This window comes from Leisingera sp. ANG1 (assembly GCF_000203975.2).
Classification (GTDB): Bacteria; Pseudomonadota; Alphaproteobacteria; order Rhodobacterales; family Rhodobacteraceae; genus Leisingera.
The window spans coordinates 1-41,555 of record NZ_AFCF02000010.1; the positions used below are offsets into that span (position 1 = coordinate 1).

Sequence of the window (41,555 nt, forward strand, 5' to 3'; positions counted from 1 at the left end):
GAGCCACATCTGGGTCTGGCCGATCAGGTCCAGCGCGGTGTTGGCCAGCGCGATGTCCTCTTCCAGCACCGGTGCATGGCCGCACCATTCGCTGACCCGGTGGCCGAGGATCAGGGTGTTGTCCCCCATCCGCAGCAGGAATTGAAAAAATGCGTCGTCGCGGGTCATTACATGGCCCCCACTTCTTCGGGGATGTCAAAGAAGGTCGGATGGCGGTAGACCTTACTTTCCGACGGCTCATAGAGCGGGCCCTTGTCGCTGGGCGAGGAAGCCGCGATGTGGTTCGCCTCAACCACCCAGATCGATACGCCTTCGTTGCGGCGGGTATAGACGTCACGGGCGTTCTTGATCGCCATTTCGGCGTCCGGTGCGTGCAGGGAGCCGACGTGGCGGTGGCTCATGCCGTGCTGGCCGCGGATGAAGATTTCCCAGAGGGGCCATTCGTTTTTCATGTCTCAAATCCTCCTGGCTGAGGGGGCGCCGCCGCTGTAGCGGGCGCCGGAATGCTTGGGGTTACTCGGCGGCGTGCTGGCGCGCGGCTTTCTTCTTGGCGTGGGCCAACAGGCCGTCGCGGACCCAGGCGCCATCATCCCAGGCCTTGTTGCGTGCCGCGAGGCGGTCCACGTTGCAGGGGCCGTTGCCTTTGATCACGTCAAAGAATTCGCTCCAGTCCGGATCGGTGTAGTCGTAGTGGCCGCGTTCCTCGTTCCATTTCAGGTCCGGATCGGGGATGGTCAGGCCGAGGTATTCGGCCTGCGGCACGGTCTGGTCGACGAACTTCTGGCGCAGCTCGTCGTTGGTGTTCATCTTGATCTTCCAGGCCATAGACTGGGCGGAATGGACTGAGTCCTTGTCAGACGGGCCGAACATCATCAGCGACGGGTACCAGAGGCGGTTCAGCGCGTCCTGAGCCATCTTCTTCTGCTCGGGCGTGCCCTCGGCCATCTTGCGGATCGCGTCATAGCCCTGGCGCTGGTGGAAGCTTTCCTCCTTGCAGATGCGGATCATCGCGCGGGAGTAGGGGCCGAACGAGGTGCGCTGCAGCGGCACCTGGTTCATGATCGCCGCACCGTCTACCAGCCAGCCGACCGCACCGATGTCGGCCCAGTTCAGCGTCGGGTAGTTGAAAATCGACGAGTACTTCATGCGGCCATCCAGCAGCATCTCGGTGATTTCGTCGCGCGACACGCCCAGGGTCTCCGCGGCGCAATAGAGGTACAGGCCATGGCCCGCCTCATCCTGCACCTTGGCCAGCAGGATCGCCTTGCGCTCCAGTGTCGGCGCGCGAGTGATCCAGTTGCCCTCGGGCAGCTGGCCAACGATTTCGGAATGGGCGTGCTGGCCGATCTGGCGGATCAGCGTCTTGCGGTAGCCTTCGGGCATCCAGTCCTTGGGCTCGATTTTCTCGCCCGCGTCGATGCGCGCCTGAAAGGCGGCCAGCTTTTCCGGATCGTCCTGGGTCGCCTCGGATTTGATCATCTGAGCATACATGTCTGGGACCTCCCTTAGGGTTCTTACACGCGTTCCAGGATCAGGGCGGTGCCCTGTCCGACGCCGACGCACATGGTGCAGAGGGCATACCGCCCGCCAGTGCGCTGCAATTGGTAGGCGGCGGTCAGCACCAGCCGCGCACCGGACATGCCGAGCGGGTGGCCAAGCGCAATCGCACCGCCGTTGGGATTAACATGGGGCGCATCGTCCGCAACGCCAAGCTCGCGCAGGGTGGCGAGGCCCTGGGACGCAAAGGCCTCGTTCAGTTCGATGACGTCCATCTGTTCGATGGTCAGGCCGGTTCGGGCCAGCACCTTGCGGGTGGCAGGCACCGGGCCGATGCCCATGATGCGCGGCTCAACCCCCGCAGCGGCCATGCCGACGATGCGGGCCATCGGCTTCAGGCCGTTCTTCGCAGCCGCGGCCTCATTTGCCATCAGGATCGCCGCGGCGCCGTCGTTGACGCCGGAGGCATTGCCTGCGGTCACGGATTTGTCCGGGCCGTTGACGCCCTTGAGGCTCGAAAGCTTTTCGGCCGAGGTGCCGGGGCGGGGGTGTTCGTCGGTATCCACCACCAGGTCATCGCCCTTGCGCTGCGGGATGGTGACCGGGGTGATTTCGTCCTTGAAGATGCCACCCTCATGTGCGGCGGCCCAGCGGGCCTGGCTGCGGGCGGCAAAGGCGTCCTGATCCGCGCGGGAGACGCCGTAATCCTCGGCCACGTTGTCGGCGGTCTGCGGCATCGAGTCGGTGCCGTACATGTCGTGCATCTTCTTGTTCACGAAGCGCCAGCCGATGGTGGTGTCATAAACCGCATTGGCGCGGGTGAAGGCGCTGGTGGCCTTGGGCATCACGAAGGGCGCGCGGCTCATGCTTTCGACGCCGCCTGCGATGGCCATGTCGTAATCGCCCGCCTTGATCCCGCGCGACGCCATGCCGACGGCATCCATGCCGGAGGCGCAGAGGCGGTTGATGGTGGTGCCGGGCACTGTTGTTGGCAGGCCTGCCAGCAGGGCGGCCATGCGGGCCACATTGCGGTTGCTTTCACCCGCTTGGTTGGCATCGCCAAGGATCACGTCATCCAAAGAGCCCCAGTCCACATCCGGGTTCCTTTCGACCAGCGCCGCAATCGGCAAAGAGGCCAAGTCGTCGGTACGCACCTGGCTCAGCGCGCCGCCGTAGCGGCCGATCGGGGTGCGGGTGGCATCGCAGATGAAAGCATCCATGGGTGTTCGCGTCTCCTGTGGCGGCGGCAGGAAAAGCCGACCGTTGGGTCGGTATTACGACGGAAGATGATTCGCGGCAAGATAAAATGTAACGCAAAAAGTGGTGGGTGTTAATTTTTGTAACGCTTTAGGGTTCGGCAACCGGCTGAGAGACTCCTGGCGGGGCGTGTATTAAGCGGCAGGATGCCTTAAGCGGGTTCCCCCGCCCGCTGCCGGAGCATTGGAAATGCACCGTAGCGGTTGGGCCCGGCACCGCGCGCTGCGCGGTGCCGGGCCCAACGGATGGAGGTCTTTCGCCAGAAAGGCTGACGGCCGGCGGGAGAGGCAGGCGGCCGGACGTGGTCCGCTGCTGCAGTCAGAGTGCAGAGTATTGCAGGATGTCGTTAGGGTAGTTCTCCTGTCCGATCCTGAAGCGGGTCAGCCCCGCATGCTCAAATCCGTTTCGAAGGTAGAACCTGCGGGCGCGGGCGTTCTCTGAATTGCTGGTGAGCCAGGGCGCATCCCAGCTGTTGCTGCGGCAGAGCTTCAGTCCGGCTTGCAGAAGGCGAGCGCCGTTGCCACGGCCGTGATGCCGGGGCTGGACATAGAGCGTGGAGATTTCGGTCCTAGACGGCCCGCCTGCCGGGCTGGGCCGCCCATTTGATACCCGGATGTAGCCGTCTATGCCGTCACGGTTCTGCGAAACCAGCAAACGTTCGGCTGTGCTGTCCAATGCCTCAGCAAAATGCGCAGTGGTATATTGGCTAAGCACATAATCAGCGAAATGCCCGCTGATCCCGTTGCGCAGGTAGGTGCCTAGCCAGACTTCAATCGAAAGAGCGGCGAGGCTGGAGCAGTCCTCTGTTGTGGCGGGGCGGATAACTGTGTGGTCTGAATTTTCGGTCATGAAAGCCATTGGGAATAAGAAAAACACACGCCATAGTCGGGCAGCGGGCGCCGAGGTCAAGAAGATCCCCTCGCCAAAATTGCTTCACTTGTTTATTAATGTGGCAACGCAACTCGGGAGGCGCCGATGAACATTCTCTATATCATGTTCGACCAGCTGCGGTTCGACTATCTGAGCTGCGCCGGCCACCCGCATCTGCAGACGCCGCATATCGACGGGCTGGCCTCCAGGGGCGTGCGCTTTACCCGCGCCTATGTGCAGTCGCCGACCTGCGGATCATCGCGGATGTCGAGCTATACGGGGCGCTACCCCTCCAGCCACGGCGTGCAGTTCAACAGCTACCCGCTACGGGTCGGCGAGTGGACGATGGGCGACCATCTGCGCAAGGCAGGGATGGGCTGCCACCTGATCGGCAAGACCCATATGGTGGCGGATGCTGACGGCATGCAGCGGCTGGGGCTGGCGCCGGACAGCGTGATCGGGGTGCGCCAGTCGGAATGCGGGTTCGATCCCTGGGTGCGCGATGACGGGCTGTGGGCGGAGGGGCCGGACGGGTTCTATGACAGCAAGCGCAGCCCATATAATGAGTACCTGAAGGAAAGGGGCTACCCGGGGGAGAACCCGTGCAACGACTTTGCCAACGCCGGGATAGAGGGCAATGACATTGCTTCCGGCTGGTTCATGGTCAATGCGGACAAACCCGCCAATATCGCGGAGGAAGACAGCGAAACACCCTGGCTGACCACTCAGGCGATGGAGTTTATCGCGCAGGCAGAAGGTCCCTGGTGCGCGCATCTCAGCTACATCAAGCCGCATTGGCCCTATATCGTGCCTGCGCCCTATCACGACATGTACGGGCCGGAGCACGTGCTGCCGGTGGTGCGGTCGGAGGCGGAGCGCGAGGATGCGCATCCGGTCTTTGACGGAATGATGAACAACCAGATCGGCAAGACCTTCAGCCGCGATGAGGTGCGGGAGAAGGTGATCCCGGCCTATATGGGGCTGATCAAGCAGGCCGATGACCAGATGGGGCGGCTGTTTGCCTGGCTGGAGGAAACCGGCCGGATGCAGGACATGATGATCGTGGTGACCTCGGACCATGGCGATTACCTGGGTGATCACTGGCTGGGAGAAAAGAACCTGTTTCACGAGCCGTCAATCAAGGTGCCGCTGATCATCTATGACCCGCGCGCGGAGGCCGACGCCACCCGCGGCACCGCTTGCGACGAACTGGTGGAGGCGATCGACCTGCTGCCCACCTTCTTGGAGTCAGCGGGCGGTGAACCTGCGCCGCACATCCTGGAGGGGCGCTCGCTGATGCCCTTGCTGCGCGGCGAAAGCCCGGACTGGCGCGAGTATGCGATTGCAGAGTTCGACTTTTCCACCATGCCGCTGTGCGAAAAACTGGGGCTGGAGCCGAAGGATGCACGACTGTTCATGGTCACCGATAAGCGCTGGAAGTTCATGCATGCGGAAGGCGGGCTGCGGCCGATGCTGTTCGACATGGAGAATGATCCGCAGGAGCTGGTGGACCTGGCAAAGGGCGATGGTCATCGGGAGATCATCGATCTGATGTATGACCGCTTGCTGGAATGGGGGCTCAGGATGTCGCAGCGGATCACCCTGTCGGACACGCAGATCAAGGCCCGCCGCGGCAAGTCTGGGCGCAAGGGGATTCTGCTTGGGGTCTATGAAGCTGACGAGGTCGCACCCGAGCTAACGGAGAAATACCGCGGTCCCGTGCCGCAGTAGCTGTCCTGCCTATTCACCTTTGCGCAAGTACTTCGGGGGAGCCCGTAAGGGCGGGGGCAGCGCCCCTTACCCGCGTTGCCAAGCTGCAGAGGGGCGCATAAATTGACCGGAAACGCATCAGAGGCGGCAGAATGGCAGGGCAGACGGAACAGGTTCTGAACGCAATCCTTGAGGATATCGAGGCCGGACGGCTGGTGCCCGGCGCGCCACTGGAGGAGAGCGAGCTGGTGCAGCGCCACGGGGTGTCGCGCACGCCGGTACGGGAGGCTTTCATTCAGCTGGAAGCCATTGGATTGATCAAGCGTTTGCCGCGCAAGGGGGCGGTTCTGTTCAAGCCGACGCTTGAGGAGTTCCTGGCGATCCTTGAGGTTCATGCCCGGCTGGAAGGGCAGGCAGCGGCGCTGGCCGCGCGGCGTTTGTCTCCGGCGCAGGCCGGGGAACTGGAAGCGGCGGTGGCCGCCTGCGAGAAACACGCAGCAGAGAAGGGTGACGGCGATCCGGCTGGCTATTACCAGCTGAACCTGCGGTTTCATGCCTGCGTGGCAGAAGGGTCCGGCAATCCGTTTCTTGTTGAGATGATCAAAACCAACGCGCGCAAGCTAATGGCCTATTACCGGGCGCGTTACCGGTATCCCGGCGTCATAGCGCAGTCGGCCAAGGAGCACCGGGAGATTGCCGCGCTGATCCTTGCCCATGACCGGGAGGCGGCTGAAGCTGCAATGACCGCGCATGTGCAGTTCGATCAGGTGACAGTGATGGACTTGCTGGCCGCTCTGGGCTGAAGCGGAAGGGAAGGGGGCCTGGCGGCCCCTGCTTGCGGCGCGGGTATTTTGACCAGAAAGAAGCCGCAGGGTCAGGGCTGCGCAGCTTGCTCGAAGAAACGGGCGAGGGTTTCCGCAAAGGCTTGCTGATCTGACTGTTCCGCCAGGCTTTCCAGGGCGCGGGCAAAAACGGCCGGGCCAAGTGTGTCCCGCATTTCATCACTCAGCGCGAGGATGAAGCTGTGGGTCATCTCCGGATGATGCTGTGTGGTGAAGATGTGGCGGCCAAGGGTGAAGCCCGTGTTCATGCCGCCGCTTTCGCTAAGCGGTGAAGCGCCGCCCGGCAGGGTGCTGACGCATTCGCAATGGGAGCCGTAGAGTTTGACCTCATCAGGCAGCGGGATGGCCCAATCCGGGTGGTGCAGCAGATGATTGCGGGTCAGCCCATGGACCCAGCCGTCCGGGTTGCGGTCAAGACTGCCGCCAAGGGCCTGTGCAATGGCCTGATGCCCGAAGCAGGCGCCGAACAGCGGGAATTTCCGGGCATGGGCTGTGCGGATCAGCGTTAGCAGCTGTGTGACCCAAGGCGCACCGGAGCGGACAGAGGCTGGGCTTCCAGTGATCATCGCGCCATCAAACGCAAACAGATCCTGCGGGAACTCTGCGTCCTTCACGGCAAAGACGGATGTGCGCCAGCCCGGCCTGGCCATCCGGATCAGGTCGGTGAACTTCTCACCGTCCTTGGGGTGCCTTTGGGCAAATTCGCTTTCGTCTGTGTTGGTCATCAGAATGGCCAAGTGCATGGGAACGCTCGCAAGATTTTCATTTACATAATTACAGGCTCTATTAATATACATAATGCAAGTAAGTTAGGAAAGCCCGCAATGACAGTTTGGACCCCCACCGACGACGGCTATGCGGATCTGAGCAGCCATGACACCTTTGCCAATGGCGCGCCGCACAACACCTTTGCCCGGCTGCGGCAGGAGGATCCGTTGCATTGGACCGAATACGACGGCGGCAGGAATTTCTGGTCGGTGACCCGCTATGAGGACATCACGGTGATGAACAAGAACACTGAGGTGTTCTCCTCTGCCCGTGGGATCCGGATGGAGGATCAGTCCTACGAGGAATACCTGGCGCGGCGTACCTTTCAGGAGACTGACCCGCCGGAGCATTCCAAGGTGCGGATGAAACTCCTGAAGGCGTTTTCCAAGACTACGATGGCGCAGTACGAGCAGGACATCCGGGACCTTTGCGCGGATATTCTGGATCAGGCGCTGGCCAAGGGGGAGTTCGACGCCACCAAAGAGATTGCCCGCCAGCTGCCGATGCGGATGCTGGGCCGGGTGGTGGGCCTGCCGGAGGCGGACTTGCCTTGGCTGGTGGAAAAGGGGGATGCGCTGATCGCCAATACCGATCCGGATTTCACCTCGCATGTGCTCGATAAGATGCAGACGGATGAGTTCCGGATGATGCCCTTCAATTCCCCCGCCGGGGCGGAGCTGTATGTCTATGCCAAGGATCTGATGGAGGAGAAAGCGCGCAAGGGCGACACCTTGGGCGTGCTGAACCTGATCCTGGAACCGGCCAAGGATGGCTCGGTCATCACTGAAACCGAGTTCCGCAACTTTTTTTGCCTCTTGGTGGCAGCGGGCAATGACACCACGCGCTATTCGATTGCCGCGGGCATTCAGGCGATGTGCCACCAGCCGGAGCTTCTGGCGCAGATGCAAGAGGGTGGAGACGTCTGGGAGACGGCAGCGGATGAGATCATCCGCTGGGCGACGCCCGCGCTCTACTTCCGCCGCACGGCGACCCGGGATGTGGAGATGCACGGCAAGACCATCCGGGAGGGCGACAAGCTGCTCTATTGGTTTGTCTCGGCCAACCGCGACGAAAAGCAGTTTGATGATCCATTTCACGTGAATCTGCACCGCAGCCCGAACCGGCATCTGTCGTTCGGCCAGTTCGGCCCGCATGTCTGCCTGGGCATGTGGTTGGCGCGGCTGGAAGTCACGGTGCTGTTCCAGGAGCTGGCCAAGCGGATCCAGCATATCGAGGCTGCGGGACCTCATAAGTTCCTGCGGTCAAATTTTGTCGGCGGCATCAAGTCACTGCCGGTGCGGGTTGAGGCCGCTTGAGGATTGCGCTCTTGCAGGAAAGACTCTGCGAAAACCGCTAAATATGTTAAGTAACAAGGCACGGGAAAAAGATGCCGAAGACTGTCCAACAGGGAAGGACCTGGAGCCATGAAGACCCGCTTGCGCGCGATGTTCTGCGACCACCTCAGCATCATGCGGGGGAAATACCTGCCGAATTCCAAGATCGGTGACGGCTCGACGCGGTTCTGCCGATCGGTTTTTGGCACCCATTACGATAAGGATCTGCTGGACGCGCCGGGATCGATGGTGAAACAGGGTCTTCCGGATATGGAGCTGAAATGGCTGCATGACGATATCCGCGACAGCTGGCATGCCTCGACCCAGGTGGTGCTGGGCGATCTCTATGACGATGAGGGGCGGCCGCTGGCGCTGTGCCCGCGCTGGGCGCTGAAGCGTGCGGTTGCGGACTGGCAGAAGCACGGGGTGACGCCAAAAGTCGGGATCGAGCTGGAGGCCTTTGCCCTGCAGGCGGACGACAGCGGGCGGCTCATGCCCTATGATGCGCCGGGCGGGGTGGTCTATGGCACCGGGCCGTTTGCCGACCCCTTGCGGTTCAATGACCGGATCTGGGCGATGGCAGATGACATGGGCTTCTCGCTGGACATGATCACCGCCGAGTTCGACAGCCCGCAGTTCGAATACACGCTGACCTTTGATGATGCGGTGAAGGCGGTGGATGACATCGTGCTGTTCCGCCTGATGGCGCGGGAAGTGGCGCTGGAATACGGCATTGTCCTGACGTTCATGCCGAAACCGATTGCCGAGGCCGGCGGCTCTGGCATGCATATCAACTTTTCATTCGTGGACGAGGCGGGCGGCAATGCGCTGTCGTCAGGGCCGCGGGGCGGGCCGGAGCATATGAACGATCTGGCACGCGGCTGCCTGGCGGGGCTTTTGCATCATCATAAGGGGCTTGCAGGGCTGATCGCGCCGACTGCCAACAGCTATATGCGGCTGCAGCCGGGGTCTTTGTCCGGGTACTGGCAGAACTGGGGCGGCGACCATCGCAATGTGACAACGCGCATCAGCTCTGAGGGCGGTGCCAAGGCGCGGCTGGAGCACCGGATGGCGGATGCCTCGGCCAATCCTTACACCGCGGTGGCGGCAGTCCTGCAAGCGGCGCGGCTGGGGGTTGAGAACGGCCACCAGTTGCCGCCGATGGAGACCGGCGACGGGTTTGACCGTACCGATGCGCGGGAAGGCACGGCGGTGGACCTGAAGGGCGCTGTTGGCGATCTGGAAGGGGATCGCGTGCTGGCCGCGGCAGTCGGGCCGGAGCTGGTTGCAAACCACGTCTTCATGAAACGTAAGGAAGTGCGCAAGACCCGCGACCTGGAAGGTGACGGGATGCGCGATTTCTACGTGCATTTCATCTGATCTTCCGTAGGAGAATACCGATGCAAGTAACCTGGAAACTGCCGGGCGGCGGGGCTGTCACGGCAACGGTGGACTATGGTCAGAGCCTTATGGAAGCAGCGCTGGCGCAGGATGTGCCGGGTGTGGTGGGGGAGTGCGGCGGCAGCCTCGCTTGCGCAACCTGCCATGTGTATGTGGATCCGGAGTGGGCCGCAAAATGCGGTGAGGCCGGTGAGTTCGAAGGCGCCATGCTGGATCTGGCAGAGGAGCGCCGGGAGACCAGCCGCCTCAGTTGCCAGATTGAGGCGCATCCTGATTTGGATGGTTTGGTGCTGGAGGTGCCGGCGGGCTGAGTCTGGCGGCTCTATCGCGGAAATGCTCTCAGGCGCGGTTGCGATAGCTGCGCCTGTATTCTTATTGCGCCACAGAAGGTGCGGGCCCGAAGCATCTGCTTCGGGCCCGCTATGGTATCTGGTGGCGCCCGGCCCTGGCGGCCCGGGCGCGGGTTGCGCTGTCCGCCGGACTTAGCTCACAGCCGCGAAACCTGCGTCGAGGGCGGAGAGGATGGTATCCGCCTCTGCTTCGCTCAGCACCAGCGGCGGCGACAGAATGATGTTGGGGCCAGAGACCCGCACCATTGCGCCTGCCTCATAAGCAACCTCCTGCAATTTGCCGATGGTTTTCTTGTCCACGGCTGCCTTGGTGCTGCGGTCGGAGACCAGCTCCAGCGCGCACATCAGGCCATGGCCGCCGCGGACATCGCCGATCAATTCGTACTTCTGCTGCAGCGCCAGCAGTCCCTGGTGGATCTGGGTTCCGCGGGCGGCGGCGTTTTCCGGCACGTTCAGGCGAAGCGTTTCTTCGAGGCAGGCGAGGGCGGCGGCGGCGCCGACCGGGTGGCCTGAGTAGGTGTAGCCGTGGCCGATCGCTGCCTTGCCAGTGGTGTCTTTCTCGAAGGTCTCTGTCATATGGTCCGCAATCATCACCGCGCCGAATGGGAAGTAGCCGTTGGTGATGGCCTTGGCCGTCGCCATCATGTCGGGCTGCACGCCCCAGTGGCGCGAGCCGCTCCATGATCCGCTGCGGCCGAAGGCGGTGATCACCTCGTCGGCGAGCAGCAGGATGCCGTGTTTGGTGCAGATATCCCGCACGCCGGGCATGAAGCTGGAATGCGGCGGTATCACCCCGCCCGCGCCGAGGATCGGCTCCATGATGAAGGCGGCAATGGTGCCTGCGCCCTGGAAGGCGATTTCGTCCTCCAGCGCCTGCAGGCAGAGCTGGGCGAGGCGTTCCGGGTCGGTTTCGTTGAACGGGTTGCGATAGGTGTAGGGGGCAGGGATCTGGAAACAGCCGGGCAGCAGCGGTTCGTACTGGGTGCGGAAGTTGGCATTGCCATTCACCGAGGCGCCGCCCATGTGGGTGCCGTGGTAGCCCTTCTTCAGGCTCAGGAACTTGGTGCGGCCTTCTTCGCCGCGGATCTTGTGGTACTGGCGGGCAAGCCGCAGGGCGCTTTCCACCGAATCCGAGCCGCCGGAGGTGAAGAAGGCGCGGGTGAGCCCGTCGGGTGCAAAAAACTTGCGCAGCTCCTCTGCCAGCTGGATCACCTGGTCGTTGGTGGTGCCGCGGAAGGTGGAGTAGTAGGGCAGGACGTCCAGCTGCGCGGCGATGGCGTCCTTTACCACCTGGCAGGAAAAGCCGAGGTTCACGTTCCACAGGCCGCCGACAGCATCGACCACCTCATGCCCGTCGATGTCGGTGATCTTCACCCCTTGGGCCGAGGTGATGATGGCGGGCGGGTTGGCCAGGCTGTCGCCGGGATGCGCCATCGGGTGCCAGAGGGATTTGGCATTGTGTTCTTTCAGAAAGTTGGAGTCTTTCATGGGGCAGCTCCTGGATGCGGCCCGGTCCGGGCCGGTGAGAGGTTCAGGCGGTTTCTTCCTGCGGATAGTCCGAAGGGGCAGAGCCGCCGATGCGATGGGTGAGAGTGGCGCCCGCGCGGCGCAGGGCCGCCGGGATCAGATTTTTTTGTTCTGCGGTCATCCGGGAGACTGGCGCGGCCACGGCCAATGCGCCGATCACTTTGCGGTCCGGGCCAAAGATGGGAACCGCGTGGGAATGCACATCCGCCTCAAATCCGCCGATGGACTGGGCAATGCCGGTGCTGCGGACCTCGTCCAGCTGGGCGCGGATTTCCTGGGGGTCGGTGATGGTTTCGGAGGTGCGTGCCTCAAGCGGCCGCGACAGCACCTCCTCGGCAAATCCGGGGTCGGCATAAGCCAGAACCGCCATGCCGGAACTGGTGCCGTGGAAGGTCAGAACCTCGGCGTCCTCCATCATGACTTTGGTGGCATTGCGCGGGGAATAGGCGTGCGACAGTGAATTCAGCTGGCTGCCCTGAAGCAGCGACAGGTGGGTGGTCTCACCGGTCTCGTCGCTGAGGTCACGCAGCACCCGGCGCGAAACGGAGAGAATCGGAACCGCTGCCTCGCGCAGGGCTGCGAGGCGCAAGACCTGCGGGCCGAGCCGGTAGGAACGATCGCTGCCGGCCTGTTCGACAAAGCCTGATTCCTGCAGTTCGCTCATCAGCCGGTAGACCGTTGCCTTGTTCATGCTCGACAAGCGCGTGAGGTCGCTGAGCCCGATCTCAGTCCGGCCATGGTTAAAATAAGTCAGTAATGACAAGGCTTTGGACACGGTTCCCATGCTCTTGCCGATGCTCCCTGTTAGGTCTTGCCAGGTGCCGTCTGCGCAAAAAGACGCACCTTTGATGCAATTTTGTTGACAGATAACGGGGGCGCCTGTCAATCTAAATTCAAACCAATGGTTCGAATAGTGAACCGAATGGCCAAACTGGGAGGAAAGCCATGAAACTCAAAACCCTCATGAAAGGGGCGGTCGCAGCGGCGGCGCTGGGGCTGAGCGCGGTTGCGGCGCAGGCCGAGTATCCGGAAAAACCGGTTAACTTCATCGTGCCGTGGCCGCCGGGTGACTTGGAGGATGTGCTGACGCGGATGATCGCCGAGGATTTCCAAAACGAATACGGTGTTGCTGCAGCTGTGGTGAATAAACCGGGCGGCGGCGGCGGGCCCTTCCCGGGGGCAATCGAGGTCGCGAATGCGCCGGCAGATGGCTACACCATCGGCTCTTTCGTGATCGGTGTGCCGGTGATGGGCCACCAGATCGACATCCCGCCGCTGACACCGGCCAAGTTCGACCCGCTGGGTATCTTCCTGACCTATCCCTTTGTGATCGCCACCTCAGGCGATGCGCCCTACAGCACGATGGAAGAGCTGGCGGCCTATGCCAAGGATAACGACGTGGCGCTGGGTCATTTCGGCGATGTTCTGACCCCGACGCAGGTGACCAAGGCCTATGCCAAGAACGCCGGCTTTGAATGGGGCTCGGATGCGGCATTTGATGCGCTGGACTGCAACACGCTGGCCTCCGGCGATGCGGATGTGATCAACACCACGCTGCAGCTGGTGCTGCCCTGTCTGGATCAGGTCAAGGTGCTGGTCTCTATCACTGACGAGCGTATCCCGCTGGTCCCAGATGCGCCGACCATAGGCGAGCTGGACGAAAGCCTGAATATCGCCCTGTGGAACGGTCTGTTCGTGACCAAGGACACCCCGCAGGACGTGCGTGACAAGATCATTGCGGTTGCTGAAAAGACGGTAATGAGCGAGCGCGCCCAGAATATCGCCAAGGAAACCGGAGCGCTGGTTTACTGGCAGAGCGCGGACGACAGCGCAGCCCGCGTGGCCAATGACATCGATACCATGGCCCGCATCGGCGGCTTGCTGTCGGAATAATCCTCCCCCTGCATCGGGGCCTTGCGGGGTCCCGGTGCCCTTTCCCTTCGCGCGGACAAAGAGCTCCTCAGATGCCATCGGAACGTGAACGCCGCTTTGTAGGACCGCGGCGCGGTCAGCTTGTCTTTGCCCTGGTCATGGTGGGCGTCGCATTGCTGCTGCTGGTCCTGATTACGGAGCAGACCACTTGGGTGCAGAAGACGAAACTGTTTGCCCAACCCCGGTTCTGGCCTGCTGTCGCCATCGGCGGCATGGTGCTCTTGGGCGGGCTGCACCTCTACAAGCTGCCCTGGCGGCGGGTCAGCCGTTATGACCTGTGGGAGGTCAAGCGCTGGGGGCAGGTGTTTGAATTCGCCGGCTGGTTCATGGGTTATGTCCTGCTGGTTCCCATAATCGGTTACCTCCCGGTGACGCTGGTTTTCGTTCCGCTGTTGAGCTGGCGGATGGGCTACCGCAGCCCCTTCATGCTTTGGATCAGCGCCGGTTTTGCGGTGGCCGTGGTGGTGCTGTTCAAGGCCTTGCTGTCGGTCAAGATCCCTGGCGCGCTCATCTATGAGTACCTACCGGGATCGCTGCGCAGTTTCTTCATTCTCTATCTCTGAGTGCCCGTCATGGACCTGATCCTCTCTGCAATAGACATCCTGATGCGCTGGGACGTGGCGCTGGCGCTGCTGGCGGGTTCAGTCGGCGGCGTGCTGATTGGCGCCATTCCCGGTGTTGGCCCGGCAGTGGCGATTGCGATCCTGCTGCCGGCGACCTTCTCAATGGATCCGATAGTCGGCCTGACGGTGCTGCTGGGGATCTACGGGTCGTCCATGTACGGCGGCTCAATCCCGGCGATCCTGATCAACACGCCCGGCACCGCGGTTAATGCGCTGACAACCTATGACGGCTATCCGATGACCGCCCGCGGCGAGCCGCGGCGGGCCTTGAGCCTTGCCTATTCCGCCAGCTTCTTCGGCGGTATCTTCTCGGTCATCTGTCTGATCCTGTTTGCGCCGGTGCTGGCAAAGATTGCGCCGATGTTCGGTTCGCGCGAGATTTTCATGGCGGCGCTGCTGGGCCTCATCCTGGTGGTGGTCGCGCACCGCGGCCAGGCGTTGATTGCCGGGACGCTGGCCTGCTTCGGGATCTTCCTGCAGACCATCGGGCTGGAGCCGGTGAAATACACCCAGCGCTACACCTTCGGGCAGGATTTCCTGGGCGGCGGTATCAACCTTATCGTTGTGGTTCTGGGGCTGTTTGCGATCTCGCAGGCGTTTGTCCTGCTGACCGACGAAGACGAGAAAGTCCGGATGACCCGCCTGCGCGGCGGCATGTTCCAGGGGCTGCGCGAGCTGGTACGCCATCCGCGCGTAGCGGGGGTCTCTGCCACCTTTGGCGTCTTGATGGGGATGATCCCCGGTGTGGGCGAGTTCACCGCGCAGTTCATGTCCTATACCTATGCGCAAAAGACATCGAAACGGCCGCAGGATTTCGGCAATGGCTCCTCCGAAGGTCTGATCGCTGCAGAAACCGCCAACAACGCGGTGCCTGCTGCTGCCATGGTGCCGCTTCTGGCGCTGGGCATTCCGGGTGAGGCGCTGACGGCAATGATGCTGTCGGTGTTCTATGTGCACAACGTGGTGCCGGGGCCGGGGCTTTTCCAGAACGACATGGACTTTGTCGTCGCACTGTATCTCGCACTGCTGGTGCTGAATGTGCTGGTGCTGCTGTTCCTGCTGTTTGCCACCCGGTCGCTGATCCAGGTGGTGCGCATCCCCAACCGCTTCCTTGGCGTCTGCATCCTGACGCTCAGCTTCGTCGGGGTCTATTCCCTGCGCAACTCCGCCACCGACTGTGTGATGGCGGCAGCGTTTGGCATCCTCGGCTATATCCTGAAGCGCCTGTCGCTGCCGTCGGTGCCGATCATCCTGGGCATGGTCCTGGGCGGCATCATGGAGGTGAAGCTGCGCGCGGGCATGGCGCGGGTGAAGGAACCCTTTGATTTCATTGACCGCCCGGTGGCGTTCATCCTGTTTTGCATCATCATCATCGTTCTGGCGGTCCATATCCTGCGGGTGCTGAAGGACCGGAAGGAACTGAAGGAGGCCGAATGGCAGACCAATCGCGCATCGACAAGCTTCGGCAGCTTGATGTGGCGCCGCAGAAACTCTTTCTTGAAGGATCATGGAAAGAAGGTTCGGGCCAGACACTCGAAGTTGCTTCGCCGGTTGACGGATCTGTTCTGACGACGCTGGCGGGCGCCTCTGCAACCGATGTCGAAAAGGCTGTGGCTTCGGCGCGGCGGGCATATGAGGATCGCCGCTGGGCGGGGCAGAGCCCCGCCGCGCGCAAGCAGGTGCTGCACAGGATTGCGGACCGGATCGCTGCCGAGGCGGTTGAGCTGGCGGTTCTGGGCGTGCGCGACAATGGCACCGAGTTCAATATGGCTCTGAAGGCAGAGCCGGGATCGGCAGCGGGAACTTTCCGCTATTATGCTGAGGCGCTGGACAAGGTGGCGGGTGAAGTCGCACCGACCGCACCCGACGTGCTGGGGCTGGTGCACCGGATGCCGGTGGGCGTGGTGGGGGCAATTGTTCCCTGGAATTTTCCGCTGATGATCGGTGCCTGGAAGCTGGCGCCGGCGCTGGCGATGGGCAATTCGGTGGTGCTGAAGCCTGCCGAAACCGCTTCGCTCTCCTTGCTCCGGCTGGCCGAAATCTGTTCCGAATGCGGGCTGCCGGACGGGGTGCTGAACGTGGTAACCGGCTCCGGTGCTGAAACCGGCGCGGCGCTGGCCGCTTCAATGGATGTGGATGTGCTGGCCTTCACCGGCTCAGGCGCTACGGGGCGCAAGCTTTTGGAAGCTTCGGCGCGGTCTAACCTCAAGCGTTGTTACCTGGAGCTGGGCGGCAAGTCTCCCAACATTGTCTTTGCGGATGCGCCGGATCTGGGCAAGGCCGCGAAAGTCTCTGCGGCGGGCATCTTCCGGAACTCCGGACAGGTCTGCATTGCCGGTTCCCGCCTGCTGGTCGAGGCTTCGATTCACGACGAGTTTGTTGAGACGCTGAAAGCTGAGGCGGAGGCACTGCTGGTGGGCGACCCGCTCGAACTGAGCACGCAGGTCGGCGCTGTGAACTCTGAGGAGCAGCTTCGCCGCAACTTGTCTTTCATGGACATGGCGCGGTCCGAAGGCGGGCAGGTGGTGACCGGTGGCACGCGCATTCTGGAGGACACAGGCGGCACCTATATGTCGCCGGCCATCGTGACCCATGTGACCCGGGATCATGCGCTGTTCCAGCGCGAGGTTTTCGGGCCGGTTCTGGCAGTAACCAAGTTCGAGACCGAACAAGAAGCGTTGAGTTTGGCCAATGGTACCGACTTCGGATTGGCCGCCGCGGTCTGGACCGAAAACCTGTCACGCGCGCACCGGATGGTCGCTGGCGTTCGTGCCGGTGTCGTGCATGTGAACACCTACGGCGGTTCGGATAATACCGTTCCGTTAGGGGGCGTCGGACAGTCGGGCAACGGGCATGACAAGTCGCTGCACGCGCTGGACAAATACACCGATCTAAAAACCGCTTGGATCCAGCTCTGAAGCAGGCTTCGCGAGAGCAAAATCTGCGGCCTCCGGCGGGCGTATTTTTGGTAAGATGAAAAGCTTGGGCGTGCCGGTGACCGCCGTCCAGGCGCTGATTAAACGGGAGACAAAGCCTGTGGCAGACAAGACCATTCTGGTTGCCGGAACCTATGACACCAAGGACGATGAACTGGGCTACCTGGCGGAGGTGATCCGTGGTCAGGGCGGCAAGGTGCTGACGATGGATGTGAGCGTGCTGGGGGATCCCAGCCAGCCCGCGGATATCAGCAAGCACGAGGTGGCTGAGGCTGGTGGCAGTTCGATTGAGGCGGCGATTGCTTCGGGGGACGAAAACACAGCCATGCAGATCATGGGGACAGGGTCCGCGGCCAAGTCGCTGGAGCTATACCGGGCAGGTCGCATTGACGGGGTGATCGTGCTGGGCGGCACTATGGGCACCGACCTGGCGCTGGACATGTGCGCGGCATTGCCGGTTGGAGTGCCGAAGTATATCGTCTCCACCGTCGCATTTTCGCCGCTGATGCCGCCGGAGCGGATTCCGGCGGATGTGCAGATGATCCTTTGGGCTGGCGGGCTCTATGGATTGAATTCGATCTGCAAGGCATCGCTCAGCCAGGCCGCCGGTGCGGTGCTGGGGGCGGCTCGGGCGGTGGAGCCGCCCAAACGCGACCGGCCGCTGATCGGCATGACCTCTTTCGGCAAAACGGTGCTGCGCTACATGGCGTCGCTGAAACCGGCCTTGGAGGACCGCGGCTTTGAGGTCGCGGTTTTCCATGCCACCGGCATGGGCGGGCGGGCTTTCGAGAGCTTGGCAGCGGAGGGCGCCTTTGCGGCGGTGATGGATTTTGCCCCGCAGGAAGTGTCGAACCACCTGTTTGGCGGGCTGTCAGCGGGGGCGGACCGGATGACCAACGCAGGTAAATCCGCGACGCCGCAGCTGGTGGCGCCGGGCTGCTATGACCTGGTGGATTTTGTTGGGTGGCAGGACACTCCGGTACAGTTGCAAGGCCGGGAGACGCACGCCCACAACCGGCTCTTGACCTCCGCCATGCTGGAAGCGGGGGAGCGCCGCCAGGTGGCGCAGGCGATCTGCGGCAAGCTCTCCACCGCGCAGGCGCCGGTGGCGGTGCTGCTGCCCTCAGGCGGGTGCAACGAATGGGACCGGCCCGGCGCGCCGCTGCATGATGCGGAAGGGCTGGCGGCCTTTTGCGAGGAAATGCGAGAGCGCTGCCCGGAGAATGCGGAGCTGCATGAGCTGGATTGCCACATCAATGACGCTGACTTCTGCGCCAAGACCTTGGAAATCCTCGATGGCTGGATCGCCAGCGGGGTGGTGAAAATCGGCTGATACGCTTTGCGGCAGCGTTGCCGGAAAAGGTGTTTCAAAAAGGTTCCATTTTCCTCATTTTCTGTTACGTAAATTCCAGCAAAACAGGCCGCCGGAGGCTGCGAGCACCGTGATGCGGGGTTTGCGGGGCTTCTGCTGTCATTGGGGCTTGGCGCCGGTCCGGCTGCCGTGCCTAATCTGTTGGGAGCGGGGGGCAGGCACTGCCGCCGCGGAAGAGAGAGGAAGACCGGATGAGTGAAGCCATTGCATATGAGCGCGTCGGCGATATTGCCGTTCTGAAGGCGCAGAACCCGCCTGTGAACGCGCTGGGCATTGATGTGCGCAAAGGGCTGCTGGCCGGGATTGAGCGTGCCGAAGAAGAGGGTGCCAAGGCAGTGCTGATTTACGGCGAGGGTAAGACCTATTTTGCGGGTGCCGATATTCGCGAATTCGGCAAGCCGCCGCAGGACCCCTACCTGCCGGGTCTGTGCAGCCGGATCGAAGCCTCACCGCTGATCGTGGTCTCTGCCATGCACGGCACGGCGCTGGGCGGCGGGCTGGAGGTGGCCTTGTCCTCGCACTACCGGATTGCAGTGCCTACGGCAAAGATGGGGCTGCCCGAGGTCAACCTGGGCATTCTGCCCGGTGCGGGCGGAACCCAGCGGCTGCCGCGGCTGGCCGGAACGGAGGCTGCGCTGGAGATGATCACCTCGGGCCGCCACTTTGGCGCGGCGGAGGCGCTGGACAAGGGCATCATCGACCGTATTGCAGACGGCGAACCCCATGAAATCGGCCTGGCTTATGCGCAGGAACTGCTGGATGCAGGTGTGCCGCGCCGGGCTGTAGGCGAAATGCCTGCGCCGGAAGCTGTGGAATTCGATGCCGTCTATGATGCGACGCTGAAGAAGGGCCGCGGCCAGCTTTCTCCGGCGACGGCGGTGCGGGCGGTTCAGGCAGCGGTGGAAGCAGAGAGCTTTGAGGCGGGCCTCAAACGCGAGCGTGCGCTGTTCACAGAGCTGATGGAATCAGATCAGCGGCAGGGGCTGATCCATGCCTTCTTCTCGGAACGTGCGGTCAGCAAGCTGCCGGAGCTGGACGGCGTTGAACCGCGGGACGTTTCCGCCATGGGGGTAATCGGCGGCGGCACCATGGGGGCGGGCATCGCCACAGCCGCGCTGCTGGCCGGGTTGCCGGTGGCGCTGATAGAGATGACGGATAAGGGGGTCGCCGCCGCGCGCGGCCGGATCGAAGGCAATCTGCAGGGGGCCCTGAAGCGGGGCAAGATCACCCAGATGCAATATGATCAGCTGACCGCCGGGGCGCTGACCGTGTCCACGGACTATGCCGCGCTGGGGCAGGTGGATCTGGTGGTCGAGGCCGTGTTCGAGGACATGGGCGTCAAGCGCGAGGTTTTCGGCAAGCTGGATGCGCATTGCAAGCAGGGGGCGGTGCTGGCGACCAATACCTCCTATCTGGATGTGGATGAGATCGCCGTTGCAACTTCCCGCCCGCAGGATGTGATCGGGCTGCATTTCTTCTCCCCCGCCCACGTGATGAAGCTTTTGGAAGTTGTGGTCGCTCAGAAAACCGCGCCGGAGGTTCTGGCCACCGGCTTTGCTCTCGGAAAGCGGCTGAAGAAGGTGGCGGTCCGTTCCGGCATCTGCGACGGCTTCATCGGCAACCGGATCATGAACGCCTACCGCAAGGCGGCGGAATATGTGGTGCTGGATGGGGCTTCGCCCTATCAGGTGGATAAGGTGGTGACCACTTTCGGTTTCCCGATGGGACCGTTTGCGATGGGCGATTTGGCGGGGTTGGACATCAACTGGGCGGCCCGCAAGCGCCGCGCGCCGACGCGGAATCCGCGTGAGAGGGTGCCGCGGTTCTACGAGATGCTCTGCGAGGGCGGTGACTTCGGCCAGAAGACCGGCAAGGGCTTTTATGTCTACGAGGCAGGCAAGCGCGGCGGCGTCCCGAACCCGGAGGTGGCGGAGCTGATTGCCCGGGACCAGGAGCAGCAGGGTGTCACCCCGCGGGAGTTTAGTGATGCCGAGGTACTGCGCCGCTACATGTGCGCCATGGTGAACGAAGCCGCCAAGGTGGTGGGCGAGGGAATCGCCCGGCGTCCGCTGGACGTGGATATGGTGATGCTGTTCGGCTACGGGTTCCCGCGGTTCTGGGGCGGTCCGCTGAAATGGGCCGATCTGCAGGGACTGGACGGCATCCTGGCCGATATCAAGGTCTATGCGGAAGAGGACAGTTTCTTCTGGCAGCCGGCGCCGCTGCTGGAGCGTTTGGTGGCTGAGGGCAGAACCTTCGGCGATCTGAACAAAGGCGCCTAGGCAAGCGGGCGGCGCCCCTCCGGCCCGTCGAGGGCCATCGGGGCGCGGCCCGGCGTTGCCGGGCTGGGCGCGCAAACGCGGACCGTATTACGAGAAAAGCGCCGCGCGTAACGCGCGGCGACTGGCCCAACAAGAGCGGTGCATCTTTGATGCGCCTGGCGATTGGCGGGAGTTCCCTGTGCCTCAGGCCCAGGTGCCCTCGGTGGCGGAACGGATCTTGCGGATGTTCTCGCCGTATACTTCCGGATTGTTCACAGACCCGCCCTTGAAGACCGCGGAGCCTGCGACCAGCACATCGGCGCCGGCTTCGGCCACCAGCGGCGCGGTGGTGGGATCGACACCGCCATCGATCTCGATATGCACCGGGCGGTCGCCGATCATCGACCGCAGGCGGCGGATCTTGGCGGTCATGTCCAGGAACTTCTGGCCGCCAAAGCCAGGGTTCACGGTCATCACGCAGACCAGATCAGTCAGGTCCAGAAGGTGCTCAACGGCCTCTGCCGGGGTGCCGGGGTTCAGTGCGACACCTGCCTTCATGCCCGCGCCGCGGATTGCCTGCAGGGTGCGGTGGATGTGCGGGCCTGCCTCAATATGGGCGGTCAGCACATCGGCACCGGCATCGGCATAGGCGTCGATATAGGGATCGACCGGCGCGATCATCAGGTGCACGTCCATCACGGTTTTCACATGCGGGCGGAACGCTTTCACCGCCTGTGGGCCGAAAGTAAGGTTCGGCACGAAATGCCCATCCATCACATCCACATGCACCCAGTCGGCGCCTTGGGCTTCGATCGCCTGGATCTCCTGCCCGAAATTGGCGAAATCGGCAGACAGGATGGAGGGTGCGATCTTGATCTTGCGGTCAAAGGACATCTGGCAGCTTCCTTTTGCAAAGGGAAATGAGGAGTCGAAGGCCGTATAGACCGTCCGGCCCGCTGTGCACAGGGGCAGATTAAGCATCGGGTCCGTTTCCTTGGGCGCTGCGCCTGCCGGTTGCGCCGGGTCGCGTTACAAAACTTTCACGGCAGTGACACATGAGCTTTGAGCAGGGCCGGTAGGCAATCCCCGAACGAGAAGGGAGCGCCCCGGTGCTGCGCATTGATAAACTGACCAAACGGTTCGGCGGTAAGATCGCGGTGGATACCGCTACGCTGGACATCGACAAGCCCTGCATGATCGGCATCATCGGCCGCTCCGGCGCAGGTAAATCCACTCTGCTGCGGATGCTGAACCGGCTGGAAGACGCCAGCGGCGGCCGCATCCTGTTCGAGGGGCGTGAAATTACCGGACTGAAGGGCAAGGGCAAGCGCGCCTGGCAGTCCGAGTGCGCGATGATTTTCCAGCAGTTCAACCTAGTGCCGCGGATGGACGTTGTTTCCAACGTTTTGCACGGCACATTGAACCGCCGCAATGCGATGGCGACGCTGTTCAACCTCTATCCGATGGCAGATATTCACACGGCGATCGACATCCTCGACCGGCTCGGAATTGCTGAACATGCCGCCAAGCGGGCAGAGGCGCTGTCGGGCGGCCAGCAGCAGCGGGTGGCGATTGCCCGGGCGCTGATGCAGGACCCGAAAATCATTCTGGCGGATGAGCCGATTGCCTCGCTGGACCCGATGAACGCCCAGACCGTGATGGAGGCGCTGCGCCGTATCCACGAGGAAGACGGGCGCACCGTTATTGCCAACCTGCACACGCTGGACACTGCGCGCCGCTATTGCGACCGGGTGGTCGGGATGCGCGACGGGCGCATCGTCTTTGACGGGCTTCCGGAGCAGCTGACCACCGGGGTGGCCCGCGAGATTTACGGCGCCGGAGAGGAATTTTCCGAGGCCGCCACCTCAACCGAGATCGAAACGCTGGAAAAGACGGACGCGATGCGCACCGCCATTCCCGCCGAATAACCCCGAACCTGAATTCATCGACCCGGCGGGCTGCTCTGCTGGGACCCAACCGGAGAGACATGAGATGAAGAAACTGATTGCTGCCGTTCTGGCAACCACCGCGCTGACTGCCCCTGTTGCGGCAGAAGAGATCAAGGAATTCCGCATCGGCATCCTGGGCGGCGAGAACGCTCAGGACCGTCTGAGCAAGCAGGAATGCCTGCGTGAACAGACCGAGGAATTGCTGGGCGTTGAAACCAAGCTGTTTGCGCCTGCCGACTATAACGGCGTGATCCAGGGTCTGCTGGGCGGCACCATCGACATGGCCTGGCTGGGCGCGTCCGGTTATGCCAAGACCTACCTGTCCGACCCCGAAGCGGTTGAGCCGGTGCTGGTCAAGGTGAACACCGATGGCAGCTATGGCTATTACTCCATTGGCTTTGCCCGCAAAGACAGCGGTGTTGCATCCCTGGAAGACCTGAAAGGCAAGACTTTCGGCTTTGGCGACCCGAACTCCACCTCCGGCTACCTGATCCCGTCGATCGAAATTCCGCAGGTGACTGGCGCGACCATGGACTCCGGCGATTATTTTGGTGAAGTGAAATTCACCGGCGGTCACGAGCAGACCATTGTGGCCGTAGCAAACGGCGACGTGGATGGCGGCGTCAGCTGGGCAGACGGCCTGGGCGAATGGGAAGACGGCTACAATTCGGGCGCGCTGCGCCGCGCCGTGGATGCCGGCCTGGTCGATATGAACGACATGGTGGAAATCTGGAAATCGGCGCCGATCCCGGAGGGCCCGTTTGTTCTGCGCACCGAACTGCCCGAAGATGTGAAGGTCAAAATGACCGGATTGCTGGCCTCGATGAACTCTATCGACCCGGACTGCATGTATAACGTGCTGGGCGGCGAATCCAAAGGTCTGATGCCGATCACCCATGACGCTTACGAAGTGATCATCGAGGCCCGCAAGCTGAAGTCCCAGTAATTTCAGCCCAGCACTTATTTAGTTGTGCTCTGCGGGGTTCCGGGCCGGTCTTGGAGCCCCGCAATTTCCTGGATGGACCCAGTAACACCCATCCCTAGAAGATCAGGATCCCCAAATGGCAGATTTGACAGCCGCCCGGCCGGGCATCGAGGACATCCGGCAGCACTACACCGCCCATACCCAGCGCAAGCGGCTCTATGGCGGTATTCTTCTGGCGGTTTTTGTGGCGCTAATGGTGTCTGGATTCCGCACAGCGGATGCCCGTAACGCAGGCTCCTTTGCTGACGGGTTCACCCGCATTTTCGACTATCCTGCCGAAGTTCTCGCGGAGGCCGCCGAAAAGGCGGCGCAACTGCCGGGCCATGTGGTGCATTTCTTTCCGGCGCTGGTGGAGACATTGAACATCGCCGCCGCTTCGACCCTGGTGGGGGCCGTGTTCGGCACACTGCTGTCGCTGCTGGCGACCCGCGGCATGGCGCCTTGGCCCGCGCTTATCCCGCTGTTCCGCCGCATCAGCGATGTCTGCCGGGCGATTCCGGAAATCGTCATTGCGCTGGTGCTGATATTTGTGCTCGGCGGCGGGCCAGTGCCTGCGATGATCGCGATTGCCATCCACACCGCCGGCGCGCTGGGCAAACTGTTTTCCGAGGTGAATGAAAACGCCTCGCTGAAACCGGTTGAAGGCCTCACCTCTGTCGGCGCCACCTGGGCCCAGCGGATGACGCTGGGGGTGATCCCGCAGGTTGGCCCGAATTATGTGAGCTACGCGCTCTTGCGCTTTGAGATCAACATCCGGGCCTCTGCCATCCTCGGCTTTGTCGGTGCGGGCGGTATCGGCTACGAGCTGAAAAACGCCATGTCCTGGGGGCAGGGGCGCTATGACGAGGCAGCCGCGATCTTCCTTCTTCTGTTTGTCACCATAGTGGCCGTTGACCAGCTGTCCGGCCTCTTGCGTGACCGCCTGACCCATGGAGCGAAGGCATGACCACTTTTGACACCACCCTTACTTCGGCTGACCTGAAGTCAGACATCTCGCGGCTGTTCCTGAAGAAGCGGTTGATGAATTTTGCCCTGCCCGCCGCGGTGCTGGCCTATCTTGCCTATGTCTTTGTGATCTTCGACATGCCGGGGCTGTGGGAGCGTGCCAGCCTGGACAACGCCACGACCCTGGTCAGCGACAGCTACAGCTACAAGACCCATGTCACCCGAGACAACCGCAGCGGTGAGGTGTCGGTGGCCATCGAGGGCGAGCGCAAGGGCGCCTATCCCGACGGCATGTCACCGGACTGGGTGGCCCTGGGCGAGACCACTGTGATTGATCTGGAGGCTGGGCATAAGGTCACCTTCGGCCCGGAGACCATCGCATATGAAATCCCCGGCTATGGCACAGTGCGCGCCACGCCGAGCCGCAGCGCGGGCGTGCAAGCGGAACTGCCTGCCGGTGATGTGCCGGAGTGGATCAGTGTTTCGAAGAACCGCCTGGCCGTCACCACGGAGGCGGGCCGCCTGACCGTGACCCGCAACCGGGCGGAAGTTTTCCGCTATTTCGCGGGGTGGGAGCTGTTCTTCTTTACCCTCGACAGCCCGTACTACGGCATGGGCGCAGGGGAGCTGGTGCAGCGGGCTGCCACTGGCGAGGCTGGCGCAATCTTCCAGGAGTTCTGGACCAATAAGATGTGGCGCCACCAGGATGTGGCCTGGGCCATTGCTGAGACCCTGCTGATGGCCTTCCTCGGCAGCATCGGTGCAGGCATCATCGCGCTTCCTCTGGCCTTTCTGGCGACCCGGAATTTCATGCCCTTGCGCAGCGTCCGCTTTGCCATGCGCCGCGTGTTCGATTTCGTGCGCGGCGTCGACTCGCTGATCTGGACAGTGGTGCTGGCGCGGGCCTTTGGCCCCGGGCCGCTGACCGGCGCGCTGGCGATTCTGGTGACGGACACTGGCACCTTCGGTAAGATCTTCTCCGAGGCGCTGGAGAACGTTGACCAGAAGCAGATCGAGGGCGTGGCTTCAACCGGAGCCAAGCCGGTGCAGCGCTACCGCTTCGGGGTGATCCCGCAGATCACGCCGGTTCTGCTGAGCCAGCTCCTTTATTTTCTCGAGTCGAACACACGGTCAGCCACCATCATCGGCGCTATCACCGGCGGCGGCATCGGCCTGTTGCTGACCCAGGCGATCATCACCCAGAAGGACTGGGAGGAAGTGGCCTATTACATTACCTTGATCATCCTGATGGTGATGCTGATGGACTGGTTCTCCGGCTGGCTGCGGCGCCGCCTGATCAAGGGCGAGGGCGGCAAGGCCAAGCGCAAGCCGCGGAAGCCGGAAGAGGGCGGGGCGTTCCTGCTGCCCTGACCTTGCCCCGGCTTGCTGAGGAGGACTGACAATGCCCCGGTTGAAGGCCGAAGAACCGTTCATCCACCCTGATTGCACGATCACTGGCAGCCGTTTCGGTGCCTATGTCGAAATCGGCGCCGGCTGCCGGGTGGCGAACGCAGTGGTCGGCGACTACAGCTATTGCGACCGGATCTGTGACATTGCCAACGCAGAGATCGGCAGGTTTGCCAATATTGCCAGCTTTGTGCGGATCGGCGCCTCCGACCATCCGATGGAGAAAGCGTCTCTGCACCACTTCCTCTACCGGTCGGCAAGCTACTGGGATGATGCGGAGGATGACGCGGAGTGGTTTGACCGCCGCGCCGGGCGAACTGCCTGCATCGGCCATGACACCTGGATCGGCCATGGGGCAATGATCAAGCCTGAGGTGACCATCGGGCATGGCGCTGTCGTGGCCTCAGGCGCGATTGTGACCAAGGACGTGGCACCCTACACCATTGTTGGCGGGAATACCGCCAAAGTGATCCGCCGGCGGTACCCTGAGGCGGTTGCCGGGCAGATGCTGGACCTGGCGTGGTGGGACTGGGACCACGAGGCCTTGCGGACCGCGCTGCCGGACTTCCGTAGCTTGAGGGCCGAAGAGTTCCTGGAGAAGTATTCCTGATTCCGCAGGCGGGCAGCTACCGCCTGTTCCAGCACATTCCCAGAACGTGCGTCACAGTTGGGCGTGGCGCCGCTGCGCGGCGACGCGCTTCAGGGGCAGGTTTGCCCTGAAGCGCTTTTTCTATTTTTGGTCTGCCAGCCCCGCCTCAAGGGTAAACGGCGCAGCGCGCCGCCGCCTTGCGATCCATGGCCCGGGGCTGTCAGGGGTCAGGCGGCGCCTGCGTCGACCAGTTGGGTGGCGATGTCGAGGAACACCTTGGCCTGGGGGCTGCCGGGCTTGGCTGCCACGATGGGCGTGCCGTTGTCACCAGCCAGCCGCACGTCCAGATGCAGCGGTACCTCGCCCAGCAGCGGCACGTTCAGCTTTTGCGCCTCAAGTGCGACGCCGCCGTGACCGAAGACATGTTCTTCATGCCCGCAGTTGGAGCAGATGTGGATGGACATGTTCTCGATCATGCCCAGTACAGGCACGTTCATTTTGCGGAACATGTCGATGCCCTTGCGCGCGTCGATCAGCGCCACATCCTGAGGGGTGGAGACCACGATGGCACCGTCCACATGGGTCTTCTGCGCCAGCGTCATCTGCACATCGCCGGTTCCCGGCGGCAGGTCGACGATCAGCACGTCCAACTCGCCCCATTGCACCTGCAGGAGCATCTGCTGCAGCGCGCCCATCAGCATCGGCCCGCGCCAGATCACCGCCTGGTCCTCGCCGGTCATCAGTCCCATCGACATCATTGTGACCCCATGGTTGCGCAGCGGCAGGATGGTCTTGCCGTCGGGGCTGGCGGGGCGGCCGCTGACCCCCAGCATTTTGGGCTGCGAGGGGCCATAGACGTCGGCATCCAGCAGGCCCACTTTGCGCCCTTGCATTGCCAGCGCGCAGGCGAGATTGGCGGAAACGGTGGACTTGCCAACGCCGCCCTTGCCCGAGGCCACGGCGAGGACCCGGGCCACGCCGGGCACCTTCTGCGGCGCCTGCTGCTGCGGCTGGGCTGCTTTCTTCGGTTTCAGGTCCGGCGGTGCCTTTTCCGAATGGGCGGTGAGCATCGCAGAGACCTTCTCAACCCCCGGCAGCGCCGCCACTGCCGCATCAGCCTTATCGCGCACCGGACCGTAGGCGTCAGCCTTGCCGGGATCGATTTCCAGCACAAAGCGGACGGTGCTGGCTTCGACAGTGACGGCACGGGCAATGCCTGCGCTGACGATGTCGCTGCCGCTAACGGGGTCGGTGATGGTCTTGAGCGCCTCAAGGACGGTTTCACGGGTGACGGTCACGCCGGTCTCCTGTAGCTGGTCATGTCTTGCGCCTGTTCTGGCGCAATTCGGCTGGTCTTGCCAGCCATACCCGGGCAGGAGTTTGATTTAGCGCATCCTGGAGTCAGCTTTTTTGTGGGCTGGCCTTGTTCAAGACCGGACACTTGTCGGCAAACGCCGCAGCGCCGCGCGTCAGCGCGGCGCTGGGCCCAACGGGAGGAGGCCCATCGGGCCGAGGACGGGCGGGAGGATCCCGTCAGCTGGCTAAGGCCACCTCGGCGGCGTTCATCACCGCGCCGATGCGGCGGCCGGTGTCCACCATGCGGTTAGAGAATCCCCATTCGTTGTCATACCAGCTGACCACCCGCACCAGCCCCTCCGCTGTGACAGCGGTTTGCGCTGCGGCAAAGCAGCTGGAATGCGGGTCGTGGTTGAAGTCGACGGAGACAAGCGGGTCATCCTCGTAGGAAAGGATGCCCTCCAGCCCATTCGTGGCAGCCGCTTTGACTGCGGCATTGACTGCTTCAACTGTGGCTGGGCGCTCCGGCACAAAGCTCAGATCCACAACGGAAACGTTGGCAGTGGGCACCCGGATGGCAGAGCCTTCCAGGCGGCCATTCAGATGCGGCAGCACCTCCGAAATTGCCCGGGCCGCTCCGGTGGAGGTGGGGATCATTGATAACGCGGCGGCACGCGCGCGGTAGAGGTCTTTGTGGCTGGTGTCATGGGTCGGCTGGTCGCCGGTATAGGCGTGGATCGTGGTCATATATCCGGTCTTGATGCCAAAGGCCTCGTCGAGCACCTTGGCCAGCGGCGCCAGGCAGTTGGTGGTGCAGGAGGCGTTGGAAACGATCAAATCCTCTGCCGTCAGGTCCATGTGGTTCACACCAAAGACTACAGTCCGGTCGGCATTCTTTCCGGGGGCGGAGATCAAAACCCGCTTGGAGCCGTTTTTCAGATGCCGGGCGGCATCGTCACGAGCGGTGAACAGGCCGGTACACTCATAGGCGATGTCCACATCCTCCCAGGGAAGGTCCTCCGGGTTGCGGAAGGCGCTTAGGCGGATGCTATGAGGGCCGACGCGGATCAGATCGTCCGCCAGAAACACAGGTGTCTTCAGGCGTCCGTGCACGCTGTCGTATTTCAGCAAATGCACCAGCGTTTCCGGCGGCGACAGGTCGTTGATGGCCACGACCTCGATATCCCTGGCATCGCGTTCCAGCAGCGCCCGCAGTACCCCGCGGCCAATCCGCCCGAATCCGTTGATTGCAATTTTCAGTGTCATCTCTGATCTCCGGCTGGTGTACCGGAGTTCAATCCGGTAGCGATAACGGTTGCGATACCGATAGCGATAACGAATGCGAAAATCAAGCCCCTCGTCGGCAGAGCAGCCCTTGCGGTGGCCAGCAAACTGCAGGAGCATGGGGGGATGACCAAGAAACTGCTTCTGAAAGACGTGGCCAAGCTGGCCGGTGTCAGTGAGATGACCGCGTCCCGTGCCTTGCGCGGGGCACCGGATGTATCAGCCAAGACCAAGGCGAAGATCGAGGAAATTGCCCGGACCCACGGTTATGTTCCGAACCGGATTGCCGGTTCCCTGTCCTCGCAGTCGGTCAATCTGGTGGCGGTGGTGGTGCCGTCGCTGAACAGTTTTGTTTTCCCGGAGGTGCTCTCTGGTATTTCTGCCGTCTTGAAGGACAGTCCGCTGAAGCCCGTCGTTGGCGTCTCCGGCTACGACCTTGAAGAAGAGGAAAGCGTCACCCGCGAGATGCTCAGCTGGCGCCCTTCCGGTCTGATTGTCGCCGGGCTGGAGCACACCGAGGCAACACGCCGGATGCTGCAGCAGGCCGACTGCCCGGTGGTGGAGGTGATGGATGTTGACGGCGACCCTGTGCGCCACTGCGTCGGCATTTCGCATTTGCAGGCAGGCCGCGATATGGCAGAGCAGATCCTTGCCCGCGGCTACCGCAAGATCGGTTTCATCGGCACCAAGATGCCGCAGGATTTTCGTGCCAGGAAACGCTTTGATGGCTTCACGGACGGGCTGGCGGCGCAGGGTGTGACGCTCGGCGATACTGAGCATTACTCCGGTGAAAGCGCAATCCAAACCGGCCGCCAGCTGACGGCGCAAATGCTGGCGCGCAGACCGGATTTAGAGTGCATTTACTATTCCAGCGATGTGATGAGCGTTGGCGGGCTGATGCATTGCCTGGCCGCGGGCCTGTCGGTGCCCGGTGATATCGCCTTGGCCGGTTTCAATAATCTTCAAATCCTGCAGGGCTTGCCGCTGCAACTGGCGACGACGGATGCCTGCCGCCATGAAATCGGTGAACGCGCGGCGCAGATCATTCTGAAATCGCGGGAGCCGGGCGGGACAGACGGGCTGGTATTCAATCGCCTGGCACCGGCAATCAGCCTGGGTGAGACGCTGTAGTCAACCGCCGGAATCATAAGCATTTCCTTCGGAAGGGTGCGGGCCTGCCGGGCCGCCCGGCGATTTTTCTAGCTTTACCGGCCGCCCCGAGGCAACCTGAGAACATGGTTCCAGTGCAGCACGGGTCAGCCCGCTAAAGGAGTGCAGATGCCTAAGTACAACGACATGTTCGAGCTTTCGGTCGAAGATATGGACCTGATTGAAACCTCGTTGCGCCACACGCGGGATGCATTATCTGAAGCGCATCCCGCAGCGGGCAGCGCAGATGCGGAAACCCTGCGCCGGGTTCATGCCCTGCTGGGGCAACTGCATAACCAAAAGATATTCTATTACCCGAAGGACAAGGTTTATGTCAGCGGGTGAAGCCTCTGCCAAAAGAAAAAGCGCTCCCCGCGGGACGGAGAGCGCCGTAGCCTGTGATATGGCTTAAGTTCACATCGCAGCCTTGAAAAGCTGGGTAAGATTTTCCTCGGTCAGCTCAATCGGGTTGCCGCCGCAAGAGGGGTCAATGATGGCCCCCTTGACCAGCTCGGGGATGGCCGCTTCGGTTACGCCCAGGTCTGAGAGACCGCGCGGGATGCCCAAGGAGTCGTTCAGCTCCTGCACGAAGCTGCGGAACCCGTCGAAGCCGCCATCAATGCCCAAGTAAGCCGCCGCCATTTTGAACCGGTCCGCAATCGCAGCGGCATTGAACTCCAGCACCGCGGGCATGCAGACCGCGTTGGTGGTGCCGTGGTGGGTGTTGAAATGCGCGCCGATCGGGTGGCTCATCGCGTGGATCGCGCCGAGGCCCTTCTGGAAGGCGGTGGCGCCCATTGCAGCCGCCGACATCATCTGCGCGCGGGCCTCGATGTCGGTGCCGTCGGCATAGGCGCGCGGGAGGTAGTCCTTGACCAGGCGCATGCCCTCCAGCGCAATGCCTTGGGACATCGGGTGATAATGGGGGCTGCTGAACGCCTCGACGCAATGAGCAAATGCATCCAGCCCGGTGCCTGCAGTGATGAACTTGGGCATGCCGACGGTCAGCTCTGGATCGCAGATCACCACCGCGGGCAGCACCTTGGGGTGGAAGATGATCTTCTTCTGGTGGGTGACGCTGTCGGTGATCACCGAGGCGCGGCCCACTTCGGAACCCGTGCCAGCGGTGGTCGGCACTGCGATGATCGGCGCAATGGCATCGGCGTCGGCGCGGGTCCACCAGTCGCCGATATCCTCAAAATCCCAAACCGGACGGGTCTGCCCTGCCATGAAGGCGACCATCTTACCCAAGTCCAGGCCGGAGCCGCCGCCAAAGGCGATCACCCCGTCATGGCCTCCCGCATTGTAGGCGGCAACGCCGGCGTCCAGGTTCTTCTCATTCGGGTTCGGATCGACCTCGGAGAACATGGCGCGGCCCAGGCCTGCGGCCTCCAGAATGTCGAGTGTGCCTTGGGTGACCGGCAGATCGGCCAGGCCTTTGTCGGTGACCAGCAGCGGGCGCGTGATGCCGGCGGCGGCACAGGCATCCGCCAGTTCCTTGATCCGGCCTGCGCCGAACTTGATTGCGGTCGGGTAGGACCAGTTTCCAACGAGAGACATGATGTGTTCCTTTGATGCAAGTGGCCCGCCCCGGGAGGAGAAACGGGGCGGGCGGGGCCGTCCGTCAGCCGGTGACCTTTTTCAGGTGATAGGATTTCGGACGGGTCAGATTGTGATAGCCGATTACCGAGAGCCCGCCGCCGCGGCCGGTGTCCTTGCAGCCGGTCCAGCACAGGCCCGGATCCAGGTAGTCGGCGCGGTTCATGAAGACAGTGCCGGTCTCGATCCGGTCCCCCACGGCTTGCGCCCGCTCCACATCTCTGGTCCAGAGCGAGGCGGTGAGGCCGAAGTCGCTGTCATTCATCAGCCGGATGGCTTCCTCATCCGAGGAGACCTTCATGATGCCGACAACCGGGCCAAAGCTTTCCTCCCGCATCACCCGCATGTCGTGAGACACGTTGGTCAGGATTTGCGGCGTCAGATAGGCGCCGCCGTCATCCTCGGAAAAGGTCCCGATATGGGCCACCGCGCCCTCCTCAACCGCCTCGGCGATCTGGCCGCGCACCTCGCTGGCAAAACGCACATTGGCCATCGGGCCGATGGTGGTCTCCGCATCAAGCGGGTTGCCCAGCTTGTAGCCCTTCACGATGGCAATCGCTTTCTCCAGGAAGGCGTCAAACAGGCTTTCGTGCACATAGATCCGCTCGATGCCGCAGCAGCATTGGCCGGAGTTGAACATGGCGCCGTCAATCAGCGTGTCCACCGCGGCGTCCAGATCGGCGTCTTCCATGACATAGCCCGGGTCCTTGCCGCCCAGCTCGGTGCCAACGCCAGTGAAGGTGCCGGCTGCCGCGCGCTCCATCGCCTGGCCGCCGCCAACCGATCCGGTAAAGTTCACGAAGTTGAAGGCCTTGGCGGCAATCAGCTCCGAGGTGGTGCCGTGATCCAAGAAGACATTCTGGAACACGTCTTCGGGGACCCCTGCGGAATGGAAGGCCTGCGCCATGCGCTCGCCAACCAGCAGGGTCTGGGTCGCGTGCTTCAGCACCACGGTATTGCCGGCAATCAGCGAAGGCGCCACGGTGTTGATCGCGGTCATGTACGGGTAGTTCCAGGGCGCCACCACAAAGACCACGCCATGGGGGATGCGCTTGATGTAGCGTTTGAAGGTTGCGTCCTCGCCGACCTCAATATCCGCCAGCGACTCTTCGGCGATCTTCGCCATGTGGCTGGCGCGCTCGTTGAAGCCGCCAAACTCGCCGCCGTAACGCACCGGCCGGCCCATCATATGCGCCAGTTCCGGCACGATTTCATCGTTCATCGCACCGACGGCGGCCACGCCCGCCATCACCAGTTCAATGCGCTCCTGCAAGGGCCGTTCCGCCCAGGCTGTCTGCGCTGCCCGTGCCCGTTCCGCCGCTGCAAACGCGTCCTCGCGCGACAGCACTTCGCGTTCCGCAAAGACCGATCCGTCAACCGGTGAGATGCATTTCAATACCTGGCCCATTGCCATTCACTCCATTCAGAAAGGGCAAAGCCCTCTTCATCTTTCCGAAAATACTCCGGGGGTCCGGGGGCTGGCCCCCGGCGCGTCCGGATCATGCCCGCTCGAACCCGCGCGCAATCTCGTAATCGGTAACCACCCGGTCAAAATCCTCGATCTCCACTTCCGCCGCGCGGACGTAGTGGTCGACCACATCATCGCCAAGGGCCTTGCGCAGCATTGCTGAGCCTTTAAGAGCCGCCGCCGCATCGCGCAGGGTGCCCGGGATCATGCCGGTATCGCCCTGGTAAACATCGCCCCGAGTGGGGGCTTGCAGCTCCAGCCCTTCTTCGATGCCGGCAATGCCGGCCGCCAGCATGCCTGCCATCGCCAGATAGGGGTTCATGTCGGAGCCCGGAATGCGGCATTCGACGCGGATTGCCTTGGTCCCGTCGCCGCACAGCCGGTAGCCCGCGGTGCGGTTGTCCACAGACCAGATGATCCGGGTTGGCGCAAAGGTGCCCTTCATGAAGCGCTTGTAGCTGTTGATATAGGGCGCCATGAAGGCGGTGTAGTCGGGCGCGTATTTCAGCAGGCCCGCCATATAGTTCTTCATCAGCGCGGACATGCCTAGCTCGTCGCTCTCGTCAAAGAACGCAGGGCTGCCGTCCTGCCACAGCGACTGATGCACATGGGAGGAGGAGCCGACCTTGTCGTGACTCCACTTCGGAAGGAAGGTCACCGCGTGACCCTGTTGCTCGGCGATTTCCTTGATCGCGTGTTTGGCAATGGTGTGGAACTCTGCCGTGTCCATCGCCGCCGTGTATTTGATGTTCAGCTCTTCCTGGCCGGTCTCGGCCTCTCCCTTGGAGTTCTCGATCGGCAGCCCCGCATCCCACAAGTGGTTGCGGATCGGGCGCATCACATGCTCCTCGCGGGTTGTCTGCAGGATGTTGTAATCCTCGTTGTAGCCGGAGATCGGCTCGAGGTCGCGGAAACCCGAGCGGCGGATCTCGTCAAAGCTCCTGGCGAACAGGAAAAACTCCAGCTCGGTGGCGCACATGGCGTCGTAGCCCATCGCCTTCAGCCGGTTCACCTGCTTCTTCAGGATCGCCCGGGGGGAGTGGGAGACTTCCTCGTGGGTGTGGTGGTCCAGCACGTCGCACAGCACCATCACGGTGCCCTCCAGCCACGGCACCGGGCGCAGGGTGGCGAGGTCGGGCTTCATCACATAATCGCCGTAACCGCGTTCCCAGCTGGTCGAGGCATAGCCGTCCGGCGTCGCCATCGCCAGGTCGGTCGCCAGCAGGTAGTTGCAGCAATGGGTTTCCTCCCAGGCGCCGTTCACGAAATGCTTGGCATGGAAGCGCTTGCCCATCAGGCGGCCCTGCATGTCCACAAGGCAGACTAGAACAGTGTCTACGGTGCCATCGGCAACCTGATCCTTAAGAGTGTCGAAGGAGAGCATGAGCGGCCCTTTGTCTGTTGCGCGCAAAACTTTTCTTCAAAAGTTTTGGCAAATTCCTTGAGTAAGGAATTTGGCCCGCTTAGACGCAGGCCAAATTCCATGTTTCAGCGCTGGCCTCAGCCGTAACGGTAGGGACGGCCGGCCTTCTGCATGTCAGCGTTATACTTCTTGAAGATCTCCACAACCTTCGCCTTGGTTTCGGACTCGGCCGCGATTTCATCCCAGAATTTCACGGCCGCGTCTTCCACTTGCTGCCACTCGTTGTCCGGAATGGTGGTCAGCTTCATCTTGTCACCGTTCACGCGCAAGGATGCTTCGCCGCCCCAGTACCACCACTGGCGGTAATAATGCGACTGGTCGCAGCAGACGCGGAACAGGGTCTGCAGATCTTCCGGAAGCTCGTTCCAGCGGCCCTGGTTGGCAAAGAACGACCCCGCCCAGGCGCCGGAGATGTTGTTGGTCAGGAAGTAGTCGGTCACATCAGCCCAGCCGACGGTGTAGTCCTCGGTTATGCCGGACCAGGCGATGCCGTCCAGCTCGCCGGTCTGCACCGCAACTTCGATGTCCTCCCAGGGCAGGGTGACCGGCACCACGCCGAACTGGGCCAGGAAGCGGCCCGCGGTCGGGAAGGTGAAGACGCGCTTGCCCTTCAGGTCCGCCAGCGAGTTGATCGGGTCCTTGGTGGCAAAGTGGCATGGATCCCAGGCGCCGGCCGAGATGTGCTTGACGCCGACCTTGGAGTATTCCTCGTCCCAGATCTCGTTCAGGCCGTACTGGTTGAACAGCACCGGAACGTCCAGCGAGTAGCGGGAGGCAAAGGGGAAGTAGCCGCCGAACACGGTGACTTCGGTGGGCGAAGCCATCGAGTCGTCATCCGACTGCACCGCGTCGATGGTGCCGCGCTGCATGGCGCGGAACAGCTCGCCCGTGGGAACCAGCTGGTCGGCATAGTATAGCTCGATCTGCATCCGGTCGCCGGCGATCTTGTTGAACATATCGATGGCGGGTTTCACCACATGCTCGGCCAGCGCAGCACCTGCATAGGTCTGCATCCGCCACTTGATGGTGGACTGGGCCAGCGCCGGGGTGGCCAGCGGTGCCGCCATGGCGCCAACGCCGGCGGACTGAAGAAACTTACGTCTTGTTGTCATAATTCTCACTCCTTGTTGAAACATCCGGCCCCTTGGCAGGACTCTCCTTGGTTATTTTCCGTAGACATATTCCGGCAGCCACAGGGCGATTTGCGGGAAGATCATGATCAGGGCGAGCGCCAGCACCATCACTGCGGCAAAGGGGATGATCGAGACATAGATGTCCTTCAGTCCGATCTCCGGCGGCGCCATGGCGCGCATCAGGAACAGGTTGTAGCCAAACGGCGGCGTCATATAGGCGATCTGGGTGGTGATGGTGTAAAGCACCCCGTACCAGATCAGGTCGAAGCCAAGCGCCCCCACCAGCGGCACATAGAGCGGCGCCACGATCACCAGCATCGCGGTGTCATCCAGGAAGGTGCCCATCACGATAAAGCTCAGCTGCATCAGGATCAGGATCATCCAGGGGCTGAGACCCAGTTTGGTGGTGAACAGGTCCTCGATTGCCTTGACTGCACCTAGGCCGTCAAAAATGGCGCCAAAGGCCAGGGCTGCGAGGATGATCCACATGAACATGCAGGAGATGCCAAGCGTCGAGCGCACTGAGTTTTCGAACACCTCTTTGGTCATCCGCCCCTTCAGCACCGCCGCGATGAAGGCGGTCATGGCGCCGATGGCAGAGCTTTCCACCAGAGAGGTCCAGCCGTTCACAAAGGGCACCATCATCGCGGCAAAGATCGCCAGCGGCAGCACGCCGGAGAACAGCAGGCGGTACTTCTCCTTCATGAAAACGTCCTTGTAGAACATCGCGTTCTTGCGGGTCAGGAAGGAGAGGAGGCCGAGCGCCAGTGCCACGCCAAGCGCGGACTTGGTTTCCATAGCACCGGACAGGATCAAGAGCGGAACCAGCACCAGCGCACCCAGCACGATGTAGTTCAGGCGCAGCGGATGGTCGGTGACTTGTTCGTACTCAGCCAGATCTTCAGGGTGCATTGCCGGGCCGAGGTTCGGCTGCATCCGGGCGCGGACGTAGATGTAGATGATGAACATGGTGGCCATCAGCAAGCCCGGGATCACACCAGCCAGCCACAGCTGCCCCACGGGCTGGCGCGCGATCATCGCATAGAGCACCAGCACCACCGAAGGGGGCACCAGAATGCCGAGCGAGGAGCCCGCCTGAATGGTGCCGGTAACTAGGATCTTGTCATAACCACGGCGCAGAAGCTCCGGCAGCGCAATGGTGGCGCCGATGGCCATGCCGGCAACCGACAGGCCGTTCATCGCCGAAATCAGAACCATCAGGCCGATGGTGCCAATCGCCAAGCCGCCCTTAACCGGCCCCATCCATACGTGGAACATCCGGTAGAGGTCGTCGGCGATCTTCGACTCCGACAGCACGTAGCCCATGAAGATGAACATCGGCAGGGTCAGAAGCGGATACCATTTCATCAGCTTCATGGCGGCAGAAAACGGGATCTCCACCCCGCCGGTGCCCCACAGAAGCATGCCCGCGACCGCGCCGACAAAGCCGATGGCGCCGAACACCCTCTGGCCGGTCATCAGCATGAGCATCATGCCGGCAAACATCACGATGGCGATCCATTCGTAGGACATCAGATTTCAACTCCGCGCAGGCGCCCGATATCCCGGAACAGTTCGGCAAGGCATTGCAGCAGCATCAGGAAGACGCCAAAGCAAAGGATGGTTTTGACGGGCCACAGGAACGGCCGCCAGGCGGTGGAGCTGCGCTCCAGATAGCCGAGCTGTTCGCCGGCAGCGGTGGGACCTTCGGTCACAAGCGTCTTCAGCAGATCCCAGAAGAACTGCAGCGGTTCCAGCCCGAAATAGCCAAGGGAATAGGCGGTTGAGCTGAGAGCGCCGTACATCAGGATCACCAGATAGGCGATCAGGAAAAGCACGGTGAAAGCATCGACCATCGCCTTGGTCTTCGTGGACCATGCCCCGTAGAACAGGTCCATCCGCACATTTGACCCGAGTTGCATGGAGTAGGGGCCGCCCAGAACGTAATAGGCGACCATCACGAACTGCGCGGTCTCCAGCGTCCAGAGCGACGGGTTGAAAAACGTCTTGGAGACCGAGGACCACAGAAGCACCCCGATCAGAGCAAAGATCAGATACATGGCAAAGCGGCCAATGGCGCGGTTCATCGCGTCGATGCCGCGGACGTAAGCCCGGATAATTCTAGGCATCTGGCCCTCCCTCTGCCGTCAGCGCGGCCAGGGCTGGGCGCAGCAATGTCAGCATTTCTTCTGCCATGGCCTCTTCTTCTTCTGGTGACGCCACCAGATCATTGCGGATCTCGATCATTACATTGGCCAGCCCATGCGCCAGCCCGTGGATTTTCAATGAATGGGTGACGCCGTCAGCCGGGCCATAGGGCTCGTTTCGTTCAACCCGGCGGTGCGGCAGGGCAGGGGCCTCTGCCAGCATCGCGTCTGCCAGGCGGCTGTCGTCATCGTGCAGGATGCCGATCTCCACCGCGCGCTGCTTGCCGAAATAGACTGGCGTAAAGCTGTGCATCGTGACCAGAACAGTCTGCAGCCCGGATTCTTTGCGGGCCTTGATCACCTCAGAAACGGCAGCGCAGAAGGGGTCATAAACCGTTTCAACCCGTTCCAGGCGCTGTTCTGCGGTCAGTCCCTTGTTGCCGGGAATTTCCACCAGTTCGGATTTCCCCGGCATTGCGCTGGAGGCCTCTGGCGGGCGGTTGCAGTCGTAGACCAGCCGCGACACGGTGCTGGCAACCATCGGGGCATCCAGCACTTTGGACATATGCAGGGCCACGGCCCGCGCGCCTGGGTCCCATGCGGCATGGCTCAGCCGGTCGGCCTCGCGCAGGCCCAGCCCGTCATAACGGGCGGGGATATTGCTGGAGGCATGCTCGCACAGAAGCAGGACCGGGCTGGTGCCGTTACGGTTCACCACCTCCACCGCGTCCTTCTGAGTGTGAGAATCACTCTCGTGCATGCGCCGCCTCCCTGCGAATTGGAAAAATGTTTCCATGAAGAGATATTTGTGTCAATATCTTTTCATGATCGGTTCCGGACAGAGATTCCTGAAACTTTCTTTTCAGGCCGGTTCCGGGGTAGAAAGTGTCTGTTCAAAAACAGGATTGCGCCGTTGTCGAAACCTCCTGCCACCGTTCGCGAGTTGATCCGCGAAAACTATTCCTCGCTCACTCAATCCGAACGAAAGTTCGCGAACTTGCTGCTGGAAAACTATCCTGCGGCCGGGCTGGCCTCGATCACCATCGTCGCCGGGAATGCTGAAGTGTCCACGCCGACGGTGGCCAGGATGGTGCAGAAACTGGGGTTCAAAGGGTATCCGCAGTTTCATCAGGCCCTGCTGAAGGAGCTGGAGGCCAAGGTTTCCGGACCCACCAAGCGGCGCGACAACTGGGCGTCTGAAGCGCCCGAAGGCCACCTGCTGAACAGATTTGCACAGGCGGTGACGGACAACCTGCAGCAGACTTTTTCCAATATCGACTCGGCCCATTTCGACGCCGCGGTGCATCAGCTAGCCAACACCGAGGGGCGGCTTTATGTGGTGGGCGGGCGCATCACACGGGCGCTGGCGGATTATGCCTTCACCCACTTCCAGGCGATCCGGCAGCGGGTCACCCATATGACGTCCTCATCCGCCACCTGGCCGCATTACGTTCTGGACATGGTTGAGGGCGATACGCTCCTGATGTTCGACGTGCGCCGGTATGAGACCAACCTGCAAAGACTGGCCGAGCTGGCCTCGGAGCGCGGGGTGAAGATCGTGCTGATCACCGATCAATGGGCCAGCCCGATTGCGTCGGTAGCCGAGCACACCTTCAACTGCTGGGTCGAAATCCCCTCGGCCTGGGACTCCAACATCTCCACCATGATGCTGCTGGAGGCGATGATCGCCGCCACCCAGGAGGAGAGCTGGGACAAGACCAAGGACCGCTATGACCGGCTGGATGAGCTGTTCGATATGACCCGGCTGTTCCGCAAGTTCTCCTGATCCGGCCAGGTTCTTCTGATCCGCCGCATGGACATTGCTCGCCGGTTGCGCCTTACTGATGGTATAGCCGGTTTCATTCAGGCAGGAGTATTCACATGCGTTTTTCCGGAATTCTGACAGCTGCCGCGGTGGCAGCAGTGATTGCCTCGCCCGCAGCTGCCAATCCGCTCAGCCGTATCCTGGCCAAGTCCGGGCTGACACCGCAGGACACCAACATCATGCGGCAGGCGGAGCAATCCCTGCTGGCTGAGGCACAGGGCGGTAAACGGGCCAAGTGGAGCAACCCGGACAGCGGCGCGCACGGCGAGGTTCAGGTGGCGGGCAAGGAAGGCGACTGCGTTCTTTTGCAGCACCAGGCCTTTGTCAAAGACGATCAGACGCCAAAGCAGGCCCGCCGGAAATTCTGCCTTTCCGAAGGCAAGTGGCTGCTGTCCCAGTAAGGCCGCAGTGCCCCCCCCCAGCAGCAGTTATTCCGAGGAAAAAGAGATGTCTGAAATTACCCGCAGCCACACCACCCAGCGCATGAGCCAGATCGTGACCCATGGCGATACCATCTATCTTGCAGGGCAGGTCGGCACCGCAGGCGCCAGTGTGGCGCAGCAGACCCAGGATTGCCTGGACAAGATCGACGCGCTGCTGGCGGAGGCGGGCAGTGACAAGACCAGAATCCTTCAGACGGTTATCTGGCTGTCTGACATGAGGGATTTTGCTGAGATGAACGCGGTCTGGGATGCCTGGGTGGCAGAGGGCCATGCCCCGGCGCGCGCCTGCGGCGAAGCGAAGCTGGCCCGCGAGGATTTCCTGGTGGAACTGATCGTAACCGCGGCCAAAGCCTAAGTTAGCCTTGGCTGGTATGGGAAAGGCGGGCAGGCAGCCCGCCTTTTCCTGATATTTAGTCCAGAGCCGCGGCAGCCTTCCTAATGGCCGCTTCGGTCTGTTCCAGATCCTCGTCTGTCAGCGCCAGGCTGGGGTAGGTCTTGCCCGGCGATTTGAAGATGCCTTCCTGGCGCAGCACCTCGTTTTGGCGCTTGGTGCGTTCGGCTTTTCCGGCCTGGGTGTCCCGGTAATCGCATACTTTGGAATCTGTGAAAACGACCTCGTACACTGCTGGTTCACCTGCGATCTGGAACGGGACCCCGGCTTCTTCCAATGCTGCAACGGTCATCTGCATCAGCCTTTGGCCGATGCGGTTCAGCTGGTCATAGGTACCTTCGCCGCGCAAAACTTCCATGGTTTTCAGGCTCGCAACCGCCGCCACCTGATTGCCTTACAGCGTGCCCAGCTGCATCAGCCCGCCTTCAGCGCCCACTTCCGCCTTGTCGAAATGCCGCATGATGTCGGTGCGCCCCACGGTAGTTCCGCAAGCGAGGACATCTTTGGTCCCGTTCTCTCGGTCCTTAAGTTACAGTCCGAAGCCAAGGCGATCGGTATTGCCAGCTTCGCTGGATACAGGCCGGCTCGCGGTGTCTTTACCTGCGACCGGAGCTTGCCACCTGCTGTATCCGCCAGATCTGCGCTGGCCTGGTTTTAATGAGCAATGGGGCCGCTCGTGGCGTCTAGGCCGTCTTGGCAACTGCGAAACTCCGGCTGCGGCTGCGGAAAGGGCAGCGGAGCGCTTCCGGTTGGGGCTTCCGGGCTGGACTGGCCGAAGTGAAGCAGTGCGGAAGAGGGGCTTCGGCTCTGAACTTTCGATTCCTGGTTTTGGTTTTGTGGAT

40 protein-coding genes are annotated in these 41,555 nt (G+C 62.2%); 21 read left to right on the forward strand and 19 right to left on the reverse strand.

Annotated features, from left to right (window positions below; translation table 11 throughout):
• From GC1_RS18750 to GC1_RS18770, 5 genes are all read right to left on the reverse strand, one after another.
• The coding region (locus GC1_RS18750; protein WP_039498797.1) for a Phenylacetic acid catabolic protein at positions 1 to 168 on the reverse strand (168 nt) is incomplete at its 3' end.
• Positions 168 to 452: a 1,2-phenylacetyl-CoA epoxidase subunit PaaB gene (paaB, locus tag GC1_RS18755; protein ID WP_008557866.1), complete on the reverse strand. Its 285-nt coding sequence runs from the start codon at positions 450 to 452 to the stop codon at positions 168 to 170. The genes paaB and GC1_RS18750, both read right to left, overlap by 1 nt.
• A 61-nt stretch (positions 453 to 513) precedes the next feature.
• Positions 514 to 1,491, reverse strand: coding sequence for a 1,2-phenylacetyl-CoA epoxidase subunit PaaA (paaA, locus tag GC1_RS18760; protein ID WP_019297023.1), 978 nt, complete (start codon positions 1,489 to 1,491; stop codon positions 514 to 516).
• A gap of 23 nt (positions 1,492 to 1,514) precedes the next feature.
• Positions 1,515 to 2,717 carry a 3-oxoadipyl-CoA thiolase gene (gene pcaF, locus GC1_RS18765; protein ID WP_019297022.1) on the reverse strand — a complete coding sequence of 401 codons (1,203 nt, stop codon included), beginning with the start codon at positions 2,715 to 2,717 and terminating at the stop codon, positions 1,515 to 1,517.
• A 355-nt stretch (positions 2,718 to 3,072) separates the two neighbouring features.
• The gene (locus GC1_RS18770) at positions 3,073 to 3,612 is read right to left on the reverse strand and encodes a GNAT family N-acetyltransferase (protein WP_019297021.1); all 540 of its coding nucleotides are present in this window, start codon (positions 3,610 to 3,612) and stop codon (positions 3,073 to 3,075) included.
• Between the two features lie 117 nt (positions 3,613 to 3,729).
• On the opposite strand from GC1_RS18770, the gene GC1_RS18775 reads away from it, so the two are divergent.
• Together GC1_RS18775 and GC1_RS18780 are read left to right on the forward strand one after the other, a co-directional pair.
• Positions 3,730 to 5,355: a sulfatase-like hydrolase/transferase gene (locus tag GC1_RS18775; protein WP_019297020.1), complete on the forward strand. Its 1,626-nt coding sequence runs from the start codon at positions 3,730 to 3,732 to the stop codon at positions 5,353 to 5,355.
• A gap of 131 nt (positions 5,356 to 5,486) precedes the next feature.
• Positions 5,487 to 6,137, forward strand: a complete 651-nt coding sequence (locus GC1_RS18780) for a GntR family transcriptional regulator (RefSeq protein ID WP_019297019.1) — start codon at positions 5,487 to 5,489, stop codon at positions 6,135 to 6,137.
• A gap of 71 nt (positions 6,138 to 6,208) precedes the next feature.
• Here the strand turns inward: GC1_RS18780 and GC1_RS18785 are convergent, their stop codons facing one another.
• On the reverse strand, positions 6,209 to 6,919 hold the full coding sequence (locus GC1_RS18785) for a type 1 glutamine amidotransferase (protein ID WP_019297018.1): 711 nt from the start codon (positions 6,917 to 6,919) through the stop codon (positions 6,209 to 6,211).
• 81 nt (positions 6,920 to 7,000) lie between these two features.
• Here GC1_RS18785 and GC1_RS18790 point away from each other — a divergent pair, with 81 nt between their 5' ends.
• The 3 genes from GC1_RS18790 (at position 7,001) to GC1_RS18800 (ending at position 9,990) form a co-directional block, all read left to right on the forward strand.
• Positions 7,001 to 8,260, forward strand: coding sequence for a cytochrome P450 (locus tag GC1_RS18790; protein ID WP_019297017.1), 1,260 nt, complete (start codon positions 7,001 to 7,003; stop codon positions 8,258 to 8,260).
• A 108-nt stretch (positions 8,261 to 8,368) separates the two neighbouring features.
• Entirely contained in the window at positions 8,369 to 9,658 is a 1,290-nt protein-coding gene (locus GC1_RS18795) for a glutamine synthetase family protein (protein ID WP_019297016.1), read from the forward strand.
• 20 nt (positions 9,659 to 9,678) lie between these two features.
• A complete protein-coding gene (locus GC1_RS18800) occupies positions 9,679 to 9,990 on the forward strand; it encodes a 2Fe-2S iron-sulfur cluster-binding protein (protein WP_019297015.1) in 312 nt (103 codons plus the stop codon).
• 171 nt (positions 9,991 to 10,161) lie between these two features.
• Here the strand turns inward: GC1_RS18800 and GC1_RS18805 are convergent, their stop codons facing one another.
• A complete protein-coding gene (locus GC1_RS18805; protein ID WP_019297014.1) occupies positions 10,162 to 11,517 on the reverse strand; it encodes an aspartate aminotransferase family protein in 1,356 nt (451 codons plus the stop codon).
• Between the two features lie 43 nt (positions 11,518 to 11,560).
• The gene (locus GC1_RS18810; protein ID WP_029204888.1) at positions 11,561 to 12,340 is read right to left on the reverse strand and encodes an IclR family transcriptional regulator; all 780 of its coding nucleotides are present in this window, start codon (positions 12,338 to 12,340) and stop codon (positions 11,561 to 11,563) included.
• A 161-nt stretch (positions 12,341 to 12,501) separates the two neighbouring features.
• Between GC1_RS18810 and GC1_RS18815 the strand changes: the two genes are divergently transcribed.
• The 6 genes from GC1_RS18815 to GC1_RS18840 all read left to right on the forward strand — a co-directional run bounded on the left by GC1_RS18815 (position 12,502) and on the right by GC1_RS18840 (position 20,701).
• The gene (locus tag GC1_RS18815; protein ID WP_019297012.1) at positions 12,502 to 13,449 is read left to right on the forward strand and encodes a tripartite tricarboxylate transporter substrate binding protein; all 948 of its coding nucleotides are present in this window, start codon (positions 12,502 to 12,504) and stop codon (positions 13,447 to 13,449) included.
• Between the two features lie 71 nt (positions 13,450 to 13,520).
• On the forward strand, positions 13,521 to 14,051 hold the full coding sequence (locus GC1_RS18820; protein WP_019297011.1) for a tripartite tricarboxylate transporter TctB family protein: 531 nt from the start codon (positions 13,521 to 13,523) through the stop codon (positions 14,049 to 14,051).
• Positions 14,052 to 14,060: 9 nt separating this feature from the next.
• Positions 14,061 to 15,680 carry a tripartite tricarboxylate transporter permease gene (locus tag GC1_RS18825; RefSeq protein WP_019297010.1) on the forward strand — a complete coding sequence of 540 codons (1,620 nt, stop codon included), beginning with the start codon at positions 14,061 to 14,063 and terminating at the stop codon, positions 15,678 to 15,680.
• Positions 15,587 to 17,029 (forward strand): aldehyde dehydrogenase, encoded by a 1,443-nt coding sequence (locus tag GC1_RS18830; RefSeq protein WP_019297009.1) that lies wholly within the window; start codon positions 15,587 to 15,589, stop codon positions 17,027 to 17,029. Before GC1_RS18825 ends, GC1_RS18830 begins: the two co-directional genes overlap by 94 nt.
• A gap of 118 nt (positions 17,030 to 17,147) precedes the next feature.
• Entirely contained in the window at positions 17,148 to 18,380 is a 1,233-nt protein-coding gene (locus GC1_RS18835; RefSeq protein ID WP_029204887.1) for a Tm-1-like ATP-binding domain-containing protein, read from the forward strand.
• A 230-nt stretch (positions 18,381 to 18,610) separates the two neighbouring features.
• Positions 18,611 to 20,701, forward strand: a complete 2,091-nt coding sequence (locus tag GC1_RS18840; protein ID WP_019297007.1) for a 3-hydroxyacyl-CoA dehydrogenase NAD-binding domain-containing protein — start codon at positions 18,611 to 18,613, stop codon at positions 20,699 to 20,701.
• A gap of 183 nt (positions 20,702 to 20,884) precedes the next feature.
• Here GC1_RS18840 and rpe read toward each other — a convergent pair whose 3' ends face one another.
• Entirely contained in the window at positions 20,885 to 21,574 is a 690-nt protein-coding gene (gene rpe / locus GC1_RS18845; protein ID WP_029204886.1) for a ribulose-phosphate 3-epimerase, read from the reverse strand.
• A 215-nt stretch (positions 21,575 to 21,789) separates the two neighbouring features.
• On the opposite strand from rpe, the gene phnC reads away from it, so the two are divergent.
• The 5 genes from phnC to GC1_RS18870 all read left to right on the forward strand — a co-directional run bounded on the left by phnC (position 21,790) and on the right by GC1_RS18870 (position 26,576).
• Positions 21,790 to 22,608 (forward strand): phosphonate ABC transporter ATP-binding protein, encoded by an 819-nt coding sequence (gene phnC, locus GC1_RS18850; protein ID WP_039136719.1) that lies wholly within the window; start codon positions 21,790 to 21,792, stop codon positions 22,606 to 22,608.
• Between the two features lie 64 nt (positions 22,609 to 22,672).
• Complete coding sequence (phnD, locus tag GC1_RS18855; RefSeq protein WP_019296732.1) at positions 22,673 to 23,575, forward strand: phosphonate ABC transporter substrate-binding protein; 903 nt, start codon at positions 22,673 to 22,675, stop codon at positions 23,573 to 23,575.
• Between the two features lie 115 nt (positions 23,576 to 23,690).
• Positions 23,691 to 24,560, forward strand: a complete 870-nt coding sequence (gene phnE / locus GC1_RS18860; protein ID WP_019296731.1) for a phosphonate ABC transporter, permease protein PhnE — start codon at positions 23,691 to 23,693, stop codon at positions 24,558 to 24,560.
• Positions 24,557 to 25,930 carry a phosphonate ABC transporter, permease protein PhnE gene (gene phnE, locus GC1_RS18865; protein WP_019296730.1) on the forward strand — a complete coding sequence of 458 codons (1,374 nt, stop codon included), beginning with the start codon at positions 24,557 to 24,559 and terminating at the stop codon, positions 25,928 to 25,930. Before phnE (GC1_RS18860) ends, phnE (GC1_RS18865) begins: the two co-directional genes overlap by 4 nt.
• 31 nt (positions 25,931 to 25,961) lie before the next feature.
• Positions 25,962 to 26,576, forward strand: a complete 615-nt coding sequence (locus GC1_RS18870; protein ID WP_019296729.1) for a chloramphenicol acetyltransferase — start codon at positions 25,962 to 25,964, stop codon at positions 26,574 to 26,576.
• A 206-nt stretch (positions 26,577 to 26,782) separates the two neighbouring features.
• On the opposite strand, the gene GC1_RS18875 is transcribed toward GC1_RS18870, so the two are convergent.
• Together GC1_RS18875 and gap are read right to left on the reverse strand one after the other, a co-directional pair.
• Entirely contained in the window at positions 26,783 to 27,853 is a 1,071-nt protein-coding gene (locus GC1_RS18875) for an Mrp/NBP35 family ATP-binding protein (RefSeq protein ID WP_019296728.1), read from the reverse strand.
• Between the two features lie 235 nt (positions 27,854 to 28,088).
• Positions 28,089 to 29,117 carry a type I glyceraldehyde-3-phosphate dehydrogenase gene (gap, locus tag GC1_RS18880; protein WP_019296727.1) on the reverse strand — a complete coding sequence of 343 codons (1,029 nt, stop codon included), beginning with the start codon at positions 29,115 to 29,117 and terminating at the stop codon, positions 28,089 to 28,091.
• 144 nt (positions 29,118 to 29,261) lie between these two features.
• Between gap and GC1_RS18885 the strand changes: the two genes are divergently transcribed.
• Positions 29,262 to 30,266: a LacI family DNA-binding transcriptional regulator gene (locus tag GC1_RS18885; protein ID WP_019296726.1), complete on the forward strand. Its 1,005-nt coding sequence runs from the start codon at positions 29,262 to 29,264 to the stop codon at positions 30,264 to 30,266.
• 147 nt (positions 30,267 to 30,413) lie between these two features.
• On the forward strand, positions 30,414 to 30,629 hold the full coding sequence (locus GC1_RS18890) for a hypothetical protein (protein ID WP_019296725.1): 216 nt from the start codon (positions 30,414 to 30,416) through the stop codon (positions 30,627 to 30,629).
• Between the two features lie 69 nt (positions 30,630 to 30,698).
• Here the strand turns inward: GC1_RS18890 and GC1_RS18895 are convergent, their stop codons facing one another.
• The 7 genes from GC1_RS18895 to GC1_RS18925 all read right to left on the reverse strand — a co-directional run bounded on the left by GC1_RS18895 (position 30,699) and on the right by GC1_RS18925 (position 38,814).
• Positions 30,699 to 31,844 carry an iron-containing alcohol dehydrogenase gene (locus GC1_RS18895; protein ID WP_019296724.1) on the reverse strand — a complete coding sequence of 382 codons (1,146 nt, stop codon included), beginning with the start codon at positions 31,842 to 31,844 and terminating at the stop codon, positions 30,699 to 30,701.
• Positions 31,845 to 31,908: 64 nt separating this feature from the next.
• Positions 31,909 to 33,291, reverse strand: coding sequence for an aldehyde dehydrogenase family protein (locus tag GC1_RS18900; protein WP_019296723.1), 1,383 nt, complete (start codon positions 33,289 to 33,291; stop codon positions 31,909 to 31,911).
• Between the two features lie 91 nt (positions 33,292 to 33,382).
• Positions 33,383 to 34,735 carry a glutamine synthetase family protein gene (locus tag GC1_RS18905; protein ID WP_019296722.1) on the reverse strand — a complete coding sequence of 451 codons (1,353 nt, stop codon included), beginning with the start codon at positions 34,733 to 34,735 and terminating at the stop codon, positions 33,383 to 33,385.
• Between the two features lie 116 nt (positions 34,736 to 34,851).
• A complete protein-coding gene (locus GC1_RS18910) occupies positions 34,852 to 35,886 on the reverse strand; it encodes a TRAP transporter substrate-binding protein (RefSeq protein WP_019296721.1) in 1,035 nt (344 codons plus the stop codon).
• 51 nt (positions 35,887 to 35,937) lie between these two features.
• On the reverse strand, positions 35,938 to 37,440 hold the full coding sequence (locus GC1_RS18915) for a TRAP transporter large permease (protein WP_019296720.1): 1,503 nt from the start codon (positions 37,438 to 37,440) through the stop codon (positions 35,938 to 35,940).
• The gene (locus GC1_RS18920; RefSeq protein WP_019296719.1) at positions 37,440 to 38,036 is read right to left on the reverse strand and encodes a TRAP transporter small permease subunit; all 597 of its coding nucleotides are present in this window, start codon (positions 38,034 to 38,036) and stop codon (positions 37,440 to 37,442) included. The genes GC1_RS18915 and GC1_RS18920 overlap by 1 nt, the downstream gene beginning before the upstream one ends.
• Entirely contained in the window at positions 38,029 to 38,814 is a 786-nt protein-coding gene (locus GC1_RS18925; protein WP_019296718.1) for an N-formylglutamate amidohydrolase, read from the reverse strand. The genes GC1_RS18920 and GC1_RS18925 overlap by 8 nt, the downstream gene beginning before the upstream one ends.
• 153 nt (positions 38,815 to 38,967) lie before the next feature.
• On the opposite strand from GC1_RS18925, the gene GC1_RS18930 reads away from it, so the two are divergent.
• The 3 genes from GC1_RS18930 (at position 38,968) to GC1_RS18940 (ending at position 40,677) form a co-directional block, all read left to right on the forward strand.
• The gene (locus tag GC1_RS18930; RefSeq protein ID WP_019296717.1) at positions 38,968 to 39,840 is read left to right on the forward strand and encodes a MurR/RpiR family transcriptional regulator; all 873 of its coding nucleotides are present in this window, start codon (positions 38,968 to 38,970) and stop codon (positions 39,838 to 39,840) included.
• 95 nt (positions 39,841 to 39,935) lie between these two features.
• A complete protein-coding gene (locus GC1_RS18935) occupies positions 39,936 to 40,280 on the forward strand; it encodes a hypothetical protein (protein WP_019296716.1) in 345 nt (114 codons plus the stop codon).
• 46 nt (positions 40,281 to 40,326) lie between these two features.
• Positions 40,327 to 40,677 (forward strand): RidA family protein, encoded by a 351-nt coding sequence (locus GC1_RS18940; RefSeq protein WP_019296715.1) that lies wholly within the window; start codon positions 40,327 to 40,329, stop codon positions 40,675 to 40,677.
• A gap of 55 nt (positions 40,678 to 40,732) precedes the next feature.
• On the opposite strand, the gene GC1_RS18945 is transcribed toward GC1_RS18940, so the two are convergent.
• Positions 40,733 to 41,098: a hypothetical protein gene (locus tag GC1_RS18945; RefSeq protein WP_052257645.1), complete on the reverse strand. Its 366-nt coding sequence runs from the start codon at positions 41,096 to 41,098 to the stop codon at positions 40,733 to 40,735.
• Positions 41,099 to 41,555: the final 457 nt, after the last annotated feature.

Bases quoted from the DNA above. Each gene is read 5' to 3' on its own strand.
- paaB (WP_008557866.1), bottom strand. From the start codon at position 452: ATGAAAAACGAATGGCCCCTCTGGGAAATCTTCATCCGCGGCCAGCAC.
- paaA (WP_019297023.1), bottom strand. From the start codon at position 1,491: ATGTATGCTCAGATGATCAAATCCGAGGCGACCCAGGACGATCCGGAA.
- pcaF (WP_019297022.1), bottom strand. From the start codon at position 2,717: ATGGATGCTTTCATCTGCGATGCCACCCGCACCCCGATCGGCCGCTAC.
- GC1_RS18770 (WP_019297021.1), bottom strand. From the start codon at position 3,612: ATGGCTTTCATGACCGAAAATTCAGACCACACAGTTATCCGCCCCGCC.
- GC1_RS18775 (WP_019297020.1), top strand. From the start codon at position 3,730: ATGAACATTCTCTATATCATGTTCGACCAGCTGCGGTTCGACTATCTG.
- GC1_RS18780 (WP_019297019.1), top strand. From the start codon at position 5,487: ATGGCAGGGCAGACGGAACAGGTTCTGAACGCAATCCTTGAGGATATC.
- GC1_RS18785 (WP_019297018.1), bottom strand. From the start codon at position 6,919: ATGCACTTGGCCATTCTGATGACCAACACAGACGAAAGCGAATTTGCC.
- GC1_RS18790 (WP_019297017.1), top strand. From the start codon at position 7,001: ATGACAGTTTGGACCCCCACCGACGACGGCTATGCGGATCTGAGCAGC.
- GC1_RS18795 (WP_019297016.1), top strand. From the start codon at position 8,369: ATGAAGACCCGCTTGCGCGCGATGTTCTGCGACCACCTCAGCATCATG.
- GC1_RS18800 (WP_019297015.1), top strand. From the start codon at position 9,679: ATGCAAGTAACCTGGAAACTGCCGGGCGGCGGGGCTGTCACGGCAACG.
- GC1_RS18805 (WP_019297014.1), bottom strand. From the start codon at position 11,517: ATGAAAGACTCCAACTTTCTGAAAGAACACAATGCCAAATCCCTCTGG.
- GC1_RS18810 (WP_029204888.1), bottom strand. From the start codon at position 12,340: ATGGGAACCGTGTCCAAAGCCTTGTCATTACTGACTTATTTTAACCAT.
- GC1_RS18815 (WP_019297012.1), top strand. From the start codon at position 12,502: ATGAAACTCAAAACCCTCATGAAAGGGGCGGTCGCAGCGGCGGCGCTG.
- GC1_RS18820 (WP_019297011.1), top strand. From the start codon at position 13,521: ATGCCATCGGAACGTGAACGCCGCTTTGTAGGACCGCGGCGCGGTCAG.
- GC1_RS18825 (WP_019297010.1), top strand. From the start codon at position 14,061: ATGGACCTGATCCTCTCTGCAATAGACATCCTGATGCGCTGGGACGTG.
- GC1_RS18840 (WP_019297007.1), top strand. From the start codon at position 18,611: ATGAGTGAAGCCATTGCATATGAGCGCGTCGGCGATATTGCCGTTCTG.
- rpe (WP_029204886.1), bottom strand. From the start codon at position 21,574: ATGTCCTTTGACCGCAAGATCAAGATCGCACCCTCCATCCTGTCTGCC.
- phnD (WP_019296732.1), top strand. From the start codon at position 22,673: ATGAAGAAACTGATTGCTGCCGTTCTGGCAACCACCGCGCTGACTGCC.
- phnE (WP_019296731.1), top strand. From the start codon at position 23,691: ATGGCAGATTTGACAGCCGCCCGGCCGGGCATCGAGGACATCCGGCAG.
- phnE (WP_019296730.1), top strand. From the start codon at position 24,557: ATGACCACTTTTGACACCACCCTTACTTCGGCTGACCTGAAGTCAGAC.
- GC1_RS18870 (WP_019296729.1), top strand. From the start codon at position 25,962: ATGCCCCGGTTGAAGGCCGAAGAACCGTTCATCCACCCTGATTGCACG.
- gap (WP_019296727.1), bottom strand. From the start codon at position 29,117: ATGACACTGAAAATTGCAATCAACGGATTCGGGCGGATTGGCCGCGGG.
- GC1_RS18885 (WP_019296726.1), top strand. From the start codon at position 29,262: ATGACCAAGAAACTGCTTCTGAAAGACGTGGCCAAGCTGGCCGGTGTC.
- GC1_RS18890 (WP_019296725.1), top strand. From the start codon at position 30,414: ATGCCTAAGTACAACGACATGTTCGAGCTTTCGGTCGAAGATATGGAC.
- GC1_RS18895 (WP_019296724.1), bottom strand. From the start codon at position 31,844: ATGTCTCTCGTTGGAAACTGGTCCTACCCGACCGCAATCAAGTTCGGC.
- GC1_RS18900 (WP_019296723.1), bottom strand. From the start codon at position 33,291: ATGGGCCAGGTATTGAAATGCATCTCACCGGTTGACGGATCGGTCTTT.
- GC1_RS18905 (WP_019296722.1), bottom strand. From the start codon at position 34,735: ATGCTCTCCTTCGACACTCTTAAGGATCAGGTTGCCGATGGCACCGTA.
- GC1_RS18910 (WP_019296721.1), bottom strand. From the start codon at position 35,886: ATGACAACAAGACGTAAGTTTCTTCAGTCCGCCGGCGTTGGCGCCATG.
- GC1_RS18915 (WP_019296720.1), bottom strand. From the start codon at position 37,440: ATGTCCTACGAATGGATCGCCATCGTGATGTTTGCCGGCATGATGCTC.
- GC1_RS18920 (WP_019296719.1), bottom strand. From the start codon at position 38,036: ATGCCTAGAATTATCCGGGCTTACGTCCGCGGCATCGACGCGATGAAC.
- GC1_RS18925 (WP_019296718.1), bottom strand. From the start codon at position 38,814: ATGCACGAGAGTGATTCTCACACTCAGAAGGACGCGGTGGAGGTGGTG.
- GC1_RS18935 (WP_019296716.1), top strand. From the start codon at position 39,936: ATGCGTTTTTCCGGAATTCTGACAGCTGCCGCGGTGGCAGCAGTGATT.
- GC1_RS18940 (WP_019296715.1), top strand. From the start codon at position 40,327: ATGTCTGAAATTACCCGCAGCCACACCACCCAGCGCATGAGCCAGATC.